The following is a 57671-nucleotide window of genomic DNA, read 5'->3' as shown; positions in this document are numbered from 1 at the left end:
TCATTGAGATTTCAATTAGAAAGGTATAAAATGGGATTTAATAGACTGAACAGTTCAGTTCAATTTTATTTTGAGGTAGGGACAGTTTTTGAAAAGTCAGAAAGAGGTGCTAGCTTTGAAAGAAAAAATCATAATATCTGCTTTGAAATTATTTGCAGAAAAGGGTTTTCATGCTACTAATGTGCAAGAGATTGCAAATCACGCCGGAGTTGCTAAGGGGACGTTATATGCTCATTTTACTTCCAAAAAGAGTATTTTAATTTCTATATATAGTTATTATTTAGACTGCTTATACAATAGTTTAGATGTTAGCGCTATAAGTAATAATGAATCTTTTGAGGAACGACTAATGAAATTAAACAAAGTTTTAAATAATTATCTAAGTGTCGCATTTGAGCATGAAAATTTCCTTAAAATGCAAATGAAAGAACAAAATATTAATGATCCACAAATTATGGAATTTATTCAAGAAAAACGCAGGGAAATTTATATTAAGTTTCAGCAACTAATGAAGTATGTCGGAGGAGAAGAACTGGAAAATTGTGTACTAGATGAGGCCGTTATATTGAATAGTCTAATTGAGGAATACTCAGCAGTTGTGATATTAGATGGAGCGGATATATCAGTTGAGGAATTAGTTAATTTTATTACACAAACCATATCCTGTATCTTAAAGGGATTTAAAAATAAGCATATATCCCCGATTCTTAGTGAAAATTACATGAAAAATAAGGAGATTAGAGAGGAGCTTATATATACAAATAAAATTAAGGAACGATTGAATGCAATCAATCAATTAATCCATAACATTTATTTTACTCAAGAAGAAAAACAAGAAGTCAATGCTTCTTTAATGTTTATTAACGATGAATTATCTAAGAGTAACCCAGATATCATAATTATCAAAGGGATGCTAAGAAATATAGGGCAATTTACAGAATTAGAATTCATAGTAGATGAGATATTTAGTTTATTACAACAAATAAAAAAAGATTTTTGATGGAAAACACTATTTCTAATAGAGGTGAGCTTTTATGTTAGGTGAATTAATAGAAATTTTTAGAGGGAATATTCCTGGTACTCAGTTGTATGTAATGATGAGTATTCTAGTTATAGTACTCATGGGTGAAGTATTATTTGAATTGAAAAAGGAGCAATTAAAATATATTTCTACTAGTTGGTGAGAGATTAATATTAAATATAATTGGACTTGTGTTTTATTTAAGTTTTTACATGTTTATCTTAAAAATGTTTTTGAAAATATGGCCAACATTAATACAGGGTTATGATACAGCTTTAGCTAGTTGGTTAGCAATTATCTCATATATAAGTATTATTTTATTAGTACCACTTGCTGTGCTCTTTGTTAAATTTAATAAAATATCATTAAAAGCAATAACATTAATAATTCATTTGATATTTACAGGAGTTACAATCAGTTTGATTAATCAGTATTGGGAGCCTAATATAAAATTCCCTGTAATTTTATTAATCGCTAATATAGTTGCCAACACTTTTTTAAGTCTAGTAATAGTTACGTATGGATTAACTAAGGGTGAACAAAAAAGGTCTAATAGCTTAGTTAGAAAATCTAAAAAAGGGACTTTTTAAATTATTTTAGATTTTCTCTTTTAATACCTTATGTAAGTGAATGAAATACTCTTACTTGTTTCGGTGAAATAAGGGATTCTTATGTACAGGGAACCGGATAAGGTGTTTCCAAATCGTGTCCAAACTTACAGTTTTCTTTTTTTGATATGGTGCCCCCATTGCCATCAACCTAAAAACAGGTCACCTCCAAAACGATAAATAAGCTTTTTCATAAGAAATTTGTAAGGAATGGATAAGAAAAAAGAAATTTTTATTGTGAAGGATAAAAATATAAAGAAGAGTGAAAGGGGGGATTAGATAAGATATATTTATGTGAAAAACAAACTAGTCATAAGAGTGTTCTAAGGAAAAGAAGTAATTTCTGGGGTTAACATACTTGTAAAAAAAGAGGGATTCACCGTTTGTTAGGACAAAAATAATCATTATGAAGATAATTACGAATTCCATGTTGTCCTTTTGTCATTGATGGTGATGATAGCTGTGTAATTAATACGAAACAACAAGCAAGCAACCACTCATACAATATGAATAGAGGAGAGGAATACCTTATGAAAACACGTAATCAAATTACATTTGTAAAAGCAGAGCCCACTGAAAATGTATCTAGTTTGTCACACACAAGCACTCAACGAGATCGTAATTCCGTCAAACAAGCAATGCGTGATATCTTGAAATTTGGAATCCCGGGGATACTTGCTAAAACTTCCGAGGATGGGAAAACGTGGAGTTATACGGCCGGAGTAGCTGACCTGAGAACCAAGAAACCAATGGAAACAGATTTCCGCTTTCGCATCGGCAGCGTGACGAAGACGTTCACCGCAACAGTTGTATTTCAATTAGCCGAAGAGAACCGCTTGAATCTAGACGACTCTATTGAAAAATGGTTTCCTGGTGTCATTCAAGGAAACGGGTATGATGATAAACAGATTACTATCCGGCAATTATTGAACCACACAAGTGGTATCGCTAATTACACAATGTCAAAGGATTTTAATATCATGGATACAAAAAAATCTTATACTACTGAAGAATTAGTAAAGATGGGAATATCCATGCCTCCAGATTTTGCTCCAGGAAAGAGCTGGTCGTATTCAAATACAGGATATGTATTACTAGGAATTCTTATTGAAAAAGTAACTGGGAACAGCTATGCGGAAGAGATTGAAAATCGAATCATTGAACCACTTGAATTAGCGAATACATTCTTACCTGGAAATTCAAGCGTCATTCCAGGAACCAACCATGCCCGTGGATATATCCAATTAGACGGAGCAAGTGAGCCAAAAGATGTTACTTATTATAACCCAAGTATGGGGAGCTCGGCCGGAGATATGATTTCTACGGCTGATGATTTAAACAAATTCTTCTCTTATTTACTTGGGGGTAAATTACTGAAAGAACAGCAACTAAAGCAAATGCTTACAACAGTCCCTACAGGAATAGATGAACTTGGCGATTCCGGGCTTGGAATTTTCAAAATTATTCTTCCAAACGGTGTCTCGATATGGGGACACTCAGGTGGCATTCCAGGGTTTGGTACTTTTGCTGGAGGTACACCTGGAGGCAGGCATACGCTAGCCGTCAATTTGAACATCCTTAAAGCTGATAGTCCTGAACCTTTTAAAAATATTTTACTTGCTGAATTTAGCAAGTAGGCAAAAAGGAAAACTGGATAAATTTTGTCATAGTTTTTATAGTTAAATATATACCTTTCTGGTTCAAAAACCCTAAGTTACTCTAAAAAATGATTTTGGTATTTTGGGAATTCTGGTGGCAACCCAATGCTATTAGGCTAATAAAACAAAATCCTCCCTAAAATGAAAAAATACGCTATTCTTTCTGTAGAATCATAGGAAAGGATGGCGTTTTTTATGTCTGTTTCTGTGTCTGAAGAATTACAACTATTTGCTCAAGAGATTCAAAGTTTTTTATCTCCAAATATCTTACAAGATTTTGCTAGAGATGTTGGTTTCGTGCAACGAACCAGTAAATACCAAGCAAAAGATTTAGTCGCTTTATGTGTATGGGTGAGCCAAAATGTAGCTATGACTTCTTTAACTCAGTTATCTAGCTGTTTAGAAGCATCAACAGAAGTACTCATCAGTCCTGAGGGACTGAATCAACGATTTAATAAGGCGGCCGTCCAACTTTTACAACACCTACTAGCCGAACTACTAAGCAAAAAATTGGCCGCATTTATGCCGATTTCTTCTCCATACACTTCTGTTTTTAAGCGTGTTCGTATTTTAGATTCAACTGCATTTCAACTCCCGGATGTATTTTCATCGGTTTATCCAGGTGCAGGAGGATGCAGCCATACAGCGGGGATAAAAATTCAACTTGAGTATGATTTGTTAAGTGGACAGTTCCTACATATTCATACAGGTCCAGGTAAACAACATGATCGTACTTACGGCTCTCTATGTGCCCTAACTGTGACAGCGAATGATTTATGTATCCGAGATTTAGGTTATTTTCATTTAAAAGACCTTCAATATATACAAGATAAAGAGGCCTACTATATCTCTCGTATCAAGTCGAATACACGTATGTATCAAAAAAATCCTAACCCTGATTATTTTCAAGACGGAAGAATTAAGAAAGGTACAGAGTATATACAGATAGATATGGAGACGTTAATGAGCTCCCTTCAACCAGGACAAACATGTGAAATAGCTGATGCTTATGTAGGAATGATTGATAAAGTGCCAGCTCGTGTAATTGTTCACCGACTAACAAAACAACAGCAACAAAAACGATTACAAGATCAAACTATAAGAGAAAAAAAGAAAGGAATGAAGTATTCTCCTCGTAGTAAACGACTTAGCGGTATCAATGTATATATGACAAATACCCCTACAGATATTGTCTCGATGGGCCAGGTACATGATTGGTATTCTTTACGTTGGCAAATCGAGATTTTATTTAAAACGTGGAAATCATTCTTTCATATTCATCAGTGTAAAAAGATAAAACGAGAACGATTGAAATGCCATTTGTATGGGCAACTGATTGCCATTCTACTCTGTTCTTCTACCATGTTTCAAATGCGACAATTACTTCTTATGAAAAAGAAGCGAGAGCTGAGTGAATATAAGGCCATATATATGATTAAAGATTATTTTCCTCTTATTTATCAAGCCATACAGAAAGACACCCAAGAGCTATCAAAGATTCTCATCCGCTTGTTCAACCTCCTACAGCAAAACGGGAGAAAATCTCATCGATATGAGAAGAAAACAGTCTTTGATATATTAGGTGTCGTTTACAATTGTACCATGTCTGATAATCAAGCGGCTTAATTCAAAAAATGAAACCCGTTAGGGTTTATTTCGTATGCAAATCTTTAAATTTCTTACACATAACCTTTAGAAAAAAGAAACATTCTCTACTATAATTGACGTTGTATGAGCTTAGCTTGATAGCGATGTGGCGGTACCCCAGAAAGAGCAGTTATATAGAAAAAAGAACTATGGAACAAATGAGACTTGTATCATGTCTATATATTGAAACCATATTAAAAGTGAGGGCAGTTTTATGTTTATTCAAATAAATTTGAGGTGTGGAAATGGAACAGAAGTTTATTAAAAAATGTAATCATGATGAGCTTGACTATGTTATAAAAGACTATTGGCAAGATGTATGGAATTATTCATTTATTATTACGAAAGATCCACACTTATCAGATGACATCACACAAGATGTCTTTATAAAGGTTTTTAAACATTGGCATTCGTTTCGAAAGGAGTCATCTATTAAAACGTGGATATTAAAAATTACAAGAAATACGGCAATAAACTATTTGAAATCCTCTTATTTTAAAAGGATATCTTTAGTGGGATTTTTTAGTGACGATAAGCAATCTCCATCGGCAGAACGAGAATTTTTTAATCAAGAGGAAATGAATGAAGTGTGGGATGTTGTATTAAAATTACCTAAAAAACATCGTGAAATAATTATATTGGACGCGAAATATGAATTATCTTATGAAGAAATGGCTGAAACATTAGATGTATCAATTGGAACAGTCAAATCTAGATTAAGCCGAGCGAGAAGTAAGGTTTCAAAACTAATAGGGGAGGATAGAAGTGATGAACAGTAAAAAAAATCCTGATTGGTATAGCAAATTAAAAAACGGTCCAATGGAGAATCGTAAAGATGAAGAAGAATTTATTTATAAAATAAAGCAATCGATAGACCAAAATAGTGAAGTAGATTCTGCAACATTTAAGAGACCATTTCGTAAAACAGTATTGCCTATTGTAGTTGTTTTGGTTTGTACAATGTTATTTTTTATTGTTCAGCAACCTTGGTTTGATGATAATAAATCACCGGTACAAAGTAGTACTCAAATTAAGTCGAAAACAAAAGATGAATCTGATCAAGATCCCTCACTAAAACAATTTATGAATGATTTATATCGAAGTACAAATTCAAAAAATGAAAATGACCTTTATAGAGCGTTAAATGATGAAGTTCTATTTAAAGGGATTATGTATAAGAAGGATGAATTACAGATTGATGATGATATTTTTCATGAGTTGCAAGTCGCTCTTACAATGGGGGGAGAATTTGTGAATGATACGAAGAAAGTTTACAAAGTGCCAAGTGGATCGACAGAAAGTAATCAATCAAATCAAGAACACTTTATATATGCAACTGTTACTGGAAACAAAACGAAAATTTTAGCTGAACCAAAACTAGAATCACAAGTTTTGTATGAAGTATCTAATGATATGGTAAAAGCTTGGATCCCGGAAAAATTGCAAAATGATGGATATATAAAAATATCGACTATTAACGGTGATACTACTGGATATGTACAAAAAAAGTATGTTTTAACTGATATTAAATATTCTTTCATGTTCGAAAAGAATCATGAAGGTATATGGAAAATAACGAATATAGAATCTATATGGTAAAAGAGGAAGGTTCACTTTAATGAACCTTCCTCTTTATTTTTATTCTCTTTTTGAAGAGTATCCCAGGAATCTAAAATTTCTGCTGTAACAAGAGCGGCACTATTCTTTTCTGAATTACCACCAGGAATAACAACAGAAATGGCGATTTGTGGATCTTTGGCAGGAGCATATGCAATGAAAAGAGAATGATTTATCACTCTTTCTTGCTCATTCGGTGAACCTGTTATACCCGTTTTACCTGCGACATCAAAGGGCAAGTTTTTAATCTCCTCTATATTGTGACTCATCCCACCTTGCACGACGCTCCAAAATTTCATCGGATATCGATTAGAACTTTCTAAGATTGGTTTAAACTTTTTTGAATCATTACCGTCATGATCAATAATGGCACTTACGATTTGAGGTTTATATTTATCACCTTTACTTGCAAAAGTTGCTGCATATTGGGCAAGCTGAAGTGGAGTGTGCACTTCATTTCCTCCCCAAGAAGCATTTAATAAAGCGGAGATTCCATTTTCAAACTTATTAGATGGATGAAATTCATATTTTCCGTCTTCTTCAAAGGGTAAATCGATCCCAGTTTTAGAACGAAGGCCGAATTGCATTAAATAATCTGTCCATATATTTGCTACTTTTTCTATATTCCCATTATTTTGGTTGAATAAGGGTAGCGCTACTTTTGCTGTCATAAATGTGTTAGATGAATTAATGATAGCCTGACTCGGTGTGATCTCACCTGTTGGCGTTCCAGGTGCATTCGTAATGTTATTTTGATTATCATACTGAAAAGTACCTTTATCTAAATAAGTATCTTCAGGTTGAAAAAGCTTTTCGTTTAATCCAATTAAAATAATAAGGGGCTTTATAGTAGAGGCCATATTTACATAAGATTCACCATACTTTAATTTTTGAATTGCTTTATTTTGCGACAATGATTTGATGTTTTCTTTTTTAGATGATACATGTGTATGTAATGTATTTGGATCAAAAACTGCTGAGTTGGCCATAGTTAAAATTGCACCAGTTTTTACATCGGTCACTACAGCATAACCAGCATTAGCATCAGGTATTTTCTTAAGTTGAGATCTTAATGCTTCCTCTGTTTTTTGCTGCAGCTTAGAATCTAAAGCTAGCCGGACATCTTTTCCTTTTTGTACTTTTTGAATGTTCCATAAGAACTTTTTATTATTCATTTTAAAAATCAGAGTTTTTTCTGGTTTTCCTTTTAAATCATTTTCATATTGAAGCTCAATCCCACTTTTACCAACAGGTACATACTTAGAATTAAGGTCATTTTCTACATACCCAATTACTTGTGAAGCAATTTCGTGCTTTGGATAATATCGAATCCATTCATCTTTGATTATTACATTATTGGGTTTGTTCTTGTTTATGAATGTAAGTTCACTCTCATTTATGTCAGAGTATAACGGTATATCATTCATAGTCTGCTTTTTACAAGATTGTTGTAATTGTGATTTCATGTCCTCTGCAGAAATGTCATGTTGAAACTCGCTTGAAAATTGATTGAAAAAAGCTAATGTGTTTGATATATCTTGATTCGATAGCTCTTCATCATTAGAAGTGCAATATAGAGACTTAACTTTCTTATTTGTAGCTAGTATTACACCGTTTTGATCAAAAATTTTTCCTCTTTCAGCTGAAGAAGTTGCGATAGTAATTGAAATGAAGTTGATTTTTAATAAAATTAGTAAAATCAAACCTACAATAGAAAGAACCGCTAAAAATCTCCATTTTTTTGTATGTAACATATAACCCTCCCTTATGTAGCCTATTTCATCTTATAGTTAATTATTTTTTTTGTAAATGTGGAATAATTTTATTACTTAGGTTGTCTATTAAGTATTACAGCATGAAGAAAGGAATAATCAGTATGAAAAGTTACTAGGGGTCACCATATCAAAAAAAGAAAATTGTACGTTTAGACACAATTTCATGTTTTGTACAGAAATTCTTTATTTAATTAATTTGTAGGTTGATACAGTTCCCCAAACAAAAAGAACTAAATAAAAAAGTCTTTGTAGGGGTACCGCCACATCGCTATCAAGCTAAGATTTTTAATTACCCCCAGAACGACAATTTCATGCATCATTGACTACTGATAATGATGCGTTATGTAGACCTCACAGATAGATAGGGGTATACAGTTCTTCTTTTATGGTACACTTCAATAAAAGGGGGGAAAGAGGTTTGAAAAAGTGGATTAAAATCACATCAACCTTAGTTATTGCTATAGCAGTTGGTATTTTTACTGGTTACAAAGTCGGTACGTATGCAGGTTCAGACGTTAAGGAAAAGCAGACTGAGAGAATTAAAGGGGAAGAGGTAATACTTGACCTCAACTCTGATCGTCATATAATCAATGCAATGCACAAAATGACTCATCAAAAAGTATTATCTCACGAAAAGCAAGGATTTATCAAAATGACTCCAGAAAATATCGAAAAAGTACGTCGAGCGATTGATGAAAGTAATAGTGGAACCTTACAACATAAAGAACAGTACCTTAAGATGTTGGTTCGTTGGTATGAAGGCGATTTCTCTCAATCGGTTGAGGAGCATAATTTATTATGGGAATGGGACAATAACAGCACTGGTAAAGCATACAAATTAGCGACACCGGAACAAGAAGAAGCATACATTTTAGAACAAGCGAAGTCTGAAAAATAATAAAGGGGTATCGTCACCTCGCTATCAAACTAATAAAAAGAAATGCCACCCTAAAATGAAAAAATGCGCTATTCTTTCTGTAGAATCATAGGAAAGGATGGCGTTTTTTATGTCTGTTTCTGTGTCTGACGAATTACAACTATTTGCTCAAGAGATTCAAAGTTTTTTATCTCCAAATACCTTACGGGATCTTGCCAGAGATGTTGGTTTTGTACAACGAAGCAGTAAGTATCTGAATCCTGCTTGTACTATCATTTGTAATTCCTCCTGTTGGATTTTGTTTTTTATTTGTTATATAGATACGACATAATGCAGCAGATACTTTGGATAATTAGCTGAAGCATACATCTATTCGACCTAATACCCCAGTGCTCATACTTGCTAATTACATTCTTTCGTATTTCATAACTGAAAAATGATGATTTTTCACCTTGACAGCTAAATTATGAAGTGGTTCATCTGCTGCTTCTAGTAATAACATAGCGTCATGGCCATCCATAGTGAACTCAATTAAATCATTTGTATAGCTCCAGAAAGTTTGAAACTTATATCTTTCTAATACTTTGTACCGCGGAGATAACTCAATAATCCCATCCTCACTCGTGACTATGAAGTTTCCACTTTCAGAATCTATATCGAATCTAGTATTCCAAGCCATTTTAACCCTTTTTTCTTCTTGTATTAGGGTTATATAAAAGAAACTGATATAAATCCCTTTATTTATAAAACGCCTTTAAAATAGCGGTTTATGCTCACTAGAAACCAACGTGCTATTTTTCTTCACCAACTAAAAAAAGGCGCTCAAAAAGAGTGCCTTTTTTTGTATTATTTTAATGATAGATTATTAACTAACATCTCAATAGCTTACTTTATAATTTGTACAAGTTAATACATTTATAAAACCATTACATTACTAAAATGTCCCTACTCTTAACGATACGTTAATACCATAAATCATCTCTTTTCGGGTATATTCCTTTATTAGTTCTTTGTCTTATGAATACTTCTGCAATAATTAAATTCGGTACCCAAGATAACCACGCAATTACAGCGTAACTTTGTTCAAACTGCTCTGGGCCGAATAACACAATAAACAAAGGTAACCAAATTCTTAATGTAACTGCCCCAAAGGTTAAGGAATAATTTCTGATCATCCAATTGCGATGGTCTTGAATTTTTTTGTTTTGAACTCTATTTAATGCTTGATATGCTGATATTAGCCAAAGTAAGGATCCGAAACCGAAACCAAGCTTTGCTAGTAAGCCACCCGAAGCATAAAAGGCTAAGTATAGTCCTGATATGCCGCCTAATAATATACCAACCATATAGATTCTTCCGAGTAATCGATGACGGTTGATATTCTTTTCTCTAAAGTTTGTGGACAGCGTAAACGGACCAATTACTAACGCTAATATACCTGTTGTAATATGTACAAATAACATAATGTACCAAAAACTGCTTAATTTAGCTACATACATAAGTTTCATTTTTATAAGTCCTGATTGAGATCCATCCAAAATAAAATATTGGAAAACAACATAACTAGCTACTATAACAGCAAAAACAGTAGATATATACCAAATAATCCTGCTCAAATTCCACTTCCTCCTTTCCATATTTTAGGTGGGTATATTATGCATTACTGTTCATTCTAGAGCGGAATTGGAGAATCCTTCTTTATCTAAAAAGATGAACCCTCCTAAAAGATAGTGGTTTATCTATACGAGCATCTACAAATACTATTCTTGGTTATTACTTTTTATTAACCATATAGAATATAAATGTGTCTGCATTTCGCATCACCGTATCCCAACTACTCGTGTATCTCTACTAAGTGGAATATAAAATTCACCGCTCCTTAACCTGTCACTGGGATAGATGATTTTTATCAGTACTATGTGGTTGCAATTATAGTCATACGACTGCTATACTACTTAGACATAACGTTTAGGCAGCGGTTATGACCAAGCGGATACATATCATTAACAAAAAAAGAGCTAGCCAGTCTGGACAGCTCGTTTCCATAATTATCGTTATCAGAAGTTGTTTTTAGATAATCAGTTCTTATATTTTATAATAGTGCCGTTTGTTCCTTTGTCTCAGACTTCAATTTGTCTTGCAGACCTGATTTGTTTAACTGGAGTTGTATTACTAGGAATGCTAGGGACAATCGCATTGAGAGGAATAATGGTCACTATTTCTTCGTTTGTATAAAGATATTAATGCTTATAAAAAAGACACTCATTCTAAAATGTACCCTATAGAATAGACAATTAAAAAAGTCTATTCTATAGGGTGTTTTTATAGAAACATAATGTTACTATCGTTGGGCTACGCCCTTCACACGCTTGAGGAAGGGGAATTATTTCGGGGAATTCGTTAAATTCGTAAGTTTATCCTTTATTGCAAATTGTAACTACAGTTTACTTTGCTGTAAAGAAACAAAAAACATTTTTCTTATTCAATAATTCCAATTTCTAGAGCCTTTTGAACAGCTTCTTCTTTGTTACGGACTCCTAGCTTTGTATAAGCTGTGGAAGCATAATTTCTGACCGTACCATTCGATAAATATAACCTTGATGCTATGGTAGTGTATCGAAGTCCCTTTGCTACTAGCTGCAATATTTCTATCTCCCTAGCTGTTAGCTCATAAGCGGTTGCTTTTGATTGAGGTGTCTCTTTTTGCTCATCAAACTTCTCAAATATTTTGTGAGACATTCCCTGATCAATCAGTGTCCCACCTTTGTGAATAAGTCGAATCGTATTAGCTAGTTCCATCGTTTCAATAGATTTGAGTAAAAAACCATCCGCACCGTTGCGAAGTGATTCCAATGCCTGTTCGGTATCCTGAAAAGTTGTAAAAATCAATACGCGGATATGTGGCCATTGTTGCTTAATTTTTTTGGTTGCTTCGACTCCATCCATGTGTTGCATATCTAAATCCATAAGTATAACATGGGGTTGAAGGCGCCCACACAAATCGATGGCTTCATTGCCATCCTCAGCCAAACCAACTACATTTAAATCTTCATATCTATCGAGTAGTGTCCTCAAAGTTTCCCGAACAAATGGCTGGTCGTCTACAATTAACAAACGAATAAGTCCATCTTTTATTTCAGCTTGTCGCGGTATGGTACAGGTAACAAGCATTCCTTCCTCTGGCTTTGTATATACAGACAATTGACCTTGTAAATTCATTGCCCGTTCTTTCATCGCATTCATACCGAAGCCTTCCTGCCATTCTACATTTCCTTTTCCGTTATCTTGAACTTCTAACCTCGTATATTGTTGTTCAAACTGCAATGAAACTATAATTTCAGTCCCCTGACCATGACGTACTGCATTTGTAAGAGATTCTTGTAAGCAACGAATAAACGCGATCTTCGCTTGGCGAGACAGTTGATATTCCTCTCCGAATGCCCTAAAACTTACATTTACCTGAGCGTGCTCCTGAAATTCGGCTCCAAGATTTTGTAGAGATTGAATCAAGGAAGGCGATTGACACGGAGACTCCATTTGATGTAGGTAACCTCTCACGTCCTCGATGCTTTTACGTCCCATTTCAAGCAGAGAATCTAGCCTCTGTATACCCATTTCAGTAGCAAGCTCGGTGCGCAACGTTTCCATTCCCATAATAATAGAAGTATAAGCGTGACCAACTGTATCATGAAGCTCACTCGACAGTCTGTTTCGTTCCTCTGCCAGTGTAATGCGTTCAATCTGAGACATATATTGCTCAAGTACCACGTTTTGTTTATGAATCGCTTCATTTTGCTTATGATTGACGATTAATAAATGGAAAGCGAAGCCCATTACATAAGCAAGTCCATAATAGGTAACCATAATCCAATAGCTATTACTTGGCGCAACCGCATAGAAAATTCCAGTTGTTATAAAAATTGTTGTTGGAGCTGTCCAATAATAGGACAAATGCTTACTATTCGCAGCAATCAGAAAAACCGATATAAGAAATGTCTTGTTAGCTTCTGGCAATAAAGAGATTAAATATATACACAGTCCACCATATAGCAGTATTTCTGTGAACAAGTAATATTTGTAATTGAATAGTAAGGCTACCCATGGAATAGAGAAGGCAAGAATTTGCCAAAAAATAATAATCCAAAGTGGCAATGTTAAACCATCCTGAAGATCTAATGTGTTGAGGACGATAGAGACACTAGCAAGTATACGGACTCCTAACATAATCCAATCGTACCAAAACCAATACTTAACCATATCTAACAAGTTATTTCCCCCCTAAGTAGCCTACCTTTTTACTTCCTATAGTATAAATTAAACCTTCATACATTGTTATACTTTTTAATTTTACACTACAATTCTCTCGCGGAAGGCAAACTTCTAGCGATTTAGTTGCCGAATCATGCTACGTGTATAGCCTCCAATTTTCTTTGTCAAACGATCTACTATTCTAATACTTATGGCGGTAAATACTATACCCATAAGCATTACAAAGAGTGACTTGGTAAAAGTATCTATCTGTATGAATATAATATTCATTTCTATGTAGTGATACAGTAGTGGTGCTAACAGCAACATAAGTGGCATTACATAAAACATAATTGCACTAATGAGACTAAAAATGCCAATCACAAATTTCTGCATTAACCAAAAGACAGCAGACCAAGTGCGACGATCAGTAAGCTCTAATTTTACCTGAGCCCAGTTTGATGTATCTATTTTTATACTTCTATCATAAGAGTCTGTTGAAATATCTGTATAAATTTTCGTCTGTATGCGCTCGAATTGGATAAAAGGTGTAGTAGTCTGTAGTACGCGTATAACTAGTGGAATTCCAATTACCGTAAATGAAAGGGTGAAGCTGAATAGCAGAGCTATTAGATAAAAACAAAAATAAAACAATCCTGTAACGAAAGTTAGCAATAAAAAATAACCATTCTGTATGAATCTTGATTTCATAAAGTTCATCGCTCCTATCTATGTAATAACCGAATCATACTGCTTTTTTTGTCATTCTCACTAGTGTAAAAGTGTCATATGACAGTTCTAAATGTTGTTAAAAAGGGGAAAGTAACCTACTTCTGGTTAAAAAAGATGCTTATATTAATCTCCATAAAACAATCCCATTCTTGTAAATGTAAGAAGGGATTGTTTTGTACTTTTATTTAATATGAGATGGACTTGTTTTTCGAATATGAAAAATAATATCAAATTGCTCAAGCAATGACTTATCAAAGTATGCCGATTCGTTCGGTAAGAGTCGTGCCCCTATACTTAGTAATGGTCTTTTTGCTTTCACCCATTTCTCTGCCGGTCCTTTAAGGTGACGGTTATCCAATAAAAACATGTTATATGGTACTTTTCCGAAGGTATAATTGAAACTATTTACATCTTGTGGAATCGGATCCGTTATAATCTTATCTCCGGTGTCGTTGTATAAGGTAAAATTCCCCTCCGTAGTTGTACTGCCAATTGTGACATAATTATTGTCTAAACGTTCCTTCAAAAATTGCCCCGCAACATAAGGGTATAATTTCTCATCGATAATTCCTTTAGCTATATGAATATTGTGTCCCCATACCATCGTTTTACCACCCAATGTCTCTTGTGCCCACATTGCATGATCGGCCAAGTATTGCTCATGTAGCTTTAACACACTTGGATAGTCGTTAGGAATTAGCATTGTAGTATATTTCTCTATTACAATTGCCGTTGCTTTCGCCCAGATGTACTCGGGTGAAACTAATTCTGTTTTGGCTTGCCCATTTTCATCTTTTAGTAATTTGGCTACTCTCTCAGCGTTTGCTTTGAACTTTTCCTTTATTTCAGGGGCAAGGTTCATATACTCCTGTACACCTCCATTAAAAGCCGACAATTCTTTATAATTTTCTTCTACTTCTGCCAGCAAATCCGGTCGATGCAGCCTTACATAATCAATTACTTTATTAAAGCAACCTTGGTCCAATTGCTTTAAGTCGAGCCCAATAAATTGGATCTTTTTTTTATTGGATGGATTAGCATTATAATCTTTCATCCACTCAATCATGGCTATAATTTCATCAGTAGGATATAACAAGTTTAAAAATTCCCTAGGATTTCCTTTTCCTGTTTGGATATATTCATTTAGCTTTAAGCCGTTTCCCCAATCTTCCTCCATTGTGAAATTTGTAAAACCCATCTCAGTAACCAAATATTTCACAATTCGAAACTTCATAGTGAAAATTTCAGAGCTTCCATGAGTATTCTCTCCTAATCCTATATATTGTGCGCTCCCAATCATTTTCTTAAGTGGTTTTAAATCCTCAAATGATTTTGATGGCTCTATCGTTTTTAATGGGTAAGCCTGCGATTGTATGGATTTAACTATATTTTTTTGGATTGATTGACCTGAATTTTCGACTGCTACTGTTTGAGCCTTCCCTACTTCCACGCATCCTGTGACTAATAAAGCTGTACTAACCATTGCAATTATTCTTTTCTTATTCATTTTTTCCACCTCAATTGAATTATTTGTAAAAGCAAGATTGATTCATGTACTTGCACGAACCAATTGCCTTAATTCAATTGTTATCTATCCCATATCATATTTTCTAGTTACATATTGTCATAAGGTTAAATTGACACAAGTCATAGGTTAATCATTACACTTTTGTACTACCGGCTATGACAACTTATAAATAATAATTACATTGATGAGTCGCAAGTAAGACTCGATTATGAGTTTGGGAGGGATTTTAAAGATGGATGATCTGTATGCCAAAATATTTTTATTCTAAGTTGTGTCTGTGGAAATGACAAGAAGTAAATTCGATAAACAAGTGAATTATAGGGGAAGGGCGGATTACAATGATATTACACGCAAAATCGTTCCACAATAAAGATAAAATCCAACGTGCTAAAATAGGACTTCAACTCTTTCTGAGTATCTTAATCATTACTTCTATTATCCTAAATGTAGTAGTAATAATTACAAAAAGTATGCCGCTTATTGTGGTATATATGTTTACCCCAGCATTATCTTCTATTTTGACTCGCATAATACTGAAAGAAGGGTTTAAAGATGTATCTTTTAGTCTCGGTAACTTAAAGATATGGAAGGGGATTGGTTTTGCTCTGCTAATCCCTATGATTATTTGTGGAATTACTTATTCTATCGCCTGGTTGAGCGGAATTGCGGGGTTTCAGTATCCCGAAGTTGGTATGTTTATTTTAGAACCGATCTACAATATGCTTGGGCTTCAGTATGTAACGGCACCATTCAGCTTCATTTATCTAGTAGTATTGAGCGGCATTTTCGGAAGTTTGCTTGGCTTAATCCCAGCTTTGGGAGAAGAAATGGGTTGGCGAGGTTATATGCTCACAAGGCTAGTCGATGCAGAGTTTTCACGGCCCATCCTTTTTAGTGGATTGATTTGGGCAACGTGGCATGTTCCAATAGTTATTGCTGGTCTATATGTAGCGGGACCATCTGTCGTTCTTTCAGTACTTGGTATCTATCTTTGTATTGTACCATTCGGTTATATTATAGCTTATTTACGACTTATTACAGGTAGCATTTGGCCTTCGGTTATCATCCATGCTACTTGGAATGCCATTATTCAAGGACCTTTCACACGTGCAAGTACAGGGTATCAAACTGAGATTTGGATTGGAGAATCTGGCTTGATAACCGCTATTATCATCTTGATTACTGCAATAATTGTGTCACGAATAATAAGATTTACTAAACATTGATTTTGTTTGTAAACAATTAATCAGTTTATGTGTAAATAGTTGTATTTTGATTATTTTCTTTAATACCATGTAGCATAATTTTTTCACTTTCAAAAGAGGTACTATGGAATGCTGTTGTTATTCAAAGATATAATTAACTAGAAAGAATTTTAGTGTTTATTATATAGAAAGATCAAAATGTTACAAGTCAATATTAACTAAGCCGCTATAAAATACCCCCATTCGATATTTTGAAAGAGGGTATTTTAATTTGGGATATTTGCCTTTCTTCGAATGATGGGCATATGCCATTACCCATCGCTATCCTCGAAAGGGTTCTGGTGCAAAGATTGTATTTATTTGAAAGAGGTATATTGATTCCTAATGGAATCTATTCTTATGCAGACATTCTGAATAGTTGATGAATAAACTTCACTTCATTTCATTTTGGACAGACTTGTCCCGTGAAATAAGTTGGCCTTTTTTAATGATATGCATCGCTTCTATTTATGAAAGAATAGATTTTGCTTTTCCATACCAATCACATCCTTTTTTAGAGTAATAGTATCAGTATGTCCAAGTCTGAAAGACTTTTTTTAGATATTTTGAAGTTTTTGCACCAGAATCAAAAAGAGCACCCAGTATAGGTGCCGGAATAAAAATTATTCAATGATAAAGATAATTACTTATCACCATTTTATTTGTATGTTTCAATTAAAAACATGAACAAAAATTGTACATGTCTATATAAAATCTATGTTCTGTCTATGTAAACATTTGTTTTATTTACAACGTAAATAAGAGTTCCATCTGGTGTAATATCTATACCAACAGGTTCGGTACCCACGTTAATTGTACCAATAACGGAATTGTTAGCGAAAATCCAAGGCTCTTTATATTGAGAAATAAAGAAGAGTCATTATAAAGAATCTTACTTTTTCATAAATAAAAGAGCAGCTAGCAAAAGCTAACTGCTCCAATCATGGAATATGGTTAAGAAATGGGTTGTATACAGTATTGACAGAATATTGAGTTTTATTCAGGGGTTTACTAATTATGTAGGTTACATGAGAAGTCCTATTAACATCCAGGCTGCTGTACAGAGATAATAAAGTTGTTTAATTTACAATAAAGTCGTTTAAAAAACGCAAGTCATGTTATTCAACAATCCGGCCATTTAATGGAATAAAAATCGCGAATCTAATTGGATATTTATGTTAATATTAGTGTAGAATTTGTGAAGGATTGTCTTAATCTAAAATTGCAATTAATTTTTTTGGTTGAACATATAAGTAGTTTGTATCGCTGTAGGTATTCAGATAACAAGGTAGACAAGGAGACTGAAATGATAAACTTTGTTAAGCAAGAAAAAGTTAAATGTTCTACATGCGGGAATAAAATCAGAGAAAAACAGGTTATGAGGAAAAGCCAATTTGCAATAGGCAAAATGTTCGTAATCGCCATACTAATGCTTATGATAAGTGTTAACGGAGTTGTATTTGCAAACGATAACGAATCTACAAATGGTAGTTTTGATATTTCTAAGATTGATCAGTTTATGACAAATGAGGTAGAGAGACTGAACATTCCTGGTGCATCATTGGCTATCGTAAAGGGAGATCAAGCGGAATATATACAAGGATATGGTGTTTCAAATCCAGACGGGACAAAAATGACATCGCAAACGCCAATCGTTCTTGGTTCGACTACTAAATCGTTCACGGCCCTTGCCATTATGCAGTTAGTGGAACAAGGAAAAATCGCCCTAGAAGAACCGGTGCAATCCTACATACCTTGGTTTCAAATTGCAGATGAAGAAGCATCTGAAAAAATCACCATTCAACATTTACTGAATCATACAAGCGGTCTTTCTACAAATGATGGTCAAGTATCTATATCACAAGGGAATAAAACATTAAAAGAACATATTAAAAGCTTGGCAAATACAGAATTGACATATTCTGTGGGCGAACAATATCAATACTCGAATTTAAATTATAACATTTTAGGTTTAGTCATCGAGGAGGTTACGAATAAATCGTATAAAGAGTATATCAATGAATTCATATTCAAGCCGCTTGAAATGAACAATAGTTATGTTAACCCAAAAGATGATACAAACAATGCAATTGCGACTGGATACCAAACTGTATTTGGATTAAAGGTGCCAACAAAGCAATTAATCCATGAAGGAACTGTTTCTTCAGGTTACCTTATTTCCAGTGCGGAAGATATGGCAAATTACATGATTGTACAATTGAATCAGGGAGAATTCAAAGGAAAAAGTATTTTATCAGCGAGTGCAATGACCACAATGCATCATCCATCAGCACTCATGGGGAATGATACCTACTATGCAATGGGATGGGAAGTGAATAATGAAGGAATCTCCCATAATGGATGGACAGAAAATACATACTCAAAAGTTGTGTTAGATGGGGAGTATGGCATCAGCTTGCAGATCAATTCAATGGATTATCTTAATCTTAATGAATATGATGCCATCATAAGCGGGATAAACAAGCTGGTACATAATGAAGAACCTTCTATATCTGATAGCAATCCATTTATGAAATATGTAATTATTGATTTGATTTTACTGGCAATAGTTGCTTTAATTGTTTGTTCAGCTTACAGAATTTTCAAACCTAAAAATCGTAAAGTAACAACATTCCGTAGGATTCTAAATGGGTTGTCTATATTAGTATTTAACTGGCTGCTGCCATTGATTATTTTGATTGGATTTCCTAAATTATTTGGTCCTTTGTCTACGGTAACATTATTTGCTCCAGGAATAGGGCATCTCTTATTTTTAATACCTTTGCTCTTTATAATTGTGGGAGTCGTTAAATTAGGTAAAGTAACACTAACATTAAAGAAAAATACTTTCGATGCATAAGCTGAAAAATCGTGATTGATTCCATTAAAGGGTACTATTGTTGAATGAGCCATAGATTTTTAAACGATTTTATTGTTATATTTTGAGTACAGTGAAGTATCTTATATCGAAAATTAAACAAGCATAACCCCGTCCTAAATTTAGAACGGGGTTATGCTTGTTTTGGGTTTAAAAATTAAAGAACTTTATTTTCTTTTCACACCAGTTTCATTATTAATTGGTTTACAAAAAAGGTCTTAAGTAAACTGAATTCTCCTAAAAAAATTCATTTAGTTCAACTATTTATTTATGCGATATTTGGCGTAATTTCATTAGGTATATTGTTTTCATTTGTTTTTATGGTACCTGACTTAGTATGGAATGCTCTTTTGGAATAATACTAGCTGTTTTATATTTCTTTGTATTATCGTCTTTAAAGAAAAGAGATAAATCAACATCCTGAATGTATACTTTTGATGATGATTTGTTTAGGGATTTTCACAGTTATCTTTCCTGGTTATCATAATATGTTTTATCTGCATATTTTTTATCTTTTCCTTTTAGGTAGGCTAAGATTACTTTTGGATTTTTAAGTAAAGCCCAGTCTCCATATTTATCAAATCTTCTGCATGAAGTTATCATTCCGTTTTTAATGGTACCGAATTTCTTATTATTTTGCTTTCCCCATTTTTTTAACCGTTTAGCGAAATCTGCATCTTCTGCCATAAGCATGTTTTCATTAAATCCGTTGATTGCCATAAAGTCTTTTCTATAACACCAAAAAATCCCTACAGATATAGCTCCATATTTAAAAAGTAAGGGGATTATTATTAACATTGCGGAAACGAATATTCCTAAAGATATTCTTTCAAACTTCCCAGTTACCCCACCGCCAATGTATTTATCTGAAGCTAAATATTTATCTACATTAGACAACATAGACTCTGTCATTTGGGTATCAGCGTCTATAGTAATGATTATTTCTCCACTAGCTATTTGGGCCCCAGCATTTCGGATTTTGGATAAGTTTTTATCGTTATTTTTTAATGTAATACAGTTATAAGACTTTGCTATTTCCTCTGTTTTATCTGTACAACGATTTAAAACAACTATGACTTCAGTTTGATCTTTATATGCCTCTGATGCCTTTGCAATTGAATCCAAACATTTTCTAATGTACTTTTCTTCATTGTGTGCAGGGATTATAATAGAAAATTTTACATCTTTTTTAAAATTGGCTCCTGAAGATTCGTTTGTTTCAGTCATAATATTCCCCCCTGTTATATAAAGTGAATATCTATTATATATATTAACATTTAGTGGGTTGTATTATAGAAACTGAAAGTAAACTATTATTTAAAAGTTTACTTTGGAATGGCTTTAGAAAAATAACATTCACTTCTTATGGAAAGTAGTCATAGGAATACATCATTCATTGTGGGCGGGGTGCACATAGTAAAAAAAAATAGCCTTGTCCAATCCATTATCATTCTTTTGTCATTTAATACTACAAAGGGGGTGAGAGGATGGAAAATAACGGAAAAATAACGTTTTGATTTGTAAAAAAAGATGGGCAAGAAATTAATTTGGGAAATCTTGATGATAGACGAAAAATTGTCATTGTCATTAATAATCAGATTACATTTGCACCGAATACAACACAAATTGCCAGTGGAGCCGGACAAAATAGTGTAGCAGGAAGTAATGCAGCAATCGATTCATCGAATATCCGACAGCAAGAAACGGTGGGCGCTGGAGGCGAAGCGATAAATAAAGGAATTAGTGGGGATCAGATTGAGCCACATAAAATGAAAAAAGAAACTTCGGATGAAGAAGCAGAAGTTGTACTCATCGTCAATAATCAAATTAATAGAGCCCGTGAGAAACAGGCTAGTGCTACTCAAGTGGCAAGTGGTGGTGGAGATGACAGTGCAGCGGGAACAAACGCTGCCATCGAAAGTTCTAACACCAAACAGCTACATGCAGTGGGAGGCGGAACGGATAGTTCGGCAGTAAACACAGGTGAAGAATGCGATTAAAGAAAGAAAAATAATTGCATTTTTTTCTTAATAGGGGTCACCATACATGCCCATCAACTTAAGGATAGAAACTCCACGGTTTTCCATTAATTGAAATGAACAAACTTTTAAACAGTATTATCCTCTTAAAAATGAGCATACGAAATAAACCCTAACGGGTTTCATTTTTTTACTTATGCAACTTTTTTTGGTTTTCTATATCCACTATACTCATAGATAACACCCATAATATCAAAGATAGTTTTCTTCTCATATCGATGAGATTTCCGACCATTTTTCTTTAGTAGGGTAAACAGGCAGATTAAAACCTTTGTTATTATATGGGTGTTTCTCTGTATCGCTTGATATAACAGGGATAGATGATCTTGAATCATCCCAATTGCTTTATATTCGCTTAGTTCTCTTTTGTGCTTTCGCAACAGAAGTTGGCGCATCTTAAACATCGTGGAAGAACAGATAAAAATGGCAATGAGTTTTCCATACACATGGCATTCTAATCGCTCTTGTTTGATAGTTTGCCAGTGATGAATTTGAAATAGAGATTTCCACGTTTTAAATATGATTTCGATCTGCCAGCGGAGGGAGTAAAAATCATGGATTTGTTCCATCGGAACCATCTCCCAAGGCGTATTCGTAACATATATGTTGATACCCGTTAATCGTTTACTCTCTTCTGAAAATGTAATCCCCTTTTTACTTTCGGTATAGCTTTGTTTTTTTCTACGTTCCAGTATTTGTTCCTCTGTTAATCGGTAGATGATTACTCTTGTAAATAATCTTTGGTTCTTGCCAATATACGCCTCTTTTATTTCATACGTTTGTCCTGGTTTTAACGTGTGCATAATGTTCTCTAAATCAACTTGGAAATACTGTGACTGTTTTTTGATTGTCCCATTTCGAAAGTATTCCGGAAACGGATTTTTCGTATAGACAGTATGGTTTAATTTAAGTCTTGATATATAGCACACGCCACGTTGGTCCATTTGATCTAAGTCTTCCAATGAAAAATAACCCAAATCGCGAATACATAAATCTCCTGGGCGTAAGGTATCTAAACAATCTGTTCCAAATGTTTTATCATTATTTTTTCCAGGCCCTACCTGGAAGTTTAAAAACTGTCCGCTGTGTAAGTCATATTCTAATTGAATCTTGATACCTGCTGTTTGTGCACAACCACCTGATCCAGGATATACATGAGCTAAATGTTTCGGTACTTGGAAAATCGTCGCATCTAAAATACGAATTCGTTGAAAATACGTGAGTGCTGCACTTGAAATGGCTGATGTTTTACAAAGTTTACTTTTCCATAATGCAGAAAAAATATATTTCAAAAATTCAACCGCTTTTTTATTAAAGCGTTTATTGAGTCCTTCTGGACTCATAAGAGTGCCTGTGGCTGCGTGTAATTGACTGCATAGTCGAACGAGAGAATCACTCGCTGTACGTTGACTTACCCAGATACATATGGTAGCTAATTCATTTCCTGAAAACTTTCGTTTTCTTTTTACAAAACCTAATTCTTTTGCGAGTTCTTCCAAAAGAGAAGAGGTTAAATGACGATACAGCTCTTCAGAAAATAGTTGTAATTCATCTTGAATCGAAAAATTCATAAAAAGTGTCACCCTTTCTGCCTAGCTTTTTAGAAAGAATAACGCCTTTTTATACTTGGGTGTAGTGAATATTTTTGAGCTGATAAGCATGTATGGTGCCCCCTATTACATTACCTCTAAAGATGTATAGAATTTTAATACTATTAGTGGATTTAATATTGTTTTTACATTGATATATTTAATATTCAAGAACAGAAAATAAGGGGGAAAACCATATGATTAAAGGGTTGTATGAAGCACACTTACCAGTTAGTAATTTAAAAAATTCAATTGAATTTTATCAAAAATTAGGATTGAAACTTGCTTGGCGTGATGAAGACACTGCTTTCTTTTGGATTGAAAAAGGTAAGAGTTGGTTGGGATTATGGGAAGGAAATGAGTATGAAACTTGATACCACCCTTCTTTACGACATATTGCTTTTCGAGTTTCATATGAAGATTTAAAAGAATCTTTAAAGTGGCTAGATTTTATTCAAGTTGAAGCTGTCCCATTTGGTAATAGAGAATCTACGGAGCCATTTATCCGCCCACACCAAGGTAATGCTTCAGTATACTTCAAAGACCCAGATGGTAACAGTTTAGAATTAATATGTCATATTGAAGTTCCTAATGAATTAAAACATATTACAGATAAGTTGTCCTTTGTAGATTGGGAGAAACTAGTTAATAATACATTTAAATGAGAGATGCGAGATAAGCTTATTTTACTAAATGGGATCACCACACATCAATATCAAGCAAATATTTTAGAGTATCCTCAAAACGAAAATTGTATCTCTTCATAGTTGTTCATGAAAATTCAGTTCACTTTTTTCATTTAGTGGAACAATTAATCTCTTAAGTTGATGGGCATGGGGTACCGCCAGCATTTTGGAAAAAAACCACGCTAAGAGCATGCAAGATTTTATACAGTTTTTTGGCTAATCCAATAACAAACAAGAACCCTAAAACCGCGCCAGGATAGGAATGTATAAAAAAATGCATAGATCCATATAATAAAAAAAGGAGGTTACCTTGTGAGAGTAAGGGAACCTCCTTTTCCTTGCTACCGATAATTGTGCGTTATGTGAACTAGATTTGTATAGAGCATGCATTCAACTATTTCGGATCTTCTTCAACTAAAGGGCCATTAAACGGAATAAGACTTTGATCAAAAATGGATATTTTAGTCCATATAGACGTTTGATTGGGAAGTAACAGCTAATTGGCAGGAAAGTTGAAGAAAGATGTCAAAGTAATAATACAGAAGATCTGAAATTACTTGGGCTTATTAGGAGATTGGGAGCTTTCGATTTTTAACTAGAAGGTGCGTTGATTCAATAAGAATCATCGCTTATTTTATTTATATTGGTGATTGAGAATAAACTAAGGGAGTGGTAGGAGAGATGGATTTATACTCACATAAACCTGAAGCTTACGAATGTCCATTTTGTCGGGTTGTATCAGGTAATGAAAAACCAAATAAGGGAACAAAACAAAGAGACATTATTTATCAGAATAAACACGTTACGGCGTTTATCGCGAGCAAATGGTGGCCTAATAACAAGGGACACGTTCTCATTGTTCCTAATGAACACTTTGAGAATATATATGAGCTTCCAGCAGAAATGGCTGCTGAAATTCATAGTGCTGCTCAATTGACAGCGCTCGCGATGAAAAATACATATGGATGTGATGGAGTTTCTACTCGACAACATAATGAACCTGCTGGAAATCAAGATGTGTGGCATTATCATCTTCACGTTTATCCGAGATATGAAAATGATAATCTCTACCTAACAAAAGGTTATTACACTGAACCAGATGAACGTCCTTTCTATGCAGAAAAGTTACGATTGTGGATACAAGAAAACGTTTAGTTGCCTTTTTAAAGTAAAGAACTTGTCTTTATTCGGCAAAGGGCGCGATTGTTCAATAAGCAGCACAAAAGAATCTTCAATCGAAGGTCCTTTTTCAGTACCGATAATGAGACGTTATGTTAACCGTAAGTGTATAAAATATACACTTAGATTATAGAATTTATAACATTTAAAACGAATTAACATTTCATACAATACGTCACTACTTTCTATAAAAAAACAAAATTAGTACCTGATACTATTATTTAGTGTTAATATAGAGATGAAAGGGGATTTAATATGAACTATACACAACAAGTAAAAAAATTTAAAAAAGACTATGTAGCCAAGATTCCCAAAAATGTTCAAACAATTATGCAACGAGCAACAGATGAATTAACAGCATCTAAAAAAACATTTAGTTTAAATGTGGGGACAAAAGCTCCTAATTTTACATTGCATAATCATAATGGGATTCCTGTCACTTTATACGAAGAACTAAAGAAAGGACCTGTTATCCTAACATTTTATCGAGGAGTATGGTGTCCTTATTGTAATATGGAATTGCGAGCATACCAGGCTATCCTAGACCAATTAAAGGAACAAAATATACAATTACTTGCTATTAGCCCTCAAATACCTGATCAAACTCTTACTACACATGAAAAAAATCAGCTACAATATCATGTATTAAGTGATTTAGATGATAAGGTATCAGAGACATATGGACTTAAATTTACAGTCCCTGATTATATGAGAGAATACTATATAAAGTTTGGAGCAAATTTACCTCTATACAATGGAAATGACTCTTGGGCCTTACCCATACCAGCTACTTATTTAATTAATAAAGCTGGTGAAATTACATTTACTCATGTGAATCCAGATTATACAAATCGAATAGATCCTCAAGATATACTGCAAATAATAAAAAATAAATAAGCCTATTAGGCTTATTTATTAGAACTTCCGAGAACGAGAATTATGTAAATGAGCTGTTCATATGGACGGCTTATTTTATTTTTTGCTTAGCGTGTTTTTTTCCGAAATGCTGGCGGTACCTCAAATATTACTTAACATGGTAAAATAATATTCGGATGAGAGTCCAATACATATTATTAAAACTAAAGTGATTCAAGTCGGAGGAAGGCACCTTAGGGTGTCTTTTCTTTATTTCAAGAGGACCTGCTCGAATTAAGAGAGTAGTCTGTCAAAAATCAAAGCCGTATTTTATATAGAAGCACCCAGTGGTTTGTTCTATATAGATAGTGTAAAATATCTTAACTAAACATTGGTAATAGTTGAACTAAACATTATCAATTTACTATATTTTGAATTAATGTGACAATAAATGGGCGCGAACATAACATTAATGTGTAAAAGGGATATTCTTTGAAATTAGTTATCATACGAGTAAACGATTTTTTTGAAGATAGTTTGATATAGAATTGTTTATTCTTTATATTAAAATTCATTATAAATAAAGGTAAGAAGGACTACTTACTTTTAGGTGATACTATGATTGTCATTCGGATGAATGTATTGAACAACATAATAAAACAGGAGGAATCTATGAAATTCACGGGCATTATTCGACATGTAGACGAGAAAGGGCGTATAGGTATCCCTACGGAACTAAGAAACATTATAGGCATGCAAGAAGACGCAGTGCCTTTAGAATTTTTTGTAGTAGACGAAATGCTCGTTCTACAACGGTATAGAGAATCTTGTGCCATAACTGGAAAAATATCCAGACGTAATATTTCATTGGCAAATGGACAGATTAAAGTACATCCCAAGAAAGTGAAACAATTGATAAAAGAGTTAAAAGAATATCTAGGAAAAATAGATTAATATAAGGGAACAGAAACATTTTTTTATACTTGCGGTACCCCATATTATTAAAATTAAAGTGGTTCAAGTCGGAGGAAGGAACCTTATGGTGTCTTTTCTTTATTTTCAAAAGGACCTGCTCGAATTAAGAGAGTAGTCTGTCAAAAATCAAAGCCGTATTTTATATAGAAGCACCCAGTGGTTTGTACTATATAGATAGTGTAAAATATCTTAACTAAACATTGGTAATAGTTGAACTAAACATTATCAATTTACTATATTCTGAATTAATGTGACAATAAATGTGCGCGAACATAACATTAATGTGTAAAAGGGATATTCTTTGAAATTAGTTATCATACGAGTAAACGATTTTTTTGAAGATAGTTTGATATAGAATTGTTTGTTCTTTATATTAAAATTCATTATAAATAAAGGTAAGAAGGACTACTTACTTTTAGGTGATACTATGATTGTCATTCGGATGAATGTATTGAACAACATAATAAAACAGGAGGAATCTATGAAATTCACGGGCATTATTCGACATGTAGACGAGAAAGGGCGTATAAGTATCCCTACGGAACTAAGAAACATTATAGGCATGCAAGAAGAATTGCATACTCTTTTCCAAGCAATTTTGTGTATTTTTAATATAATATAATTCTTTGTAAGGTAAACAAATTCATTTCGAGTCACTATAAAGGAGATAATACATATGTATCAAGATGAAAACACAATAGAGGTAGGATTTGTATTTAATGATGATGCACCTAAAATTCATAGAGGCTATATTAAGAACGATAAGTCACTAGAAATGCAACTAGAAGAACCATTCATACCAATTCAAATACATGGGGTGTGGAAGCACATTTCAACAAGACGTATCAATGAAATATGGGAAGCCAAAAGTTAAATTCTCATGACTTCCACAAGGGATTAGGGGTGAAGCGACACCCCTAATCCCTTGTCTTTTAAGATTTTAACAACATCAAGAACAAGTGCCTCTATTTCCGATTCGTCGGAAGTAGGGGTGTTTTTTCGTTTCTTAAAACAACCTCTTTTGTAATAGGGGTCATGTCACCGAAAGTGAAAAATTGTACGTTAAGAATTCATACCCTTGTTATAAAGAGGTAGCACTAACATAACGCGGATTCTATACGTTAAGGATATAACCCTTGATTTTATAACAAGGATTTCGTAATAAGAACCGAAAACGACCGTTTAAGGAGCTTTGTTTATATCTATCAAAACCAACTGAAATATGTTTAAAATCTAGTTCCAAAATTCATTACCAATTACCAAAAACAAAGTATCATAACAAACATCAAATACCGTTTATGGAACCTTCTTAACGTACGAAATTCGCGTTATGTTGGGGGGACTCCTAATAGGGAATAAATACAAAGGTCCTGAAAATTGGAATAACTGAGTATATTGTCATACAAAAGAAAATAAGGGATGAGTTCCAGAACAAATTATAAATAAAGAGGACAAATGTACCTTTGTATTAGGGGTACCGCCAGCATTTTGGAAATAAACCACGTTAAGCAAATTTCAACATAAAATCCCTTGAGTTTTGTCCTGTTAAGAACATTTTGATACAACACAATTTAAATTAGCGTTAAAATGGCTCAAACATCTTTAGCGTGTTTGAGCCATTTTGCGGTCTGTACCTAAATAAAAACAAATAAAGTTATGTAAAACTCGCTTTCCAAAAATGAACACATTCTTGTTAGGGTGTTTTTGCCCATCTCCCGAAAAAGGGCGTTTTTAAATAAATTTTATGGTACCTTGCAATAAACAATAGCGTGTGGTAAATTATTACAAATGGCGTATTATTTACTGTTAGGTACTGTTTAATGAATAGTACCTAAACACTCAAGAAAGGAGTGATTGTTCATTGAATGTACAATTTAAAAAAGGTGTCTTGGAACTGTGTGTTCTTGTGTTGTTGGATAAGCAAGACCGTTATGGTTATGAACTTGTTCAGGAGATTTCAGATCAAATCCAGATATCGGAAGGTTCGATTTATCCACTGTTACGACGATTAACCAAGGAAGAGTATTTTACGACATATTTGCAAGAATCAACAGAAGGGCCGCCGCGTAAGTATTATAAGTTAACTGAGAAAGGTAGGGAATACCTTCACGAATTGCTGACAGAATGGAACGAGTTTTCTAATGGAGTCAATCAATTAATCAAAGAAGGAGCGGGCAAATGAATAAAGAACAATTTTTGAAACAATTAAATACCTCATTAGTAAAGCTTTCGCAAGAGGAACGGCAGGATATTTTACAAGATTACGAAGAGTATTTCGCGATTGGGATGGAAAAAGGAAAAACGGAGCAGGAAATTTCAGCATCCCTTGGAAATCCGAAACAAATTTCCAAGGAACTAACGGCATCTTACCGTCTTGATCAAGTCGAGCAAACAACTTCTGCTGTAAATGTAATGCGAGCCACTTGGGAAGTTATTGGTTTAGGATTTTTTAACTTAGTAATTGTATTAGGACCTTTTATTGCGTTGGTAGGGGTTGTTATTGCAGGATGGGCATCAGCGATAGCCTTCATTCTTTCCCCGTTTGTCGTACTTATTACTCTGGTTTTGGGCAACTTTCTATTCTTTGATTTGTTCGTCGCATTAGGTCTTTGCGGAATTGGATTTTTTATTGCAATGGGGATGTATATCGCTACAAGTGCTTTAACTAAGGGGTTTATTCGTTATTTGAATTTTAACATTTCTCTTGTGAAAGGTGGTTTGAAAAATGATTAATATTAAAAAATTATCTATTATTGCACTATCCCTGTTATTAATCGGTATAGTAGGGGGCCTGTTTACATTTTCTCAAGTGATGAATAAGGAAACGAATATAGAGAAAAAATCGATTTCAGATGAGGTAACGGATGTAGATGTCATCGCTCAAAATGCAACTGTTGAAATCATCCCAACGACAGGTACGGATACTAATATAGAGTTAGAATCAAAAGAAGTGAAAGCTTCTAAGCTGAATCTTTCTGCAAATGTGGAAGGAAAGAAACTTACGGTTACATTAAAAGAACAAAGCTCCTTTAACATTGGTTTTCATATTCAATCGTTACATTTAAAAGTGTATGTGCCCAAGAAATCTTATAAGTCGTTTGTCGTTAAAAGTGCTAATGGAAAAGTAGAAATGGCTGAATTGGACATAAAGAGTCTGAACGTGGAATCACAAAATGGCCAAATTGACTTAAAAGATATCATATCTGAAAAGGTTGAAGTGAATTCTGCTAATGGAAGAATAGAACTTAATAATGTAGAGGGAAATCTGATAGGGGACTCGAACAACGGAAAAATTTCCCTTGTCACAAAAGACTTGGATCGGAATATTCAATTGAAAAGTCGCAATGCGAAGATTATGATTAAAACAGATAAGGAGCCAACCAATACAACCTTTGATGTTCATAGTAATAATGGGGGAATCGATATTCTCAATAAATATAAAGGAAATGTTGTTATTGGTAAAGGTGAAAATTTAGTTAAACTAAATTCAAATAATGGGAAAATCGAGATAATAAAATAGCAACAAAGCGAGAAAAAAGCTGATTCCATTGGAATTGGCTTTTTCAGTTAAGCAGTCATTTAAAAATGCATAGGTCCATAGAGCGAAAAAAGGAGCTTCCCTTGTGAGTGTAGAGTTCCCCCTTAATCTTGCTACCAATAACGATAATTATGTAAATGAGCTGTCCATATGGGCAGCTCATTGTATTTTTTGCTTAGCGTGTTTTTTTCCAAAATGCTGGCGGTACCCTATTGCCAGCAAGGTAAGAAATTCGTAGTTACATAAAACGAAATGATGAGCTAAATTCTTATAAATCACTAGCCTTAGAGAAGTGATTTTTTCGTTCTGGGGCATTTGTTTTTCTTAAGTTGATGGATGTGGGGTCACCATACATGCCCATCAACTTAAGAGTGGAAACACAATGAACTTTCGTTCGTATAAACGAAAAAACTCTTAAAATATTTTGTGTCCTTAAAAACGAGCATACCAAATAAACCTAGATAGGTATCGTTTTTAAAAATTATGCAGCTTTCTTTTGTTTTCTCAAACCATTATGCCCATAGACAACACCTAAAATATCAAAGACTGTTTTCTTCTCGTATCGATGAGATTTCCGGCCATTCTTCTGGAGTAAGTGGAACAGGCGGATTAGAATCTTTGTTATTTCTTGGGTGTTTTGCTGTATGGTTCGATATAAAATGTGTAAATGATCTTTAATCATTTCAATTGCTTTATATTCACTTAATTCTTGTTTCTTTTTTTGTAAAAGAAGTTGGCGCATTTTAAACATCGTAGAGGAGCACAGGAAAATAGCGATTAGCTTTCCATATAGCTGGAACTCTAATCTCTCCTGTTTTACAAGACGATACTGGTCTATTTTGAAGAGTGATTTCCATGTTTTAAAAACAATCTCTATTTGCCAACGCAACGTATACAACTCATGTATTTGTTCCATCGGAACCCATTCCCAAGGTGTATTTGTCACATATACGTTTAATCCCGCTATCATTTTACTTTTCTCTGAGTATGTTCTATTTTGTGATTTTTCTTTCTCTGCTATCTTTTCTCGTCGTTTTTGAAGTTGCTTTTCTGTTAATCGATTAAAAATAACACGTGCAAACAGTTGTTGTTTATCTCCAATATAAGCATTTTTTAGTTCAAATGTTTCCCCGGATTGTAACTGTTTCAAAATCTGTTTCGCATTGATTTGTATGTATTCTGATTGTTTCTTAATAGCACCATTTTTAAAGTATTCTGGGTTTGGATTTTCCACATATATATTTGTGTTTAATTTTAAACGAGAAATATAGTATGTACCTCGTTGGTCCATTTGATCTAAGTCTTCCAATGAAAAATAGCCTAAATCACGTATACATAAATCTCCTGGTCTTAAGGTATCTAAACATTCTGTACCAAATGTTTAATTATTATTTTTCCCTGGTCCAACTTGAAAATTAAGAAATTGCCCACTATGCAAATCATATTCCAATTGAATTTTAATTCCAGCTGTTTGAGCGCATCCTCCAGAGCCTGGATATACATTCTCTAAAGTATTTGGTACTTGAAATACAGTAGCGTCTAGGATACGAATTCGTCCAAAATAGGAAAAAAGTTGATTAAAAATTTGAGTTTGTTCACATATTTTTTGTTGTAACAGTAAAGAAAAAATATGTTTTAAAAACAAAACTGCTGTAGCATTTAAACGTTTATTTAAGCCCTCAGGGCTAAGTAAAGTGCCTGTCGCTGCATGAAGCCTACTACATAATCGAACCAAGGAATCACTTGCCACCCGTTGACTAATCCAAATGCAAATAGCAGATAAGTCTGATCCAGAAAGCTTACGTTTTCGCTTTATAAATCCTATTTCTTTTGCAAGTTCTTCTAAGAATACAGGTGTAACATATCGTTGTAGTTCTTCTGCAAATGGTAGTAATTCATCTTGAATCGAGAGATTCATAAGAAAACATCATCCTTTCTCATTTAGCTTGTTTAGAAAGGATAACGTTTTTTGATATTTGAGGGTATTAAAATTTCCTGAGTTGATGGTTATGTATGGTGACCCCATAGGCAAAGAAGTAAGAAGATATTTAGAAGTGCATCAAATTTTGAGGAAGTGCTTGTGAACCCTATCATAAATAAATGAGGTTTTGTATGTTCGATTTTTAAATAATACCCAAGAAGGAGTGGGTTGCAGTTATGGTAATACTCTATTTTTTTGTATTTCTATAATAGGTAAAATTTCAAAAAAACAGAATTATCTTGACAGTTATTGAATGGATTGATAAGGTTATAAAAAAATATTTCTTATCCAGAGAGGTGGAGGGACTGGCCTTATGAAACCTCAGCAACAGGTCTGCTTAAGTAGACACTGTGCTAATTCCAGCGGGTGATAATCCTGATAGATGAGAGCTTCCGTTTTTATTTGTCAGTAGCGCCCTCTTTTTTAGAGTGCGTTTTTGTTTTTTCTGGATAGTAACTAAAGGAGAGTAGAAATGGAGAACAAAAATGGGCAAGAATTTCAAAGGAAAATGCAAGCACGTCATTTAGTCATGCTATCACTTGGTGGGGTGATTGGAACTGGCTTATTCTTAAGCCCGGGTTACACTATTCAACAAGCTGGCCCGTTTGGAACAATTCTATCCTATCTGATTGGTGCGCTAGTGGTTTATCTAGTTATGCTATGTTTAGGAGAGCTTTCCGTACATATGCCTGAAACGGGCGCATTTCATAGTTATGCAGTTAAATACATTGGACCGGGTACAGGGTATACAGTAGCCTGGTTGTATTGGTTAACTTGGACTGTTGCTTTAGGTTCTGAATTTACAGCCGCAGGATTACTTATGAAGCGATGGTTTCCATCGATTGATGTTTGGGTATGGAGTGCTCTTTTTGCCATTTTGATCTTTGTATTAAATGTCCTGACTGTTAAATTTTTCGCCGAATCCGAATTTTGGTTTTCATCGATAAAGGTTATAGCTATTGTGATTTTTATTGTTTTAGGAGTAGCGGCAATGCTAGGGTTTCTTCCGATGACTCATTCAAAAGCAGCACCATTCTTTTCTAATTTTACAAGTGGAGGTTTATTTCCTCATGGTGCTACGGCCATTATAATGACCATGCTTGCGGTTAATTTTGCTTTTTCGGGAACAGAATTAATAGGCATTGCAGCTGGAGAAACAGCGAACCCTGAAAAAATGATACCGAAGGCCATTCGAACTACTCTGTGGAGATTGATCATCTTTTTTGTAGGAACGATTGTTGTTTTATCTGCGTTATTGCCTATTTCCGATGCAGGGGTATTAGAGAGCCCTTTTGTTGCAGTTCTAGAACGAATTGGGGTGCCATATTCAGCTGACATAATGAATTTCGTTATCTTAACAGCCATTTTATCTGCGGCAAACTCAGGCCTTTATGCCTCTTCTAGAATGCTTTGGTCGCTTGCTAATAAGAATACGATATCCCCGATTTTTGGAAAAATGACGAAGCAAGGTGTTCCAATCAACGCCGTCATTTTCAGCATGGTGGGTGGAGCTTTGGCTTTGCTCTCAAGTATTGTGGCACCAGATACTATCTATATCGTACTTGTTTCCATTTCCGGTCTAGCAGTAGTTGTAGTTTGGATGAGTATTAGTGCTTCCCAGTTCCTATTTCGCAGACAATTTTTGAAAGAAGGAAATTCTGAAAAGGACTTGATTTATCGCACACCACTATATCCATTAGTACCAATTGCTTCTTTTATCCTTTGTCTGGCATCGTGTATTGGAATTGCATTCGATCCAACACAGAGAATTGCCTTATATTGCGGCATACCGTTTATTTTGTTTTGCTATGGAAGTTATTATCTAACAAAAAATCTAAAAAAGAGGGGCGTAGATTATGTCGAACAAAATCAACCCAATTGATGCTATTTTATCCCAACATTCCATTATGCTTCTTGACGGAGCATTAGCTACAGAATTGGAGGCGCATGGATGTAATTTGGACGATCCCCTTTGGTCGGCACGTGTGTTACTAGAAAATCCGGAACTAATTTATCAGGTTCATTCGGACTATTTTCGTGCTGGAGCGGACTGTGCCATAACAGCAAGCTATCAAGCTACTATTAGTGGTTTTTCCGCGCGTGGAATACAAGAACAGGAAGCTTTGGAATTAATTAAGAAAACGGTGTTACTTGCAAGAAGGGCAAGAGATGATTTTTGGAAGGAAAACACGCAAACGAATAGGCCTAAACCATTGGTTGTTGCATCAGTTGGGCCGTACGGGGCTTACCTTGCAGATGGTTCAGAGTATGTAGGCAACTATGGTGTGACAGATAAAACATTAGCAGACTTTCACCGTTCGAGAATGTCAGCGTTAATCGAAGCAGGTGCAGATCTATTGGCATTTGAAACGATCCCTTCCCTGCAAGAAGCAAGAGTATTAGATACATTATTGCGTGAGTTTCCAGAAACATATGCTTGGCTTTCCTTTTCGCTAAAAAATGAGAAAGAGATTAGTGAAGGTATGAAACTCGTGGAGTGTGCACGAGTTTTTGAGAAAAGTGAACAAATTGTAGCGATAGGCATCAATTGTGCGCCAGTAACCGTTGTGACTGGTGCAATCCAAGAGTTGAGGGCAAACACCAAAAAACCGATTATTGTTTATCCGAACTCGGGTGAAACTTATAATCCAGAATCAAAAACATGGCATGGTCATGAACAATGTAACGGGTTGGATATTCAATCCGAAGAATGGTACCAAGCAGGTGCACGTTTAATAGGTGGATGCTGCAGAACGACACCTTATCACATTGAGGAGATATCGAACAAGTGGCGTTCTTCCGAGTTTTTCTATTCGAACGAAGCAAAACAGTAATGTAATGGATGATAATCTATCTTTGTGTGTATTTTCATGATTTTGCTTGTTCAGGAATCTACAGTTACGTCTATTGGCACAAAATGTCTTTTCAGAGACACAAATGTGGATGGTAGCCTCGGGAATCCAGTGGACTTTTGGGTACCTTAGGTATGGAAAGGAATCAGGGAAAATAAAAACCGCTAGTTTAATAGATATGGTAGACAACATGCTGAATCTTTTAATGAAGATGTAGTTGATCCAATTGAAGGTGAAGGGGACTATTTATTCGTAATTAAAGTTAACGAAGAGGTTAATTTAGCTATTCAAAAAATAGTTCAATAACTATATGAAAATTTGTTGTGGTAAAAATCCTTGTTGTAGTAGTAAATGTGGTCATATTGTTGTAAAAAAGGATAGATGTAAACAGGTATACTCTCCTGTTCATCTATCCTTTCCTTTTTACCTTATAAAATGTGTGACATTATATTCAATCGCTTGAACTACCCCCACTTTCACTTCGTTTAGAAGAGGGGGATTCCTAAGTAAAGAGTTCTATCGAACTCTAATTTATTAGGCTATCTCCACAGTCCTTGCGGTTAGAAGCCTTATCGCTTCATTCTTTAGATTGATACTTGCGTTAATATCCCTATCATGGTGTGTACGACAAGAAGGGCAGTCCCATTTACGTAGGTTTAGATTTTTAACGTCTTTGTTTTGATATCCACAACAAGAACATAATTGGCTTGAAGCAAATGTTTTCGATACAACAATGACTTGTTTGCCGTACCATTTTGCTTTGTATTCCAACATAGTTCGAAACTGAGACCATGATACCTCACTAATTGCTTTTGCTAACTTATGATTCTTTAACATATTTGATACTTGCAAATCCTCTATACCGATAACATCGTGGTTTTTGATGATTTCAGTCGAGATTTTGTCCAAGTAATCTTTTCTAGCATTCGTCATGTATTCATGAATTCTAGCTACTTTTACTCGTTGTTTATTCCAACGAGAAGATCCTTTCATTCTTCTAGAAAGAACACGCTGTGCTTTTGCCAACTTCTCTTCTAATGATCGAAAAAACTTCGGATTTTTATAGGTAGTTCCATCTGACAAAATGGCGAAATCTTTTAGTCCCACATCCATTCCAATGTAAGAGTTTGTTTTCGGAAGTTCTTGCACTTCTGTTTCAACTAATAATGACACACAGTATCTGCCAGAAGGGTTCCGTCTAACTGTAGCATTTAAAATACGTCCTGTTACTTCACGACTTTTGGCAAATCGAACAAGACCTAATTTTGGCAATTTTATTTTGCTTCCTACAACGGCAATGTTTTCATTTGTTTGTTTTGTGGTATAAGATTGTACGTTGTTCTTCTTAGATTTGAAACGCGGGGCATTGTTTTGTTTTTTAAAAAGGCGTGTATAAGCATCCGCAAGGTTGCGAACAGACGACTGAATCGCGATACTATCCACTTCTTTTAGCCAAACAAACTCTTTCTTCATGGCAGGGAGTTTGGAAGAGCATTTACCATATGTCAAACCTTTCCCTGTTTCTTTGTATGCATTATCCCATAGAGATAGGAAATGATTGAATACAAAACGAGAACAGCCAATCGTTTTATTGATTAGGGTTGCTTGTACTTTATTTGGATAGATACGAAATTTATATGCTTTATTAGTCATCATTCATTTCACCTCCATTTCGGTATGTTTCTATTGTACAACAAACGTACATTCGATAGGTAGTGAAGTAACAGTTTATGTATGTAGAACAATTAAGATGGATTCCTGCCATCCCTTGTCCGAAGCCAATTCATCTCCCACCTACTCACTAAGCGTTCCTTGAGGAAGGAGTCTTCTTGGCTAAAATGATAAAAAATATTAATGGATATATTGAGTTATTACCTATTCAAATACCCTTACTAATATCAATTCATTTTATTAATAAAACTTATCTATATTTTGAAAAAGCCCAACCCATTTACTCTTAAAATTTTTATTATTAAAAAACAACAGATGTAAGCTTTATTTGATATTAATTGCATTTTAGGGCGTATGTAAGATATTATTTCTTTTAAATAAATTAACTTAAAAATTAAATATAAAAAGCCAAACAAACTTTAAAAATCACACTTAAATTAGAGGAGAGTACAATATGAATACAATCATGATTGTAGAAGATGATACAAAAATCGCTGAATTACTGGGAACTCATATTAAAAAATACGGATATCAAAGTGTTATGATAGAGGATTTTGAAAATATCTTAGCTACATTTCAAAAGATTAAACCAGATTTAGTGCTATTAGATGTAAATCTGCCTAATTTTGACGGCTATTATTGGTGCCGCCAAATACGAGCTATTTCTACTTGTCCAATTATATTTCTTTCTGCAAGGAGTGGAGAAATGGATCAAGTTATGGCTTTAGAAAATGGTGGTGATGACTACATTACGAAACCTTTTTATTATGAAGTTGTAATGTCTAAAATCCGTAGTCAACTCAGAAGAGCATACGGTGAATATGCTCCTAAAGTAAAAGAACGAATAGTTGAGCAATCAGGATTATTCCTGTTCCCAGAAAGAATGGAACTTCAACTAGAAGATAAGACAATTATACTTACTAGAAAAGAAACATCTTTATTGGAAATATTGATAACAAAGTCTCCACTCCTTGTAAAACGTGAAGTGATTTTAGAACAACTATGGGATAGTTCATATATAGACGAGAATACATTGAGTGTAAATATAGGGAGAATTAGAAGGAAGTTGCAAGATTTAGGTATTGAAAACGCACTGGAAACAGTTCGTGGTGCTGGATATCGTTTGCATGCTACTTGGGAGAAGGAAGGAAAGGAATAATGAAATTATTTTTAGAAGAACATATTCCACTCATTTGTTATACATTTGTCCAATTGCTTATCATTCTTTTTATATATTGGTTTGATGGTTATCCACATATTTTGACAGCATTATATTCTGTATTTTTGGGTGTTTTTTTATTAATAGGTTATCTAATATATCGTTATTATAGTCATCGTTCATTCTACAAGCGTCTATCAACACCAATGGAAACTTTAAATGAGTCAATAAAAGATAGTGATTTGACTCCATTATCAATGGCCTTAGATAAATTACTACAAACTCAATATCAATATTATCAAAACCAATTAAAAAAATGGGAACGAAAACAACAAGAACAAATGACTTTTATGAATCAATGGGTTCATCAAATGAAAACACCTCTTTCTGTTATTGAGTTAATTACACAAGATGCAGATGACTCTCGATTTGACAGTATTAATGAAGAAACGGAAAGAATCAAAAAAGGATTGGAAATGGTCTTATATGTTGCTCGTTTAGAAACATTTGAACAGGATTTTCATGTAGACAGATTGCGAATATTAGGAATGATTGATTCTGTTATTCATGAAAATAAACGTCTGTTTATACGTAGTTATGTGTATCCAGAGGTAAAGGTAGATCCGAGTCTTATTGTAGAAACAGATAAGAAATGGTTTCGATTTATACTCAATCAAGTGCTGTCAAATGCAATTAAATATTCATCAAGTAAGAAAGAGAAAGTAATAGTATCGGCGTATTCAAAAGGACGAGCAATTATTTTGGAAGTAAGAGATTATGGAGTGGGCATTCCTACTGCTGATTTACCACGTGTTTTCAATCCATTTTATACTGGAGAAAATGGTAGGAAATTTAAAGAGTCTACGGGAATGGGATTATATCTTGTTAAAGAAGTATGTGAAAAATTAAATCATAAGATTGAGCTAGAATCTGAAGTGGGTAAGGGAACAAAAGTTAGAATCGTATTCCCATATGCATCTCGTTAACCGATGAAAGGTAGACTTTTCATCGGTTTTTTCTTTTGAATCTTACAAACTTGTTAGATAAATGTTAGGGAAATCGATAGGAAAAATCCTATGCAATATGTACATTGTATGTAGAATCAAAACTGAAAGGAGAAAGGAATTATGATACAAAAGCAACGTATTGAAATAGTTGATTATTTACGGGGATTTGCGCTTATAGGCATTACTTTTACAAATATATTTCAAAACACGAGTATGGTGAGCACTGATGCCCATCCTTATTTTAGCTCTTTCGTTTACACTTTCATGGTATCCAAATTTATTTATATATTTATGTTCCTTCTAGGCTTATCTTCTGCATTATTAATGTCAAATTTAAAGAAGAGGGGTGAAAGGGCAAATTTAATATATATCCGGCGTTTTATTATCCTGTTATTAATTGGTGTTACATGTACATTTGTAGGGGTCCCTGCCGGTGGATTATTTATTATGTATGCAATTTATGGGCTAATAGGATTTGTATTTCAGTATATACCACCGATGATTAACATTATCGTTTTTATCGCTATTGCAATATTGATTTGGTTCACACGTGACATGGTTTTAATTGAAGGTGAATCAACTAATAATCAAATTGTATCTTTAGTAGGCATGTTAAGCGGATTTTCAATGGTTATTTTAGGGATATTTTTAGGACAAGTATCTTTTTTCAATCGCCTACAAAGATGTAAGGTATTACTTGTAACAGGTTTAGTCCTCCTATTCTTTTTAACATACTATTCTTATGGCTGGATGAATAATTTTAGTTCTTTCGTACTGCCCCTATTTTATATTGTGTGCTTAACCATTTTAAGTATGATTCCCATGGTAAGAAGTATGTTCTCATGTTTAATCGCATTTGGCCGAATGTCTATGTCAAACTTTATTGTGCACACATCGATTGTTTTTGACTATTTAGAAAATGGAAAATTCTCATTCTTAACCTATTTAGGTATCGGTCTATCCATTATTGTTATACAAATTATTTATAGTAACATATGGTTAAAGTACTTCAGAATGGGACCTTTAGAATGGATATGGCGTATGGGGATATATTGGAAGAAAATTCGAATTGTAGATTCATTCGCGAAAGATTCTAATTTTAAAGAAAACAAAACCTGTTAAAGAAGTATGTGAAAAATTAAATCATAAGATTGAGCTAGAATCTGAGGTAGGTAAGGGAACAAAAGTTAGAATCGTATTCCCGTATGCATCTCGTTAACCGATGAAAGGTATACTTTTCATCGGTTTTTTCTTTTGAATCTTACAAACTTGTTAGATAAATGTTAGGGAAATCGATATGAGACATACTAAGTATAGGTTACACTTCATGTATCGAAAAGAGAAATGGAAGGTGAAATACTTGTGGAGATACTACATGTTTCAGATTTAGGGAAAGTTTATCCTGGGAAAATTTCTTATACAGCATTATCCCATATTGATTTAAAAATAAACAAAGGTGAATTTGTAGGAATTATGGGACCATCTGGGAGTGGTAAAACAACGCTATTAAATATGGTGTCTACTATAGATGCTCCAACATCAGGAGAAGTATTAATTCATGGAGAAAATCCATATCTGTTATCTCCAGATCAGTTGTCTTTATTTCGAAGACGTGAATTAGGGTTTGTTTTTCAATCATTTAATCTCCTTAATACACTGACAGTGAAAGAGAATATTGTTCTTCCACTTACACTTGATGGTGTAAGCCCTAGAGAAATGGAAAGGAAAGTGGAAGCTATTGCTGAAAAACTAGGGATAACTGAAATATTAGATAAACGTACGTATGAAATTTCTGGTGGGCAAGCACAAAGAACAGCAATTGCACGAGCTACTATTCATAATCCGAAATTATTACTTGCGGATGAGCCTACAGGAAATCTGGATTCAAAATCTGCTAGTGATGTGATGGAATTATTGACAAAGCTTAATAAAGAAAATAGCACAACGATGATGTTAGTGACACATGATGCAATGGCTGCAAGTTATTGTGATCGAATTGTGTTTATCAAAGATGGACAGTTATACAATGAGATTTATTGTGGAGATAATCGCAAAGTATTCTATCAAAAAATTCTAGAGGTTTTAGCATTATTAGGAGGAAATGCACATGACTTTTCGACAATTCGCATTTAATAACGTCATTCGAAGTAAACGAACATATTTGGCTCATTTTTTAAGTAGTACGTTTGCTATTATGATTTTCTTTACTTATGCATTACTTGCATTTCATCCTAATTTACAAGGCGATCTTGCTGCCAGTGTAACAATCAATACATTTGCAAAGTCAGGATTACAGATATCGCAGGGGTTAATATTTTTCTTCTCATTCTTCTTTATCCTATATTCTGTAAGTGCATTTTTAAAAACAAGAAAAAAAGATTTTGGAATTCTAATGCTACATGGGATGTCACGTTCACAGTTGAATAAATTAATATTTATTGAAAATACAATAATTGGAATCACTTCTATTTTAACAGGAATTACAATTGGAATGGCGTTCTCTAAGTTTATCTTAATTATGAGCAACAATCTGCTAATGATTGATAAAGGACTCCCATTTTACATGCCCTTTAAAGCAATTGGAATAACATTTGGAGCTTTCTTCTTATTATTTTTATTTATTTCACTTTTCACTTCTCGACTAGTAAATGTAGAGCAATTAGTAGAATTAATAAAAGCAGAAGAAAAGCCAAAGCCTGAACCCAAAGCATCCTTTTGGCTGTCTTTATTCGCACTTATTTGTATTGGATTAGGATATACGGCTGTATTCCATAGTGTTAATGCAATTCAATACAAGGATATGAAATATGTATTATTCATGATGGCGACAGGGGTGAGCTTTGTTGTACTTGGAACGTACTTCTTATTTACACAGCTCAGTGTATATGTGTTACGTGCATTAAAGAAAAGGGAAAATATTTTCTTTAAGAAAACAAACATACTCACCATCTCAGATTTAGTGTATCAATTAAAAGATAATGCAAAAATGTTTTTTATGGTCACTATTATATCTGCCGTTGCCTTCACTGCAGTTGGAACTTGTATGGGATTAGGTAACTCATCTATGGCTGAATCGAATAGTCCCTTTGCATTTTCTTATCAGTCCTATAATAATAATCCTTTAGAAAAAGAGCATCTAAAAAAAATAGAAAGCGAACTCAATAATGGTGGGTTTAAATTTAAACAAGTAACTTATTCAATAAAACAAATTCCAGATAGCCTTTATAACAGTAATGTATTATTAAGCGTTATAAAAATAAGTGATTATAATAAGTTAGCTGAGGCATTTGGTTTTGAAAAAGAAAGCTTAAAAGGTGAAAATGATAGTTTTGTCATACCTGCAAGAAAATTCTCTAATACAAAATCGAATCAAAATAACTTTCGATTGTCGCATAGAAATATAAAAATAGATATGCATGTAAATAAAACACTAACGCCAAAAGAACTACAAGATACAAACATAACGACAATTATTATACCAGACGCTGTATATAATCAAATGATAGTGGATCCAGAGAATTACCGTGGTGAATCCACCATTAATGGTTTTATTGTGAAGGATTGGGAGAAAACGAAAAAAGTTGCTGGAAAAATCGTGACTACTCTTCAGAAAGATAATGAAGGTATACATGAGCCAGTATTATACAACGAGCAATATAAATTTTCTTCTTTAATATCTACATGGATAATGATGAAACAAGGTTTTGGACTTGCATCCATCATGAGTGTATTAATAGGCATTGTTTTCTTTACGTTTGCTGCAAGCTTTTTATATTTCCGATTATATACAGACTTAGAACGAAATCAGCAGCAATATAAAATGATAGCAAAGGTCGGTTTAAGCAAACCGGAATTAAAGAAAGTTGTGTCACGTCAACTTACATTGTTATTCTTTTTACCAATTTCAATAGCGATTACACATAGTTCGGTTGCTTTTATCACCTTACAAAAGTTAGCTAATTTTTCGGTCTTGGGTAGTTCCGTTATAGTATTGGTTTGTTTCTTAGTTTTGCAAATTATATACTTTTACTTTGTTCGTTCTCAATACTTGAAAAAAATGTATAAAACGATTTTTTAATTCGAAAATAATAAAAAGAAGGAGAATATAGGGTGAAAAAAAGACTTGGGTTATTAATAGTAGCTGGTATTTCGATTACCGTGTTAGGAGCATGTTCATTCTTTGGTGCAAAAAACTCCCCGGCAAATGGGCTTTCAATAGAGGTAGAGCAGTTAAATGAACAAACAAGAAATTCTATAATAGACCTATACAAAGATATAACCATATCACAAGAGCAATTCAAAATAAAAGAGGGGAGCATAGATAATAACAAACTCAATATAAAGCTCCCGACACAATTTTGGGATGCTAGGGCGGATACTCCTAGTAATTTACTATTTATAAGCAGAACAACTGCTGAAAAAATGAATAAAAAGGGGCTTATACGTGAAAGGGATAATAATAGTGGGCTCACATCTTCAGTCCCTATTGCCTCTTTACCAAAAAGAAAAAAAGATGAAATTATCTTATTTGCAAATAAAGAATATAAGGACTTAAAAGAAATAATATATGATGGGAAAAAAATGAGTACTCAATACGAAGGTGATGTATGGCTAGCGCCATATCGTGGTGGATCCAACGCAATCCTATTAATTGTAGATGATACATTATTTAAAGAAATAAATGGGAAAGAAAAAACTAGACAGATTCTATCTTTTAATAAATCTTTTGGGAATCATAATTTACTCAATCAAGGGAAAGCACCAGAATTAAGTAAGGAAATAGATAAAGTGAATACGGCTTTAGGTACTGAGGGTAAGGGAGCCGTTGAATTTGTAAATATTACAGAAAAGTAAAAATTACTTTTATATAGAATAAAAGTTTAGAACATATTAATCATCTTTGAAAAAATCATTTATTGATTTTTTCAAAGATGATTATTTTCGCACCAGAACCCTTTGCAATTCCTGGTATAGTTGCTCTTTCTAGCGCTCATTAAAAAAAGTAAAACCTACTGCACAAAAGGGTCCTTTAGTCATAAGCTTCACTAACTGTTGTGCAGTATATTTTGGTGAATATTTCATATCATTTTGAAGCCACCAAATTGCCATCCCAACAACACAGGAAGTGAAGAAACGTAATACCATATCCTTTGGAATATCTGAGTCATGTTCTCCAATTTTAAGCTCAATGTAATTTCGTTCAAGATTATCCATAATAGTCTGCTGCATTTGTAGGTTGAAATCATGAATGCCATGAGGCCCAAACATGGTTTTATAAAAGTCTGCATGTTTTACCATACACTCAAATATCGATTGTAAAACTTCCTCGAGTTTCGAAAAATCTATTTGATGTCCCTGCACATGGGCATATAGGACCATCTTACTTGTTAACTCTTCTAGTGCACTCTCGCTAAGCTTTGTTAACAGATCTTGTTTATCCCTGTAATGCGAGTAAAATGTTGCCCGATTGATGAGTGCCTCATCTGCGATATCTTGAATGGTAATAGCATCGTATCCCTTTTCCGCTATCAGTTTGATAAAAGCATCATATATAAATTTCTTTGTTCGAATAATCCGCAGATCCGCTTTTTTCAACATCTTATACCTCCCCGTTCGTTATTGTCATTATAGACAACAGATTTCATCCTTTTGTTTTTTATCTTACATTTAGGCCTTAAATGTAAATTGAATTTTATGGAAAAAACGATATAATTCCATTATAAACAACATGAATTTATTATCAACTACACATTGTTCGTTATCTATCTGTTTGTTTGTTAAACGAATGCTAGGAGGAATAATTTAAAAGACTTATAGTGAAGCAATTTTTCAAACAAAAGATGGTTCTATATAAGTTGAATTAAAAGATTACAATCGAATGCATAATCGATCGATCACTTTTTCAGGTGTGCGATTTAATTCCTGAATAAAAGCCTGTACATTTTTTTGAATTTCATAAATCGATGAATAAAAAACATTATGAATGATGTCTGATTTGAGCCATTTCCATACCCCTTCAATTAAATTTAAATCGGGACTGTAGGGAGGTAAAAACACTAATTCTAAGCGATGACAGTGTTTCCTTAAAAGTGGTTGGATGAGCTTCGCATGATGAATACGCGCATTATCTAGAATAAGAGCTATTTTCCCGTTGGGATACAGTTCAAGTACATGCTGAAGAAAACGAAGAAATGCTTCGGCATCATACCGCTCCTCTTCTACACAAACTAACTCACCGGTTTCATAATTAAGTGTACCAATAAGTTTAACACCTTGGTGTTTCCCATAAGTAGGAATACTGCGTTGTTTTCCTTTTAAAAACCATGTATGCTGCAGTGCTTGGTAATCGCGGATCATGGACTCATCTTGAAACAGAAGATGGTCAATCTCCTCGTTTAAAAGTTTTTTTATAGGCGGGGAAGGTAACTTCCCTAAACTCTTGTTGTTTCACCGGGTCTGCTTTCGCTAATGTATACGTCGGTTTTGTGTAACTAAGCCCTAAATCATGTAAAAGTCGAGACACCCCGCGAAGTGTGTAACTTACGTTCCATTCTCTTTTAATGAAAGAAGCGATAATGGATAAAGTCCAATTATGTTTAGCTGGAAATCCAACATCAACGGGTAGATGAGATGCAATCACTTGAACTAACTCCTGTTCTTGTTCAGGGGCTAATTTACGTGGTGCTCCTGTTGATTGTCCCATGAGTAAGCCATGCAATCCTTTTTCTTTGTAAGCATTCACATAATTATAGATTGTTTTTTCAGAACGACCAATCATGTTCATTATTTCTTTTATAGAAAAGCCTTGTACATAGAAATAGATCGTTTGATAACGTTCATACATTCGTTTCGTTTTAGTCGTTTTCATTGCTACAAGTAGGCTTTCTTTTTCGTTTTGGTGTACATGTGTCATTTTGCTCCGCTCCATTTGTCAATATATGTTACTTATTATATTTCGACAAACAGTAGCTGTAACCTTTTAATTCAACTTATATAGGTGGCCTTTTAAGCATTATGGCTGCTATTATCATCGCTAGATTTGCTTTTATGAAATCTTAGATAATCCGCCAATTTTAGCTTGTAGAAGTGTAGTAAAGAAGGATACAGAAGCCGAGTTAAATCGCCGCTCAAGTTCCTCCAGACTTAATAAAATCCATGTTGAAGTTTTTAAGTGATATATATTAGAAATACGTTTAAGGAGGATGAGAATAATTAAAAAAAACATAATTTTTGCACCAGAAACTTTTAACTTGGCCGAAACTACCAGATCAATAGAAGTAGCAAAGAAATGTTCCGAATACTTTCATTGCATATTTATAGGCTACTCTAGAAAATATGCTTATCTTATTGAAAAAGCTAACTTTGAATTTATCCACCTTGAACCAGTTTTAAGTGAAGACGATATCACTCAACTTATGAAAGTCGATCAGATGAAGGGTATAAAACATCCCTTTACATACGAACATCTCAAAAAACGAATTGAGAATGAGAAAAGAATTATAAATACTTACTGTCCGGCGGTTGTCGTTATCGGAACTACATTGAGTATGTTTATTTCAGCGAGAGCTTGTCAAACACCACTTGTATATATTAAACCATTAGCATACACCAGAACTTTTGTATTAAAAGGACACCTAGAATTACCTTCCATAATTAATAAGACTTTCTTACCTAAAAAAATCACCATGAATCTCTATAAAAAGGTTGCTTTAGGTATTACTTATAAACCAAAGTCTTTTTCAAAATTGGCAAAAGAAGAAGGAGTAGAACTTCCAAAATACACCATAGATGCACTGGATGCTGATTATAATTTAATTACAACCATTCCTGAAATTAGTGGTGTGGACGATCTTCCTGCTAACTATAAATATATTGGCCCGGTTTATGCAAAACTGGATATGCCCATACCATCATTTCTATATAGTCTTCCCTCAAATCAACCTGTTATTTATTTTGCGATGGGAAGCTCTGGAAGTAAAGAAATTGTCATGAAATTCTTACATATTTTAAAGAAACTTCCGGTGACAGTTATATGTCCAATGAAGAAAATACTTGCGTCTAGTGGCAATATTTTTTCTAGTAGCAAGAATATTATTCTTTGTGACTTACTTCCCGCTCATAAATTGGGAAATATAATAGATTTATCTATTATTCATGGTGGAGAAGGTACAGTTCAAACGGCTTGTTTATCTGGTAAACCATTCCTTGGGCTTGGACTGCAAGCAGAACAAAAAGCCAATATAAATGAATGTGTTCTTTTTGGTAATGCATTGGAACTTAAACGAAAAGATATTACGACTCAGAAAATTGGTGAATTGATAGACTTCTCGCTAACAAATAAAGAGATGCATAATAAGGCAAAAGAAATGCAGGAACTTTTAGAAAATATTGATGGTCCAGTAAATGCTGCTAACTTCTTAATAAATCATTTCGCTATAACATAAAAGAATAATGGAGGTTTACCATGAATAAAGTATACGATAAAATCATTAGCCATTTGGCTGAAATAACAGGTTATGATCAAAGTGATATTGCTGTAACTGATTCGTTAGTTAATAATCTTGGCCTGGACTCAATGATGATTATGGATTTTCATAGATTAGTAGTACAAGACTTTCCTGAGATGAAAGAAGTCGACTTGGAAGAAGTTTTTCAACAAGAGGATACAACTGTAAATGATATTTTATGTTTAATATATAAAGAAATAGGGATGGAAATGAATCAAGAGACAGCTTCATTACTGGATGATTTCAATGAAGTTAAAGAGTTTCATAAATATCTTAAAAGCAGAGAATACATTCCTTATTTCAGAAAAAACCATGGAATAGCATCAAATAGAATTATTATAGATGGAGAAGAGAAGATAAATTATTCCACTTACAATTACCTTGGTATTAATGGTTCAAATATAATTAACCAGGCCGTCATTGAAGCGATAAATCGTTATGGAACGAGTGTTTCTGGTAGTAGGTTACTTAGCGGAGAAATTGAAATCCATCAAAAGCTTGAAAGAAAAATTGCTGAATTCTTAGATGTAGAAGATGCTCTAATTCAGGTGGGAGGACACAGTACTAACGTTAATACTATAGGGAATATTGTCAATCAAGAAGATTTAATTCTACATGATGCATTGGCTCATAATAGTATTATTCAAGGTGCAATTCTTTCTAATGCCAAGCGAAAACCGTTTAAACATAATGATATGGATCATCTAGAAGATGAGCTGAAAAAGCTAAGATCGAAATTCCGCAGGGTTTTAATCGTGGTAGAAGGTGTTTACAGCATGGATGGAGATATTTGTAAACTGCCAGAACTAATCAGAATAAAAGAAAAGTATAATGCTATTCTCATGGTGGATGAAGCGCATTCAATCGGTACTATTGGTAAGAATGGTAGAGGTGTTACAAGTTATTATGATGTTAACCCTAAATCAGTAGATATTCTAATGGGAACATTAAGTAAATCCCTTAATAGTTGTGGGGGATATATTGCTGGTAGCAAATCCTTTATTAAATATTTAAGATTTAATTCACCTGGATTTATTTTCAGTGTAGGAATGACACCAGCTAATGCAGCTGCGGCAGTAGCGTCGTTAACAATCTGTGAAAGTGAAGAAAGTTTATTTGTAAGATTAAAAGAAAACCATACTTATTTCTTAAATGAAATAAAGAAATTGGGAGTTGATACAGGTAAAAGCTATGACACTCCAGTAGTACCTTTAATCATTGGAAACTCTGATGAAGCTCTTAAATTCTCAGAAATATTATTTAAAAATGGAATAAATGCGATGCCAATAATTTATCCTGCAGTAAAAGAGAGTGAAGCTAGAATAAGATTTTTTATTTCAGCTGCTCATTCAAGAGAAGACCTGGATATGACTTTAAAAGTAATTAAAGAAAACATTCAAAGTTTATCTACGTACAATGAGTCCGTGTTAATACCTTTATAAATTACGTGGAAATTTATATAGATAGGGAGCTTTCTGCTTCCTATCACTTAATTTTAAAAGAAGAGGAGGTTTTTAAATGCAATACAGTTTGTTAATGAGCAAGTATCAATCATATTCTCCAAACAAACGTTATAAGTTACCAGAAAAGTCCATTCGTATAAACAGTTTAGTTCGATTATCTAAAATTGTAGGGATAAGAGATACTCCTTTATTCCAATTACTTTTGTTTTCAAAAGTTAAAAACTATATAAGATTTATTGTATTAAGGAAGATGCATGAAAATTTTGATAATGTTCAAGAAATGACAAAAGGAAATATGCATCATAATATATTTCATTCATTTATGGATTTAGGTATCCAGTTGGGGATGATTTCACAAAAAGAGGATGTATACACATTAAATCAAGAATACCTTTTGGCAGTAAAGGACAGAAATAGCTTAGTTGAATTTGAAGACACAAATTATAGTAAGATTGTAAGTAAAATACAAAGTGATTACAAGTTCATTGAGTGTGTAATTAATACAGAACATAATACAACATTAGGAAAAATAATGGGGAAATTAGAGTTTGTATATATTAAAGAGGTCCTTACTTATTTACAAGAGATTAATAAATTAAATTTTTTTAAACAAATATCTCCTAGCTTTTCAGAGGATTTTTACACAGATCTTGGAGAATTAGCGTTTAATATTTACACAAAAGAAAACTATGCAACTTTTATTTCTCAAAAACAATTTAAGTCAATTCTTGATATTGGATGTGGAAATGGTAACTATATTGATGTTCATTTGAACTCTGATGATAAACAAATTGTTGGTGTAGAAAGACAAAAGAAGGTGTTTGAAAAATTACAAACTAAATATAAAGATAAATCGAATGTTGTTATACATAACGAGGACATTATAGACCTTTCATTTGAATGTAAATTTGACATGATCAATATGAGCTACATGTTATTTTATCTTACTCAAGACGAAAAAGAAAAGCTCTTCCAGCGACTAAAAGAAATTTTGCATAGGGACGGTACTATTGTTATTTGTCAGTATTATCCTAATTTTGAGATTTATCAAGAGCTAATGGCAAAGCATAATAAGGATTGGAATCTTATATCTCGCTATAAATTTGATATCTGTAATAGTATTCTCCAAGCTGAAGTTGTATTAAATAATATGCTTATTGATTTTGCTCAAGCGGAACAGTGGAATCTTTTCCTTACTTTACTAGATTCATCTGGATTTGAAGTAAGTGAAATTGCACCAGCAGATGATACATATTATTCGTATTTTATTACAATTAAACATAAATATGGAGGTACAAATGATTAAAGCTACTAACGTTATCAAGGTTTTTAATGCAAATAAGCAAAATGAATTAAAAGTGTTAAGAGGAATTGATTTAGGTATAACTAAGGGTGAATTTTGTACAATTATTGGGAAATCTGGGTCGGGTAAAACTACACTTCTCAAATGCTTATCGGGACTAGAGAGTGTTACTTCAGGCGAAATTCAAGTAAACAAAAGAAATATAGGTAATCTCTCTAAAAAAGAAGTAAATGTTTTTAGAAAAAATGATATTGCTTTTATTTTTCAAGAATATAACTTAATTGATGATCTAACCTTGCATGAGAATATCTATTTAGAACATGGTGTTACTGAGGAAATTGAAAATCTTATCGATGATTGGGATATTCGTAAAGCAATTAATCTATTTCCTAATCAATGTTCCGGAGGTCAACAGCAAAAAGCTGCGATATTAAGAGCTTTAGTGAAAAGAGCTAAAATACTGTTTTGTGATGAACCTACAGGAGCACTTGATGGGAATTCATCTAAGGAGGTTCTAACAGTATTACAAAAACTGCAACAAAGTCATCAAACTACGATTGTTCTTATAACCCATAATGAACAAATAACGAAAATATCCAATCGTGTTATTACTATTCATGATGGGAAAAAGGTTAATGATATGGTAAATGGAGATATTGAATTAGCGGAGAATTTAGAATGGTAAATCAAAATATAAATAGAAAGTTCAGAAAACGCACAATAAGAAGATTAAACACTTATAAATTAAAGTTTCTAGTTATATTTCTTGTTGTTTTTGCTACAACTGGTATCTTTATAAGCTTTTTTGTTGGTACAAGTAGCGTTCTACAATCAGTTGAAAAATTCAACAGCGAATATAACGTAGAAGACGGTATATTTATAACTAATGACGATATTGATGAGAAATTTAAGGATATTTCTTTCGAACAAATTAAAAATGGGGAAGTGAGGGAAGGCGGCAGTACAGTTCGAATATTCCAGTCAAGAAAAAAAATTAATAAATATCAAGTGACCAGCGGTCGTGATATTCAAAATGATAAAGAGATTCTAATTGACAATAACTATTTAAAAGCAAATAAATTAGCGCTCAATGATGAATTGACCTTTAATGGAGAAAAATTAAAAATAGTTGGAACTGCAATATCACCTGATTATATTACAACCAAAAATAGTAATCTAGTGTTGCAAGCTAATTCTGAAGTTTTTGGTATAGCATTTGTAAATGAAGAAACGTTTCAAAGGCTATTTGGTAATGAGTTCTCTTCATATTATGCTTATACTAGCAATCTAGATGTTCAAGAGGTTTCGAAAATCGTTAAACCAACTTATATAAATGATTCTCAAAATAACACGAGGATACAACAAGTAATAGGTGATGCAAAAGCACCAAGGGATCTTGCGTTGCTTTTAACATGCTTACTATATCTGATAGTTGGAGTTCTTTTAAGTGTTTACCATTTTGAAGTATCCAAGAAAGAATCAAATAACCTAGCAACATTTAATAAGTTAGGCTTTAACAAATGGATGCTTTTTAAACATTATATAACTGAAACGAGCTTAACACTTTTAATTGCATGGTTAATCGGTGGTACAATCGGTATATTTTTGATTGAGACGATTATGCAAATGAATAGCCAAATATATAATTATCCAATTCTTAAAATTGATTATATGTTATTGACGGAATGTTTAGTTTTCTCGTTAGCTATTGTTTTAGTGATTAACTTTGTTTTAGTTTATCTGTTTTATATAAAATTTAAAAAGAAGAAAAATAAAGTTAAATCTATAAGAAAAAGAAGTAGAAAAATCATGAAATTCATTCCTTTTACTTACCGGTATCGGTTAAAGCGGATAAATAGAAATAAAAAGGAACTGGCTTTGTTTATAGTACTGATTTTCTTTGTAGGTTTACTGATTAATTTTTCGTTTTTATTGAAAGACTCTGTAACTAAGTATGTCGATGACTTAGCATCAGAGAATATCTTTGAAGAAATTTTGTTTTTAAATCCACCTAATCAACATGATATCAAGGGTGAAGAGTTTAAACTATATAACTTACATGATGAAGACGGTATTACACAAAGTGTTTATGTAATCGGTTCTGATTCTAAATATTATAATTATAATCTCAAACTTGCAGATGGAGATGTAATAATTACTCAAGCATTCTCTGATAAATATGGGAAAAAAGTAGGAGATAAGTTACTACTAAAAGATGTAACTAATCAAAAAGATTACTCATTTAAAATTAATAAAGTCAACAATGTTACTACAGTGAGTAATATATATTTAGTTTCCGATAACGGAGAAATGTTCAACCATGAAACATATTCAGTACCTGCAGTAGCTCTATCAAAACCATATGATAATTCTAACGATGGTGGGATAGAAGCTACATTAACTAGGAACGAGATAATAACTTCCGGGAAAAATATCTTAGATGTTATAAACAAACAGATCACACTTATTTTAGGTCTTGCTATAGTTCTACAAGTTGCATTACTTTACTCACTTCTTGAGTTCAGTTATCAAAATAGTATCAAATCAATTAAGACATTAAAATTAGAAGGTTATTCATTAAAAGAACTAATGAGAATGCATTTTGCCTTTAGTTTTCCTATTGCGGTCCTAACTATTATTGGATCATACCTTCTGTCAAGAATAGGTGTAAGAGTGTTTTTGGATCAAATTATGTTTGACTTTGTCAACTTTGTTAGAGTTACTGATAATCTAAACATTATATTTGCAAGTAATGGAATGATAATTGCCGTATTTACCTTCTTCTTAATAAGAATAAGGTCAAAAATGAAATGCATTTGAAATGACAATGGAGGTAGACGAGTTTATGAATAGAGTCGTGGTAACAGGAATAGGTATTGTTTCACCAAATGGTATTACCAGAGAAAGTTCCTGGGAAAGTATTGTTAACCTTGAAAGTGGTATTATTCCTTCCAAATATGAAAATACAAAATTTGTTGGGGAAGTAGATGACATTTTTAATGAACCACTTACAACAAAGGATAAGCGGTATATGGATCGTTGTACTCAAATGGCCGTAATTGCATCAAGAGAAGCCGTTAAAGATGCAGATTTAATAATTAATGATGAAAATAATGAAAATGTTTCTGTGTTTGTTGGAAGTTCTGTTGGGGGCATTCGTGCCCTCGCAGATGAGTTTGGAACTGCAGCTGTAAAAGGTGTAGATCAAATGACAATGCTTGTAATACCTAGAAATCTAATTAATATGATAACAGCAAATATTAGTATTGATTTAGGTATAAAAGGTGAATCTCTTGCTTATTCAATTGCCTGTGCTTCAGGAACAGTAGCGGTAGGAGAAGCATTTAAAAAAATTCAAAATGGTAGCAAAAAAATAATATTAGCAGGTGGAGCAGAAGCATGTGTTATTCCACAAGTTATAGAAGCTTTTAGAAAGTTAAGAACTTTGACGAACTCTAAATCCTTAGATAAAGCTAGTGTCCCTTTTTCAAAAGATAGATCTGGATTTGTGATGAGTGAAGGGGCGGCCTTTCTTATTCTTGAAGAGCTTAATCATGCAAAGGAGCGTGGGGTTCATATCTATTGTGAAATAGAAGGTTATGGAAGTTCATCAGATGCTACTTCATTATTGGCGCCTGACCTCAATGGTGTTACAAGATGTATGGAAAATGCATTAATTGATGCCAAATGTAGTCCTGATGAGGTAGAGTACATAAACGCTCATGGTACATCTACTAAACTTAACGACTTAACTGAATGAAAGGCTATAAAGGACGTATTTAATCACAATCCTTTAGTATCCTCGACTAAATCTTTACATGGACATGCTTTAGGGGCTGCTGGAGCAATTGAAACAGCATTATGTTGTATGATGATTAAAAAAGGAAAATTAATTCCCACTTTTAATGTATCAAGAGACAGTGTGGGAGAGGATATAGAAGTTAACCTTCTTCTAGAAGAGGTATCTAATTATAATGGTGGTAAGATCTTAAATAATTCATTTGCGTTTGGTGGGCATAATGCCTCAATTTTATTATCGAACTTTCAGGATTAATTATGGATATTTTCTTCTGTAAGATAAATAAAAACCCAAGTAATCTTATATCAAGAAGAATTCTCACTAAACGAGCTATACAGAGATTAAAAAAAACTACACATCCTAAAAAAAAGCTTCATATTATGTACAGCGATTTACTTATACAGTATGTGCTGTTCACAAAACAAAGAATGAAATATCCGTTGAGTATTACCTATAATATGCGAGGGAAACCTCTATTATCGAAAGGTTTCTTTAATATTTCAAATTGTAATGAATGGGTTATGTGTACTTACAGTGATAATGCTGCCGTAGGGGCTGATATTGAGGAATATAAGTGGTGCAATCATGAGTTAGCTCAATTCTTCTTTACTCAAGAAGAACTAAAACACTTATTAACTCGATCACAGAGAGAACAAATCAATTTTTTTACAGATGCATGGACTTTTAAAGAAAGTTATGTGAAATGTAAAGGAATTAGTTTATTTGATATTAAAAACAATATCAATTCACCTTTAGTAAGGAATTATTTTATTAAGGATGAAACAGAAATTGAAGGTGAATTATTTCATTATGTACGTGGGGTTATCGAAAATTATAGTTGGTGTTTGTTAAGTGGAAAGAACTTTACTAACTATAATATTAAGTTAGTGTGCTATTCGCAAATTATAGAAACTTTAACTTACATACACAGGGGGAATTATGCAGAGCATTTACATGACTAATCACTTTTACAAAATTTATCAACAAAGAGAAGAATTCGCTAATGAAATACAGTGTTTCAAACAAAAAGAATGGGAACGGCCTTATAAGGATAAGTGGTCTTTTGGAGAAACATATTATCATTTATACTTAATGGTCAGGCGATTTCGACAATTAAATAAGTTATATTTACCACTGTCTAGACCAATTGCTGCAGCAAGAAAAAAGTCACCTTACAAAACCCATAGTAAGGACATATATACTGAATATAAAGAGAAACACAACAAACCAATGAAAGCACCTTTTATTTTGCTACCACCTAAAGGAATAGAAGGTAAAATTTCATTTGAAAGGTTAATTAAAGGGCTAGATAATGAAACGAAGAATTTAGAAAAAATGCTTTCTAAAATCGAAGATGACATTGCTGGCCACATACGTTTCCCTGATCCAATCGCCCATAATCCAAACTTAATACAAAGTATTCATTTAATAGGTATACATGAAAAACAACATTTCTTTTTATGCAAAAAATATTATAACTTAAATTAATGTGTCTCTATTGGAGATATACTAATTTATTTGGGTCTGGTGGAAATATATGAAGAATAACACGGAGAATAGTAGACTCCTATTTTGGTTAGTAGTTTTGCTTGGAATTCAGCTGATGCCTCGAATTCGGAATTGGAAGGAATTGAAGCTATTTCGCCCTAGCAAAGAAAAAGTATACGAACATTGTTAAGTTATTTTACACATTGAGAAATATGATCTAAATCTATATTTTGTTCTAATTGGGGTAACGCCACATCCATCAACTTAAGGATTTTATAACCTCCAAAACTAAAAAAATGTACATTTTCTCGTTTTGGAGGTATTTGTATTTCTTCGCTGCTGATAATGAGACGTTATTTTAACTGATCATGTATACAATATACAACTAAAACCATACAACATATCACCTCTCTCAAATGGTAAAATAGGGAAAAAGGATATAATAAATAATGCCTTTAGAAACCACTATTTATCACATAGGAGTTACCGAAAAAAAGAGATGAAAAAGAAAAGAAAAAAATATAGTAAAAGGGGGGGCATAAGTGAAATATATTAATGGATTGTACATATCACTTATATTGATAATGTTCATTAATTTACTTGATATTACAATATTCGATAATAAATACTCAGGGATAACAATGTATATCTCTTCCGTTATATTTATAATTGGAAGCGCATTTTTCATAAATGCAAAACGGCTTAAAATTAGTGAGAAAAAATAAAACAAAAAAGTGATATTAAGTCCTCCAGTTAAATGAACTGCACCCCAATTGTTAGACACGACTAACAATTGGAGGTGCAGTTTTTTTATGGCTAAATTTTCTTCAAAAGAAAAAATACAAGCAGTAAAACGATATTTAGAAGGCCCAGAAGGCGGGACAAGCATTGCTAAATCTATAGGCGTGGATCAGCGGGTATTTTATCACTGGATTAGCCGATATGAATATTCCGGTGAAAAAGCTTTTGAAAAACGCTATACATCTTACTCTACGCAATTTAAACTAGACGTACTTAACTATATGATTGAAAATAGGACGTCTATCAGGGAAACAGCGGCAATTTTTAATATTCCATCTTATGAAACGGTTCGTAAATGGAAAGTAGCTTATGAAACAGAAGGATTGGATGCCCTACAACTTAAAGAAAAGAGGCATCCGTCTATGAATAATAAAAATCACAAAATAGTGAAAAAGCAATTACCAGTCGAAGGCTCCATTGAAGAACTCCAAGAGGAGTTAGAAAGGTTACGTATGGAGAATGCGTATTTAAAAAAGTTGAATGCCTTAGTTCAAAACAAACAGAAGTCACAAAAAAAGACAAAGCGCAAGTAGTTTATGAATTAAGGCATCAATTTCCGGTACAATCACTTTTAGTGCTTGCCAATATTCCACGTAGCACATATTATTATTGGTTAAAAAATGCCAAACGTCCGGATCCAGATGCAGATTTGAAAGTATTAATTCAAGCTGTTTATCATGAACATGAAGGCCGTTATGGTTATCGCCGTATTCGTGATGAACTTACTAATCGTGGACATAAAATAAATCACAAAAAGATACAACGCATTATGAAAGAATTAGGATTAAAGTGTTTGGTCCGTATGAAGAAATATCGCTCTTATAAAGGAACTGTTGGAAAGATTGCCCCTAATATTTTAGAACGTAATTTCAAAGCAGAAAGGCCAAACGAAAAATGGGTCACGGATATTACGGAGTTTAAATTATTTGGAGAGAAATTATATGTA

General features: G+C 33.4%; 45 protein-coding genes, 10 pseudogenes and 1 riboswitch. Of the genes and pseudogenes, 41 read left to right on the top strand and 14 right to left on the bottom strand.

Annotation, left to right across the window (positions count from 1 at the left end):
• Nucleotides 1–115 precede the first annotated feature (115 nt).
• The 7 genes from ACP6L7_RS31760 to ACP6L7_RS31730 all read left to right on the top strand — a co-directional run bounded on the left by ACP6L7_RS31760 (nt 116) and on the right by ACP6L7_RS31730 (nt 6533).
• Nucleotides 116–1000 carry a TetR/AcrR family transcriptional regulator gene (locus ACP6L7_RS31760; protein ID WP_170960998.1) on the top strand — a complete coding sequence of 295 codons (885 nt, stop codon included), beginning with the start codon at nt 116–118 and terminating at the stop codon, nt 998–1000.
• 34 nt (nt 1001–1034) lie between these two features.
• Nucleotides 1035–1184: a hypothetical protein gene (locus tag ACP6L7_RS31755; RefSeq protein ID WP_170960999.1), complete on the top strand. Its 150-nt coding sequence runs from the start codon at nt 1035–1037 to the stop codon at nt 1182–1184.
• Nucleotides 1185–1233: 49 nt separating this feature from the next.
• Entirely contained in the window at nt 1234–1611 is a 378-nt protein-coding gene (locus ACP6L7_RS31750; RefSeq protein ID WP_141533291.1) for a hypothetical protein, read from the top strand.
• Between the two features lie 548 nt (nt 1612–2159).
• On the top strand, nt 2160–3266 hold the full coding sequence (locus ACP6L7_RS31745; RefSeq protein WP_097832303.1) for a serine hydrolase domain-containing protein: 1107 nt from the start codon (nt 2160–2162) through the stop codon (nt 3264–3266).
• A 216-nt stretch (nt 3267–3482) separates the two neighbouring features.
• The gene (locus tag ACP6L7_RS31740) at nt 3483–4913 is read left to right on the top strand and encodes an IS4 family transposase (RefSeq protein ID WP_430529663.1); all 1431 of its coding nucleotides are present in this window, start codon (nt 3483–3485) and stop codon (nt 4911–4913) included.
• A 266-nt stretch (nt 4914–5179) separates the two neighbouring features.
• Complete coding sequence (locus ACP6L7_RS31735; protein WP_071745738.1) at nt 5180–5713, top strand: RNA polymerase sigma factor; 534 nt, start codon at nt 5180–5182, stop codon at nt 5711–5713.
• Nucleotides 5703–6533 carry an SH3 domain-containing protein gene (locus ACP6L7_RS31730; protein WP_430529662.1) on the top strand — a complete coding sequence of 277 codons (831 nt, stop codon included), beginning with the start codon at nt 5703–5705 and terminating at the stop codon, nt 6531–6533. Before ACP6L7_RS31735 ends, ACP6L7_RS31730 begins: the two co-directional genes overlap by 11 nt.
• Nucleotides 6534–6544: 11 nt before the next feature.
• On the opposite strand, the gene ACP6L7_RS31725 is transcribed toward ACP6L7_RS31730, so the two are convergent.
• Nucleotides 6545–8305 carry a peptidoglycan D,D-transpeptidase FtsI family protein gene (locus ACP6L7_RS31725; protein ID WP_098362072.1) on the bottom strand — a complete coding sequence of 587 codons (1761 nt, stop codon included), beginning with the start codon at nt 8303–8305 and terminating at the stop codon, nt 6545–6547.
• Nucleotides 8306–8509: 204 nt separating this feature from the next.
• Nucleotides 8510–8578: pseudogene (locus tag ACP6L7_RS31720) on the bottom strand (DUF998 domain-containing protein); the annotation flags it as partial.
• Nucleotides 8579–8744: 166 nt separating this feature from the next.
• On the opposite strand from ACP6L7_RS31720, the gene ACP6L7_RS31715 reads away from it, so the two are divergent.
• Together ACP6L7_RS31715 and ACP6L7_RS31710 are read left to right on the top strand one after the other, a co-directional pair.
• Entirely contained in the window at nt 8745–9224 is a 480-nt protein-coding gene (locus ACP6L7_RS31715; RefSeq protein WP_097832520.1) for a PRK06770 family protein, read from the top strand.
• 109 nt (nt 9225–9333) lie between these two features.
• Nucleotides 9334–9483, top strand: a pseudogene (locus ACP6L7_RS31710) (IS4 family transposase); the annotation flags it as partial.
• Nucleotides 9484–9609: 126 nt separating this feature from the next.
• On the opposite strand, the gene ACP6L7_RS31705 reads toward ACP6L7_RS31710, so the two are convergent.
• The gene (locus ACP6L7_RS31705; protein WP_097832519.1) at nt 9610–9882 is read right to left on the bottom strand and encodes a hypothetical protein; all 273 of its coding nucleotides are present in this window, start codon (nt 9880–9882) and stop codon (nt 9610–9612) included.
• Between the two features lie 283 nt (nt 9883–10165).
• Nucleotides 10166–10819 carry a DUF2306 domain-containing protein gene (locus ACP6L7_RS31700; RefSeq protein ID WP_098361675.1) on the bottom strand — a complete coding sequence of 218 codons (654 nt, stop codon included), beginning with the start codon at nt 10817–10819 and terminating at the stop codon, nt 10166–10168.
• A 490-nt stretch (nt 10820–11309) separates the two neighbouring features.
• On the opposite strand from ACP6L7_RS31700, the pseudogene ACP6L7_RS31695 reads away from it, so the two are divergent.
• Nucleotides 11310–11438: pseudogene (locus ACP6L7_RS31695) on the top strand (homoserine dehydrogenase); the annotation flags it as partial.
• A gap of 243 nt (nt 11439–11681) precedes the next feature.
• On the opposite strand, the gene ACP6L7_RS31690 reads toward ACP6L7_RS31695, so the two are convergent.
• The 3 genes from ACP6L7_RS31690 to ACP6L7_RS31680 all read right to left on the bottom strand — a co-directional run bounded on the left by ACP6L7_RS31690 (nt 11682) and on the right by ACP6L7_RS31680 (nt 15690).
• Nucleotides 11682–13469 (bottom strand): helix-turn-helix transcriptional regulator, encoded by a 1788-nt coding sequence (locus ACP6L7_RS31690; protein ID WP_097832518.1) that lies wholly within the window; start codon nt 13467–13469, stop codon nt 11682–11684.
• A 114-nt stretch (nt 13470–13583) separates the two neighbouring features.
• Nucleotides 13584–14162, bottom strand: coding sequence for a sensor domain-containing protein (locus ACP6L7_RS31685; RefSeq protein ID WP_097832517.1), 579 nt, complete (start codon nt 14160–14162; stop codon nt 13584–13586).
• 202 nt (nt 14163–14364) lie between these two features.
• Complete coding sequence (locus ACP6L7_RS31680; protein WP_097832516.1) at nt 14365–15690, bottom strand: erythromycin esterase family protein; 1326 nt, start codon at nt 15688–15690, stop codon at nt 14365–14367.
• A gap of 359 nt (nt 15691–16049) precedes the next feature.
• Between ACP6L7_RS31680 and ACP6L7_RS31675 the strand changes: the two genes are divergently transcribed.
• Complete coding sequence (locus ACP6L7_RS31675; protein ID WP_097832515.1) at nt 16050–16937, top strand: CPBP family intramembrane glutamic endopeptidase; 888 nt, start codon at nt 16050–16052, stop codon at nt 16935–16937.
• Nucleotides 16938–17313: 376 nt separating this feature from the next.
• Here the strand turns inward: ACP6L7_RS31675 and ACP6L7_RS31670 are convergent.
• Nucleotides 17314–17447: pseudogene (locus ACP6L7_RS31670) on the bottom strand (IS6 family transposase); the annotation flags it as partial.
• 886 nt (nt 17448–18333) lie between these two features.
• Here ACP6L7_RS31670 and ACP6L7_RS31665 point away from each other — a divergent pair.
• Nucleotides 18334–19815 (top strand): serine hydrolase domain-containing protein, encoded by a 1482-nt coding sequence (locus ACP6L7_RS31665; protein ID WP_180232360.1) that lies wholly within the window; start codon nt 18334–18336, stop codon nt 19813–19815.
• Nucleotides 19816–20298: 483 nt separating this feature from the next.
• Here ACP6L7_RS31665 and ACP6L7_RS31660 read toward each other — a convergent pair whose 3' ends face one another.
• Entirely contained in the window at nt 20299–21060 is a 762-nt protein-coding gene (locus ACP6L7_RS31660; RefSeq protein WP_071745320.1) for a glycosyltransferase family 2 protein, read from the bottom strand.
• Between the two features lie 314 nt (nt 21061–21374).
• Between ACP6L7_RS31660 and ACP6L7_RS31655 the strand changes: the two genes are divergently transcribed.
• Nucleotides 21375–21833, top strand: a complete 459-nt coding sequence (locus tag ACP6L7_RS31655) for a hypothetical protein (RefSeq protein WP_240523178.1) — start codon at nt 21375–21377, stop codon at nt 21831–21833.
• A gap of 173 nt (nt 21834–22006) precedes the next feature.
• Here ACP6L7_RS31655 and ACP6L7_RS31650 read toward each other — a convergent pair whose 3' ends face one another.
• Nucleotides 22007–23443: an IS4 family transposase gene (locus ACP6L7_RS31650; protein WP_430529661.1), complete on the bottom strand. Its 1437-nt coding sequence runs from the start codon at nt 23441–23443 to the stop codon at nt 22007–22009.
• Between the two features lie 215 nt (nt 23444–23658).
• On the opposite strand from ACP6L7_RS31650, the pseudogene ACP6L7_RS31645 reads away from it, so the two are divergent.
• From ACP6L7_RS31645 to ACP6L7_RS31610, 8 genes and pseudogenes are all read left to right on the top strand, one after another.
• Nucleotides 23659–24126: pseudogene (locus ACP6L7_RS31645) on the top strand (VOC family protein).
• 702 nt (nt 24127–24828) lie between these two features.
• On the top strand, nt 24829–25302 hold the full coding sequence (locus ACP6L7_RS31640) for an HIT family protein (protein ID WP_098361677.1): 474 nt from the start codon (nt 24829–24831) through the stop codon (nt 25300–25302).
• 279 nt (nt 25303–25581) lie between these two features.
• Complete coding sequence (locus ACP6L7_RS31635; protein WP_097832511.1) at nt 25582–26223, top strand: peroxiredoxin-like family protein; 642 nt, start codon at nt 25582–25584, stop codon at nt 26221–26223.
• Nucleotides 26224–26853: 630 nt separating this feature from the next.
• Entirely contained in the window at nt 26854–27135 is a 282-nt protein-coding gene (locus tag ACP6L7_RS31630; RefSeq protein ID WP_264541756.1) for an AbrB family transcriptional regulator, read from the top strand.
• 697 nt (nt 27136–27832) lie between these two features.
• Nucleotides 27833–28030, top strand: coding sequence for a hypothetical protein (locus tag ACP6L7_RS31625; RefSeq protein ID WP_097831881.1), 198 nt, complete (start codon nt 27833–27835; stop codon nt 28028–28030).
• Nucleotides 28031–29017: 987 nt separating this feature from the next.
• On the top strand, nt 29018–29338 hold the full coding sequence (locus ACP6L7_RS31620) for a PadR family transcriptional regulator (RefSeq protein ID WP_097831880.1): 321 nt from the start codon (nt 29018–29020) through the stop codon (nt 29336–29338).
• Entirely contained in the window at nt 29335–29889 is a 555-nt protein-coding gene (locus tag ACP6L7_RS31615) for an HAAS signaling domain-containing protein (protein ID WP_097831879.1), read from the top strand. The genes ACP6L7_RS31620 and ACP6L7_RS31615 overlap by 4 nt, the downstream gene beginning before the upstream one ends.
• The gene (locus tag ACP6L7_RS31610) at nt 29882–30676 is read left to right on the top strand and encodes a DUF4097 family beta strand repeat-containing protein (RefSeq protein WP_430529660.1); all 795 of its coding nucleotides are present in this window, start codon (nt 29882–29884) and stop codon (nt 30674–30676) included. The genes ACP6L7_RS31615 and ACP6L7_RS31610 overlap by 8 nt, the downstream gene beginning before the upstream one ends.
• Before the next feature lie 499 nt (nt 30677–31175).
• Here ACP6L7_RS31610 and ACP6L7_RS31605 read toward each other — a convergent pair.
• A pseudogene (locus tag ACP6L7_RS31605) lies at nt 31176–32612 on the bottom strand (IS4 family transposase).
• 344 nt (nt 32613–32956) lie between these two features.
• A riboswitch (SAM riboswitch) is annotated at nt 32957–33064 on the top strand.
• 83 nt (nt 33065–33147) lie between these two features.
• Here ACP6L7_RS31605 and mmuP point away from each other — a divergent pair.
• Together mmuP and mmuM are read left to right on the top strand one after the other, a co-directional pair.
• Entirely contained in the window at nt 33148–34557 is a 1410-nt protein-coding gene (gene mmuP, locus ACP6L7_RS31600; protein ID WP_098361735.1) for an S-methylmethionine permease, read from the top strand.
• On the top strand, nt 34532–35509 hold the full coding sequence (gene mmuM / locus ACP6L7_RS31595) for a homocysteine S-methyltransferase (protein ID WP_097831876.1): 978 nt from the start codon (nt 34532–34534) through the stop codon (nt 35507–35509). Before mmuP ends, mmuM begins: the two co-directional genes overlap by 26 nt.
• A gap of 552 nt (nt 35510–36061) precedes the next feature.
• Here the strand turns inward: mmuM and tnpB are convergent.
• Nucleotides 36062–37183, bottom strand: a complete 1122-nt coding sequence (tnpB, locus tag ACP6L7_RS31590) for an IS200/IS605 family element RNA-guided endonuclease TnpB (protein ID WP_430529659.1) — start codon at nt 37181–37183, stop codon at nt 36062–36064.
• A gap of 469 nt (nt 37184–37652) precedes the next feature.
• Here tnpB and ACP6L7_RS31585 point away from each other — a divergent pair, with 469 nt between their 5' ends.
• From ACP6L7_RS31585 to ACP6L7_RS31555, 7 genes and pseudogenes are all read left to right on the top strand, one after another.
• Nucleotides 37653–38357, top strand: a complete 705-nt coding sequence (locus tag ACP6L7_RS31585) for a response regulator transcription factor (RefSeq protein ID WP_016130537.1) — start codon at nt 37653–37655, stop codon at nt 38355–38357.
• Nucleotides 38357–39343 carry a sensor histidine kinase gene (locus ACP6L7_RS31580; protein WP_097831875.1) on the top strand — a complete coding sequence of 329 codons (987 nt, stop codon included), beginning with the start codon at nt 38357–38359 and terminating at the stop codon, nt 39341–39343. The genes ACP6L7_RS31585 and ACP6L7_RS31580 overlap by 1 nt, the downstream gene beginning before the upstream one ends.
• A 141-nt stretch (nt 39344–39484) precedes the next feature.
• A complete protein-coding gene (locus tag ACP6L7_RS31575) occupies nt 39485–40486 on the top strand; it encodes a DUF418 domain-containing protein (RefSeq protein ID WP_097831874.1) in 1002 nt (333 codons plus the stop codon).
• A pseudogene (locus tag ACP6L7_RS31570) lies at nt 40482–40583 on the top strand (sensor histidine kinase); the annotation flags it as partial. The gene ACP6L7_RS31575 and the pseudogene ACP6L7_RS31570, both read left to right, overlap by 5 nt.
• Nucleotides 40584–40726: 143 nt before the next feature.
• The gene (locus ACP6L7_RS31565) at nt 40727–41497 is read left to right on the top strand and encodes an ABC transporter ATP-binding protein (protein ID WP_097831883.1); all 771 of its coding nucleotides are present in this window, start codon (nt 40727–40729) and stop codon (nt 41495–41497) included.
• Complete coding sequence (locus tag ACP6L7_RS31560) at nt 41472–43442, top strand: FtsX-like permease family protein (protein ID WP_430529658.1); 1971 nt, start codon at nt 41472–41474, stop codon at nt 43440–43442. The genes ACP6L7_RS31565 and ACP6L7_RS31560 overlap by 26 nt, the downstream gene beginning before the upstream one ends.
• A 32-nt stretch (nt 43443–43474) precedes the next feature.
• Nucleotides 43475–44218 (top strand): lipoprotein BA_5634 family protein, encoded by a 744-nt coding sequence (locus ACP6L7_RS31555; RefSeq protein WP_098361737.1) that lies wholly within the window; start codon nt 43475–43477, stop codon nt 44216–44218.
• A gap of 129 nt (nt 44219–44347) precedes the next feature.
• On the opposite strand, the gene ACP6L7_RS31550 is transcribed toward ACP6L7_RS31555, so the two are convergent.
• Both ACP6L7_RS31550 and ACP6L7_RS31545 read right to left on the bottom strand, forming a co-directional pair.
• Nucleotides 44348–44962: a TetR/AcrR family transcriptional regulator gene (locus tag ACP6L7_RS31550; RefSeq protein ID WP_070129429.1), complete on the bottom strand. Its 615-nt coding sequence runs from the start codon at nt 44960–44962 to the stop codon at nt 44348–44350.
• 270 nt (nt 44963–45232) lie between these two features.
• Nucleotides 45233–46277, bottom strand: a protein-coding gene (locus ACP6L7_RS31545) for an IS630 family transposase (RefSeq protein ID WP_430529657.1) whose coding sequence is annotated in 2 segments (ribosomal slippage) — nt 45233–45781 and nt 45783–46277 — 1044 coding nt in all. Because the reading frame shifts where the segments join, the coding sequence is not laid out codon by codon here.
• A 289-nt stretch (nt 46278–46566) separates the two neighbouring features.
• Here ACP6L7_RS31545 and ACP6L7_RS31540 point away from each other — a divergent pair.
• From ACP6L7_RS31540 to ACP6L7_RS31490, 11 genes and pseudogenes are all read left to right on the top strand, one after another.
• Nucleotides 46567–47808: a glycosyltransferase gene (locus ACP6L7_RS31540; RefSeq protein ID WP_097831870.1), complete on the top strand. Its 1242-nt coding sequence runs from the start codon at nt 46567–46569 to the stop codon at nt 47806–47808.
• Nucleotides 47809–47828: 20 nt separating this feature from the next.
• Nucleotides 47829–49313 carry an aminotransferase class I/II-fold pyridoxal phosphate-dependent enzyme gene (locus ACP6L7_RS31535; protein WP_097831869.1) on the top strand — a complete coding sequence of 495 codons (1485 nt, stop codon included), beginning with the start codon at nt 47829–47831 and terminating at the stop codon, nt 49311–49313.
• Between the two features lie 76 nt (nt 49314–49389).
• On the top strand, nt 49390–50640 hold the full coding sequence (locus ACP6L7_RS31530; protein ID WP_097831868.1) for a class I SAM-dependent methyltransferase: 1251 nt from the start codon (nt 49390–49392) through the stop codon (nt 50638–50640).
• Nucleotides 50633–51322: an ABC transporter ATP-binding protein gene (locus tag ACP6L7_RS31525; RefSeq protein ID WP_097831867.1), complete on the top strand. Its 690-nt coding sequence runs from the start codon at nt 50633–50635 to the stop codon at nt 51320–51322. The genes ACP6L7_RS31530 and ACP6L7_RS31525 overlap by 8 nt, the downstream gene beginning before the upstream one ends.
• A complete protein-coding gene (locus ACP6L7_RS31520; protein WP_097831866.1) occupies nt 51316–53457 on the top strand; it encodes an ABC transporter permease in 2142 nt (713 codons plus the stop codon). Before ACP6L7_RS31525 ends, ACP6L7_RS31520 begins: the two co-directional genes overlap by 7 nt.
• A gap of 1 nt (nt 53458) precedes the next feature.
• Nucleotides 53459–54691: pseudogene (locus ACP6L7_RS31515) on the top strand (beta-ketoacyl-[acyl-carrier-protein] synthase family protein).
• 2 nt (nt 54692–54693) lie between these two features.
• Entirely contained in the window at nt 54694–55398 is a 705-nt protein-coding gene (locus tag ACP6L7_RS31510) for a 4'-phosphopantetheinyl transferase family protein (RefSeq protein WP_097831864.1), read from the top strand.
• Nucleotides 55376–55924: a DinB family protein gene (locus ACP6L7_RS31505; protein ID WP_257127381.1), complete on the top strand. Its 549-nt coding sequence runs from the start codon at nt 55376–55378 to the stop codon at nt 55922–55924. The genes ACP6L7_RS31510 and ACP6L7_RS31505 overlap by 23 nt, the downstream gene beginning before the upstream one ends.
• Before the next feature lie 79 nt (nt 55925–56003).
• Nucleotides 56004–56108 (top strand): annotated as a pseudogene (locus tag ACP6L7_RS31500) (Tn3 family transposase); the annotation flags it as partial.
• A gap of 358 nt (nt 56109–56466) precedes the next feature.
• The gene (locus ACP6L7_RS31495; RefSeq protein ID WP_071745310.1) at nt 56467–56649 is read left to right on the top strand and encodes a hypothetical protein; all 183 of its coding nucleotides are present in this window, start codon (nt 56467–56469) and stop codon (nt 56647–56649) included.
• Nucleotides 56650–56736: 87 nt separating this feature from the next.
• A pseudogene (locus ACP6L7_RS31490) lies at nt 56737–57671 on the top strand (IS3 family transposase); the annotation flags it as partial.

Origin of the sequence: Bacillus silvicola, from assembly GCF_050524305.1 — a bacterium.
GTDB classification, from domain to species: Bacteria; Bacillota; Bacilli; order Bacillales; family Bacillaceae_G; genus Bacillus_A; species Bacillus_A cereus_AT.
The sequence above is the reverse complement of the archived record's forward strand: the minus strand, read 5'-3'. Positions and strand labels throughout refer to the sequence as shown.

What these genes read in the sequence shown, in the direction of transcription:
- ACP6L7_RS31525 (WP_097831867.1), top strand. Translation starts at nt 50,633, where the DNA reads ATGATTAAAGCTACTAACGTTATCAAGGTTTTTAATGCAAATAAGCAA.
- ACP6L7_RS31640 (WP_098361677.1), top strand. Translation starts at nt 24,829, where the DNA reads ATGGATTTATACTCACATAAACCTGAAGCTTACGAATGTCCATTTTGT.
- ACP6L7_RS31520 (WP_097831866.1), top strand. Translation starts at nt 51,316, where the DNA reads ATGGTAAATCAAAATATAAATAGAAAGTTCAGAAAACGCACAATAAGA.
- ACP6L7_RS31750 (WP_141533291.1), top strand. Translation starts at nt 1,234, where the DNA reads ATGTTTATCTTAAAAATGTTTTTGAAAATATGGCCAACATTAATACAG.
- ACP6L7_RS31575 (WP_097831874.1), top strand. Translation starts at nt 39,485, where the DNA reads ATGATACAAAAGCAACGTATTGAAATAGTTGATTATTTACGGGGATTT.
- ACP6L7_RS31665 (WP_180232360.1), top strand. Translation starts at nt 18,334, where the DNA reads ATGAGGAAAAGCCAATTTGCAATAGGCAAAATGTTCGTAATCGCCATA.
- ACP6L7_RS31755 (WP_170960999.1), top strand. Translation starts at nt 1,035, where the DNA reads ATGTTAGGTGAATTAATAGAAATTTTTAGAGGGAATATTCCTGGTACT.
- ACP6L7_RS31630 (WP_264541756.1), top strand. Translation starts at nt 26,854, where the DNA reads ATGAAATTCACGGGCATTATTCGACATGTAGACGAGAAAGGGCGTATA.
- ACP6L7_RS31530 (WP_097831868.1), top strand. Translation starts at nt 49,390, where the DNA reads ATGCAATACAGTTTGTTAATGAGCAAGTATCAATCATATTCTCCAAAC.
- ACP6L7_RS31535 (WP_097831869.1), top strand. Translation starts at nt 47,829, where the DNA reads ATGAATAAAGTATACGATAAAATCATTAGCCATTTGGCTGAAATAACA.
- ACP6L7_RS31610 (WP_430529660.1), top strand. Translation starts at nt 29,882, where the DNA reads ATGATTAATATTAAAAAATTATCTATTATTGCACTATCCCTGTTATTA.
- ACP6L7_RS31725 (WP_098362072.1), bottom strand. Translation starts at nt 8,305, where the DNA reads ATGTTACATACAAAAAAATGGAGATTTTTAGCGGTTCTTTCTATTGTA.
- ACP6L7_RS31705 (WP_097832519.1), bottom strand. Translation starts at nt 9,882, where the DNA reads ATGGCTTGGAATACTAGATTCGATATAGATTCTGAAAGTGGAAACTTC.
- ACP6L7_RS31510 (WP_097831864.1), top strand. Translation starts at nt 54,694, where the DNA reads ATGGATATTTTCTTCTGTAAGATAAATAAAAACCCAAGTAATCTTATA.
- ACP6L7_RS31680 (WP_097832516.1), bottom strand. Translation starts at nt 15,690, where the DNA reads ATGAATAAGAAAAGAATAATTGCAATGGTTAGTACAGCTTTATTAGTC.
- ACP6L7_RS31580 (WP_097831875.1), top strand. Translation starts at nt 38,357, where the DNA reads ATGAAATTATTTTTAGAAGAACATATTCCACTCATTTGTTATACATTT.
- ACP6L7_RS31615 (WP_097831879.1), top strand. Translation starts at nt 29,335, where the DNA reads ATGAATAAAGAACAATTTTTGAAACAATTAAATACCTCATTAGTAAAG.
- mmuP (WP_098361735.1), top strand. Translation starts at nt 33,148, where the DNA reads ATGGAGAACAAAAATGGGCAAGAATTTCAAAGGAAAATGCAAGCACGT.
- ACP6L7_RS31740 (WP_430529663.1), top strand. Translation starts at nt 3,483, where the DNA reads ATGTCTGTTTCTGTGTCTGAAGAATTACAACTATTTGCTCAAGAGATT.
- ACP6L7_RS31745 (WP_097832303.1), top strand. Translation starts at nt 2,160, where the DNA reads ATGAAAACACGTAATCAAATTACATTTGTAAAAGCAGAGCCCACTGAA.
- ACP6L7_RS31675 (WP_097832515.1), top strand. Translation starts at nt 16,050, where the DNA reads ATGATATTACACGCAAAATCGTTCCACAATAAAGATAAAATCCAACGT.
- ACP6L7_RS31660 (WP_071745320.1), bottom strand. Translation starts at nt 21,060, where the DNA reads ATGACTGAAACAAACGAATCTTCAGGAGCCAATTTTAAAAAAGATGTA.
- ACP6L7_RS31550 (WP_070129429.1), bottom strand. Translation starts at nt 44,962, where the DNA reads ATGTTGAAAAAAGCGGATCTGCGGATTATTCGAACAAAGAAATTTATA.
- ACP6L7_RS31585 (WP_016130537.1), top strand. Translation starts at nt 37,653, where the DNA reads ATGAATACAATCATGATTGTAGAAGATGATACAAAAATCGCTGAATTA.
- ACP6L7_RS31505 (WP_257127381.1), top strand. Translation starts at nt 55,376, where the DNA reads ATGCAGAGCATTTACATGACTAATCACTTTTACAAAATTTATCAACAA.
- ACP6L7_RS31625 (WP_097831881.1), top strand. Translation starts at nt 27,833, where the DNA reads ATGTATCAAGATGAAAACACAATAGAGGTAGGATTTGTATTTAATGAT.
- ACP6L7_RS31685 (WP_097832517.1), bottom strand. Translation starts at nt 14,162, where the DNA reads ATGAAATCAAGATTCATACAGAATGGTTATTTTTTATTGCTAACTTTC.
- ACP6L7_RS31540 (WP_097831870.1), top strand. Translation starts at nt 46,567, where the DNA reads ATGAGAATAATTAAAAAAAACATAATTTTTGCACCAGAAACTTTTAAC.
- ACP6L7_RS31560 (WP_430529658.1), top strand. Translation starts at nt 41,472, where the DNA reads ATGACTTTTCGACAATTCGCATTTAATAACGTCATTCGAAGTAAACGA.
- ACP6L7_RS31730 (WP_430529662.1), top strand. Translation starts at nt 5,703, where the DNA reads ATGAACAGTAAAAAAAATCCTGATTGGTATAGCAAATTAAAAAACGGT.
- tnpB (WP_430529659.1), bottom strand. Translation starts at nt 37,183, where the DNA reads ATGATGACTAATAAAGCATATAAATTTCGTATCTATCCAAATAAAGTA.
- ACP6L7_RS31650 (WP_430529661.1), bottom strand. Translation starts at nt 23,443, where the DNA reads ATGAATTTTTCGATTCAAGATGAATTACAACTATTTTCTGAAGAGCTG.
- ACP6L7_RS31635 (WP_097832511.1), top strand. Translation starts at nt 25,582, where the DNA reads ATGAACTATACACAACAAGTAAAAAAATTTAAAAAAGACTATGTAGCC.
- ACP6L7_RS31735 (WP_071745738.1), top strand. Translation starts at nt 5,180, where the DNA reads ATGGAACAGAAGTTTATTAAAAAATGTAATCATGATGAGCTTGACTAT.
- mmuM (WP_097831876.1), top strand. Translation starts at nt 34,532, where the DNA reads ATGTCGAACAAAATCAACCCAATTGATGCTATTTTATCCCAACATTCC.